We start from the raw sequence: 57671 nt of genomic DNA, 5'->3' as shown, positions 1-57671 counted from the left end.
AAGATCAATAACACCGCGCCTAAGGTACTGGCAGATGCATAGTCTAATTGCGCTCCCGCGATGTAAAAGTAAATCTGAGTTGCCAATACGTCAAAGTTACCGCCCAATACCAGCGGGTTACTAAAGTCTGCCAGTGACTGAACGAAGATGATCAGGAAGCTATTCGCTAGCGCGGGTTTGAGTAGCGGCATAACGATTTTAAAAAACGTCTGATAGCGGTTGGCGCGTAGAGTGTAAGACGCTTCTTCCAAAGACGGATGGAGTGACTTTAATGCGCCATCCAGAATCATGAAAGACATCGGAGCAAACGCCAGTACTTGTGCCATCCAAATTCCGGTAAAGCCGTATAGCCAGTTGGTTTGCGTGAGACCAAACCAATCGACCATCAACTCGGTGATGTAGCCCGAGCGACCAAGCATCAGTGTGACACCCAGACCGACGACAAATGGCGGGGTAACAATCGGAAGAATAGAGAAGATACGGGCGATAAAAGCGCTACGTTTGGCAATTCGTGTTGTGTAAATAGCAAACATTAAACCAAAGAAAGTGGCGCCGATACCCACCGAAGTACCGAGTAACACTGAGTTGGTGATGATCTGGATAATTTGCGCGCGGCCAAGGATTTCTAAAAATTGCCACGCGACGAAATTGCCCATTTCGTCTTTAAACATCGGGATAAAGATCGCGATGCTCGGATAAAGGATAAATGTGGTGATGAGTAAAACTATCGCGATGAGCGAGCCAACAACGAAGCTATCGCCACCTAAGTATTCGAGGCGTGAGAACGCCAATGTCATTACCGCACCTAAGACGATGAAAAGCGCGATGGTCGCGTAACCCATCCCTTGCTGTGTGTACCAAGAAGAGATAACGATAAACAGCATGCAGAAAGCCGAATAACCGATATCAAAGTAGTGGCGGTTTTTGGCGTACTTATCTAGTGCTTGGGTAGGGCGAATCAATAACGCGGCAGGTAAAGCAAACCACAGCCATGAGATGTTCATGCTGCTCCAACCCATCGCTTCGCGAAACTCTTCTGGGGTGGACTCAAACAAGCCCCAGTCAAGAGCAAAGGAAGGCAAAAGGACAAAGGCTGCGACCAAGCTTAGCACCCAGTAAAAAATTGGGTCGCGATGAGCAGTACTGGGAAGAGTATGTGCGGCAAGTTTGTTCATGTTAGACACCTAAATATTGCGCGGTGTTGGCAAGCCAACAGTGGACAAGATGGGGCTGACGAAGCAGCCCCAGTTGGACTATTGACCCATTTTGACGACGTTTACCCACTTGTTGATTAGGCGTTTACGCTCGTCTGATGAACCGTACTTGTCCATGTCGTAGTTGATCAGTGTGAGGTCTTCTGGATTCAGCGCGTTAGGCGATTGCTCTGCTTTGGTGTTGGTCAGGATCTGGAATGATTGACCTTCTTTCCATGCGGTCTCTTGACCTTCTTTTGACAGAACAAAGTCGACGAATTTCTTTGCGTTGTCGATGTTACGAGCGCCTTCGATCACGCTCACACCACCGATCTCGTAACCCGTCCCTTCACATGGCGAGATAAGCTCTAACGGCGCCCCTTTTGACTGCTCTAGCGAATAATCGTGTAAGAAACCGATACCGATCGCGATTTCGCCACGCGCCGAGTTGCGAGAAGGTGTCACACCAGATTTGGTGTACTGCGAAACGTTCTTGTCGAGCGCTTTAAAGTAATCAAATGCTTTGTCTTCATCCCATAGCTGGATAAAGGTCGCCAATGCGGTGTATGCCGTGCCTGAGCTTTGAGGGTCAGCGATCTGAATTTCGCCCGCGTATTCAGGTTTGGTTAGGTCACTCCAACAACGAGGAATGGCAACGCCTTTTTCAGCTAGGCGTTCTGTGTTCACGCCAAAACCTAAAATACCCATGTAAACGGCAGAAGAATAGTTGCCTTTGCGTTTCGCCGGATCGCGGAAGTCAGGCATGATGTTGTCGAGTTCAGGAGAGGTGTAGGCTTGCAATAAGTTCATTTCGCCAGCCTGAGATTGAGGGTCCAATGTGCCGCCATACCACACGTCAGCACGAGGGTTTTTCTTTTCCGCTTCGATTTTAGCCAGTGTACTGCCTGAGCCGTTACGCACAAAAGAAGTCTTAACGTCGTACTTCTCAGAGAACGCTTTGGTTGCCGCCTCACACATCGCGTTAGTCGCACTACAGTAGACAACTAGTCTGCCTTCTGCCATCGCCTGTGGAGCCGCAAGTGCTGAACCGAGAATGCATGCAGCAAGCAGCGAGCGTTTTGTTCTAACTTTCATTGTTGTTTCCTCTTGTTGTTTCCAACGTGTAGGGTTGGAGTAGTTACTCAACGAGAGGAGTCTTAATAATTAAGTGACAGCGATCCCTGCTCGTTGTTGTGCTTTGATGAAAGGTAGAATCAGTAAGCCAATCGACGCTGAGCACAGCGTAATTACTCCGAAAAAACCTTCCCAGCTAAACTGTTCAATCAATACTGCTAATGGGTAGCCCGCTAAGGCGGCGCCGAGGTAGGCAAACAAACCGACAAATCCCGTTGCGGTGCCTGCGGCATCTTTGTGTGAGCACTCCGCGGCTGCCATACCAATCATCATTTGTGGACCAAAAACAAAAAATCCGACCGCAAAGAAACACCCAGAAAGCACAACGACATTATCAAGTGGCGTCAGCCACAACGCGGCGACTGAAATAAAAATGCCCAGTGCAAAAATCAGGTTCATTGGGGCGCGGTTGCCTCGGAAAAACTTATCCGAACCCCACCCTCCAAACAGTGAGCCAAGAAACCCGCCCACTTCAAACATCGAGACCGCCGTATTTGCGGTGATAAGCTCATAACCGTGGCGTTCGATAAGGTACAGATTTCCCCAATCGTTAAGCGCGATTCGCACTACATAAACCAGCAAGTACGAGCTGCAAAGCAGCCAGATGTATTTATTTCCTAGCACGTATGTTCGCACTATGTGGCCAAACGGTAGCCCCTTACCTTCAGCCTCGTGTTGTTTCTCTAGCGGGTCATTGCGCCATTCGCCGACAGTAGGTAAACCAAGCGTTTGTGGCTTATCCTGCAAGCGGAAACACAGCACTGTTCCGACGACTATTGCCAGTACACCCGGCAGGATGAACCCATAACGCCAGCCCCATGACACCGCGATTAGTCCAATCGAGACTGGAATTAATGCGCCGCTTAAGTTGTGGCAAGTGTTCCAAACCGACCACCAAAACCCACGCTCTGAGCGCGAATACCAACTGGTCAATAACTTGGCACAGGGCGGCCATCCCCAACCCTGAAAAAACGCGTTCAAGGTCCATAAGACTGCAAATGCGGTTAACGATGAGCTCATGCCAAACAGAATGTTGACCACGCCAGTGGCGATGAGACCTAATCCCATAAAGTAACTGGGCTTAGCTTGGTCACTTACCATGCCTGAGAGAAACTTCGACGCGCCGTATGTGATGTAAAAAAGCGTTCCTAATACACCAAAATCCGCGGTACTCAATTCAAGGCTCGACAACATTTCTGGCATTGAAAAATTGAGACTTTTTCTGGTGAAGTAGAAAACACCGTAGCCGACGTACATGGCTGCCATCAGATGAAGACGCCAGTAGCGGTAGCTTTCGTCAACCTGACTGGAATCTGGTGCAGCTGCTAACCTCATCACTTCTCCTTAAGCTCTGAATTAAATGGTATTGGTTATGGGGTTGAAATGAATAAGACGGATTTATAAATGACTAGGAAAAATTCCTAGTTTTAATCAGATGTGTTGGGTTTTGTGGGCAAGTTAACAGTTGTGCGACAACCAAATTCGTCACTTTGGATGTGGAGTTGTCCGCCAAGCGCGCTAACCCGCTCTTCGATCCCTTTAATGCCTTGACCTTTATGACGCCAGTTTGTTGGCATGCCTACGCCATTGTCACGCAGCTCCAAACTGAACTGATTGCCGGGAATGAGAGTCAACTGAACTTCGGTTGCGTTGGCGTGTTTGCAAACGTTGTTGAGCAGCTCTTGTACGATTCGGTATAGGGTAACTGCGGTCACTTCATCAAGTTTCTCTGCCGAGATACCAAAGTTGAGTTGAAAATGTATGTGACGCTCGCTAAAACGCATTTCAGAAACCAGCTGTCTGATAGCGGCTTCTAAGCCCATTTCATCCAGAGCTTGCGGGCGCAGCTGTTTGAGCAGTTGGCGGGTTGAAGAGTGGATGCGCATCGCCAATTCGTTGGTGGTATCCGCGATCTTTTCAGCGTCGCTGGTGGTCGCCAATCTTTTTGCCAGCATGGATTGAATCTGGATGGCGGTAATGTTCTGGCCGATCTCATCGTGCAACTCGCGCGCGACGGACTTACGTATCTCTTCTTCAATATGCACCAACTGTCGAGCGAGCTTTTTCTTGAACGTCAGCTGTTTTTCTAGGTCTTGGTTTGCTTGCTGCAATTGCTGAGAAAGTAAGTATTGGCGGCTGATAGCGATACCCAGACCCAATCCGATGATCGCTTGAGTCGCTACAAAGCTCTGCAACTCTAGAGCAGTATCGAAGGAACCAGTCACTTGCCGCGCAGTCGCGAGCAGAATACTGTTCATCACACTTGCCATCACGCCACCTTGCCAGCCGTATCGATACGCCATAAAGACATTGGGAAGTAAGAACAGCAAAAGTGCTAACGGTTTGATTTCATCGAGTAAGGTGAGTTCAGCAATCAGGCCGATACTAAAAAATACTAAGCACCATATTAGTGCTGAGCTGCGCAGCGTGACTTCTTGGTGAATCAGTTCAGGACTCAGTGGCTGCCAAATCTGGCGATGAAGATAGTCATAAAGTAGATAAAAAAACGGAACGAGGAGGATGCCGCCGGTGAATACGGACACCGTGCCTTCTAGAACATAGTTAAACCCAAGTCCGAGTGGTTTTGCCAATAGCAGAAGCGCCAACCCACACGCAAGAGAATAGCAAAGTGCGAGCGCACACAAGCCCAACAGTCGCTTCCAATAGACGTTCAACTGACTCCAAATCGGTTGGAATACAATGGCTAAGCCGTGACCGAAAATGGAAAATAGCAACAACAAATAGGAGAGGTTTGACTCTCCGAGTAGTGGCGTCAGCAGAATGATCAGCCCCATTTCGCCAAGCGTAAACGTCAACCACAGCGGCCGTGAGCTCAGCGCATAAGCCGCCAGTTTTAATCCGGAAGGCAGAAACAGCGCCGCTAAGATTAAATCTGATGAGAAATAACGGCTTATGTTCCAAAGCGCGAACCAACTGATAACAAAAAGAACCAATGAAAATGCGTAAGTAAATCCTTGGGAAAGGATCTGACGTGGCATCGATTGTTCCGTTATTTCTCTCATACTGGTTCGTCGTTGAGTAGCTTATGGTGCAACGCGAAGCGAATCAGGTCGACGTTGTTCGCGACATTGAGTTTGCTGAGAATGTTCGATCGATGGACGTGAATCGTTTTGTGGCTGATACAAAGTTCAGCGCCGATTTCTTTGGCGTCTTTGCCTCGAATTAAGTAGTCGAAGACTTCACGCTCTCGCTTAGTGAGCTCTTGCAGCACGTGTGTTTCGACCGATGCGTTGCTCAAGTTCACTAAAGCGTCGGCACACAAGTAGCGGTTGCCTTCTGCGACAGTTCTAATCGCGGTGACCAACTCACCTGGTCCGCATCGTTTGGACAAATAACCGCATGCGCCCGCCTCAATGGCTTTACTGACAAATGAAGCCGAGTCATAAATGCTCAAGATGATCGCTTTGAAGTTAGGCTGGCACTGCCGCAGTTTTTCTAACAGCACTAAGCCGCTTTCGTCTGGCATCGAGATGTCGATCACGGCAACATCAATATTGGATACTGACAACACGCGGTAAGCCTCTTTGGCATTACTGAATTCGCTATGGATGTGAATATCAGGCTCAACAGAGAGCAGTTGAACAAAACCCGACCGCACGACGATGTGGTCGTCGACCAGCGCGACAGAAATCATATTGGCAACCTACAATTCATTCGAAGATATTTATAAAAATTATTAGTGTGATAAGCAGAATACATAAAATGGCCAAACAGATGTGATAGCCGTCGCTCAATTTACAGCAATCACTATCTGAAATGAGACAGTCTTAGTAGTGGGTTTGCGATGACTCATGCTTTCACCTTTACTGATTAGTAACCCTTTCAATATTAAAAGTAACAATAAAAAGGAAGCGTGGACTATGAGCAAACCTGTGATAGCAGCGAACAAACCGATTAAGGTGGAGCAAACACAAGGGCAGGAATACTATTTTTGTATGTGTGGACGCTCTGGGAACCAACCATACTGCGATGGTTCACATGCTGGGACTGATTTTAAACCGAAACGTTTTGTTGCCAATGAGAGTGGAGAGGCGTATCTGTGTCGCTGTAAACATACGAAAAATCCACCGTATTGTGACGGTACACACAAACAGTTCTCAGATGACCAAGTCGGCCAGGAAGGTCCCGGCGTACAAATTCAATCATCTGATAATTCACCGAAAGCCTCGGCGACGAAAGAAGAGCCGACCGTAGAGTTTATTCACCAACTCGCTCGAGAAGGGCTGTCAAAATTAGGCCATCACGGTCCGATGACTGCGATGGGCGTACCTAGGCATTTGCTACCACATTGGGATGATATCCAAATCATGGTGGCGCAGATGGCAACGCAGCCGTTACAAGAAGATGTCGTGGTCAATACAGAACTCATCATAGGTCCAAAAGCGAAAAGGCCGCTGAAACTCAGCATTCCATTGTTTGTTTCAGACATGAGTTTTGGCTCGTTGTCGGAAGAAGCAAAAGTGGCGTTAGCGAAAGGGGCAGAACTGGCGGGGACGGGAATATGTTCTGGTGAAGGCGGAATGTTACCGGAAGAGCAGGCAGCGAACTCTCGGTATTTTTATGAGCTGGCGAGCGCAAAATTTGGTTACGACGAAGCGAAGCTTAAGCAGGTTCAGGCATTCCATTTTAAAGGCGGTCAGGGGGCGAAAACGGGAACAGGCGGGCATCTACCGGGAGCCAAAAATATAGGTAAGATAGCCCAAGTTCGTGGGATTGAAGCTGGCACTCCGGCTATCTCGCCACCGACATTCAAAGACCTGCATACGGTGGAAGATTTCAAGCAGTTTGCCGATCGTGTGCGTGAAGTTACGGGCGGTATTCCCATCGGATTCAAATTAAGTGCTAATCATATCGAACAAGACATTCAGTTCGCGGTTGATGCCAGCGCCGATTACATCATTCTCGATGGTCGTGGTGGTGGCACGGGCGCGGCGCCTGAAATGTTCAGAGACCATATCAGTGTACCGACTATTCCAGCGCTTGCTAGAGCCAGAGCTTACTTAGATAAAATAGGCGCCAGCGGAAGAGTCACGTTAATCATCACAGGTGGACTACGCGTTCCTACAGACTTTATCAAAGCTATGGCGCTTGGTGCAGACGGGGTCGCGATTGCAAACAGCGCGATGCAGTCGATTGGTTGTGTGGCCGCGAGAATGTGTAACACCAATAATTGTCCGGCAGGTATCGCGACTCAGAAAGAAGACTTACGACAACGATTAAATGTGGAGAAATCCGCCAACCAGTTGAAGAACTTTTTTGAAGCGTCCACCGAGTTAATGCAAGTGATGGCGAGAGCCTGCGGTCACGATGCATTAAGTCAGTTTAATCATAATGATCTTGCGACGTGGAACAGAGAAATGGCGCACCTATCGGGAATTCGATATTCGGGATTGATAAACAAGGATTAACCATCACCCACTTTCGATCTATTAATCCAGCGGGCGCGATAAGTCCGCTGCCTTACTGATGCTTCCCCAGAAAAATGAGATCTTGCTTCGGGCGATTTCTTGCTCGCTCGGGCGGGTTCTTGCTCGTTTTGAGCAATTGGTTGCTCATGGTAAAAATGGAAAATATTTAATTAATTGATTTTTAAGATTATTTTTCCTGGCATGACTTTTGATTTAGCTAGTTCGCATTTACTGAACTTAATTCAAAAGGAATAGCTATGCCAACTCCATGTTATATCTCTATCAACGGTGAAACTCAGGGTCTTATCACGGCAGGTGCGTGTACTGCAGATTCAATCGGTGATTCATACGTTGAAGGTCACGAAGACGAAATGCTGGTTCAACAGTTTGACCACAGCGTAACCGTACCAACGGATCCACAATCTGGCCAACCTTCTGGCCAACGCGTCCACAAAGCGTTCAAGTTCACCGTGTGCCTAAATAAAGCTGTGCCACTGCTTTACAACGCATTGGCGTCAGGCGAGAAGATGAGCGAAGTAAAACTTAAATGGTACCGCACATCGATTGAAGGTAAACAAGAAAACTTCTTTACTACCACGCTAGAAAACGCATCGATCATCGACATTCAATGTGAAATGCCACACTGCCAAGACCCATCAAAGTCAGACTTCACGCAAAACCTAACGGTGGCGATGTCTTACCGTAAGATCACTTGGGATCACGTCAATGCTGGCACATCGGGTGCAGACGATTGGCGCAAGCCGATTGAAGCGTAAGCTCGTATCGTATATCAGCCACTTGAGCTTTGTTACAAAGTTCAAGTGGCTTTGCCTTAACCAAAGCAGAGTAACACTAGTCTGCTTTGGTTAAGGCGTTTGACGTTAGCCGTAAGGGAAATTAAATGACGACATTGCACTATACACTGAAAGTTGAAGGTTTAGACGACGATAGCTTAGTGGTGAGAAGCTTTGAAGGTCGGGAAACACTGTCCGATGACAACTTCCTGGCTCAGGCTATCGTTGGTTTTCGTTATGACATTAACCTAGCAAGTCGTCGTACGGATTTGTCGCCAGAGCAAATGGTTGATATGTCCGCCGAATTGAAGATCTACCGAAACGGTGAGCTATCGCAGCGCGTAAACGGAATAATCAGACAGTTCACTCAAGGCGATATTGGGCACAACCATACGTTTTACTCGTTAACATTAGTCCCGGCGTTAGAGCGCCTCTCTCTTCGTCACAACAGCCGTATTTTTCAGCGTCAAAGCGTCAGTGAGATCATTTCCATCCTGTTATTGGAAATGGGAGTGCAACACTATGCGTTTTCGCTTACTCGTGACTTACCTAGTCGCGAGTTTTGCGTTCAATATCGAGAAACCGATTTGGGATTTTTGCAGCGTTTGGCGGCAGAAGAAGGGTTAGTTTACAGTTTTGAACACCTTGAAGGTCAACATACTCTGATCTTCAGTGACAGTTCAGAAGTGTTACCCAAGTTAGAAGAACCAATCCTGTATAACGATACGTCTGGTGGGGCGATGGATACACCATTCATCGCTAACTTAGAGAGGCATACTCGCTCAGAAAACTCTGAAGTATCACTGAAAGACTACAGTTTTAAGAAACCCGACTACAGTTTTTCGCAAACCCAGCAGGGAGCCGATATGGCGTATCAGCGAGAAGGCTACCAGCATTTTGACGCGCCTGGGCGATACAAAGACGATGAGAGTGGTAAAGCGATAAGTCGAGTGCGACTAGGTTATTTACGTCGTAATGCCTGCACTGCAACCGGGCAGAGTAACCATACGTTGCTTCGTCCCGGTTACCGGTTTTCGTTGCAAGACCACCTTTTACCCGAGATGAACCGTGACTGGTTAGTCGTGACTGTCATCTGCCGAGGTGAACAACCACAGGCGCTGGAAGAGGATGGTGGTGAAGGGGAAACAACATACAGCAATCAATTTAAAGTGATTCCTGATACTCAGACTTGGCAAGCGACACCGCAACCCAAACCTTTAGTCGATGGACCTATGATCGCTATTGTTGTTGGGCCAGAAGGTGAAGGAATCTACTGTGATGAACATGGACGGGTAAAAGTTCATTTCTATTGGGATAGGTATTCTTCTGCAAATGAGTTGAGCTCTTGTTGGGTTCGTGTTTCTCAAGGTTGGGCGGGGAGTGAATATGGCATGCTCGCGATCCCTCGTATTGGCCATGAAGTGATTGTTGAGTTCCTCAACGGTGACCCAGACCAACCCATTATTACTGGTCGCACTTACCACGCCACCAATACATCTCCCTACCCATTGCCTGAGAGCAAAACGAAGACCGTATGGCGCAGTGAGACTCATCAGGGACAAGGGTTTAACGAACTGAGTTTTGAAGATCAGGCGGAAGCAGAAAAAATCTATCTACATGCACAGAAAGATTATGTCTCGGATGTGCTTAACGATCACACCACTCAGGTTAAACACGACAAACACTTGAGTGTAGATAACGACCGTTTCGAACACATTAAAAATGATCAGCACCTTACTGTTAGTGGCGAGAGTCGTAGCAAAGTTACGAAAGACCAGACGCTGATAGTCGATGGCAGTGTTCACACCAAAATGGGCAACACTTGGGTCAGTGAAGCTGGACGCGAAGTACACGTTAAAGCGGGCCAAAAAGTAGTGATAGAAGCCGGCTCTGAACTGACAGTTAAAGCGGGTGGAAGCTTTGTTAAAGTGGATGCATCGGGTGTCAGTATTGTCGGGGCCGCTGTCAACTTGAATTCAGGCGGTAGCCCAGGCAAGGGTAGTGGCTATGCAGGTCAAACCGCCTCGCTGCCAAATGGTGTTGAGGCAATTGCGCCGCCAGCCGAAGCGAAAACGATCAACTATCAAGCACTGTTGAAAGCTGAGAAAATGAATGTGCCAGCGGTCAAAACTTGTCCATTGCAGCAATGAGAGGCATGAGCATGAAAGCGTGGATCGCAGAGCAATCTGAACCAGTGTATTGGTTAGCGACGGCTAATTCGTACCAAGATGCAATTAATGGCATTCCCTCTCTAAACAACGCAACCCCTTTGTTTACAGGTGACATGTACGCGCAAGTGATGTCACTTTCTCCTTGGATTGTGGCTCCTGAGTCGCTGCTTGATATCGATGATTCGATTCTAACTTGCGGGATTTGTATTACTTCAAATTCAGGGCTAGAGGATGTTCTCGCCCACTTGCGTAGCCTGTTAACTGCCGGGCTATTTGGAGAAGAAGTATTGTTCCGCTTCTATGATCCCAAAGTTATCTTCCCAATGTTTGAGCGTATGGGCACTGCGGAGCGCAATACTTTTATGGGAAACACTTCTAGCTGGACGCACTTTAATAACGATAAGGCTTTGAGCTATTCGTCGCTTCCAAATCCCGATTTTAAAATCTCAACGTCGGCTTGGTGGGTGATCAAGGAATCGCATCTTACCGAGCCTGAAAACGTCGATGTATTGGCTAAGAACTTAGAGCGCAGATTTTGGGAAAAACTGCCAGATGTCATGAACGTTGTCGACTCTCCCTTAGACGCAATTACAGCGACTCTTATCGACAGCAAAGAGCAAGGATTTGGTGGCGATGAGGCTCAGTTTAGAGCCTTGGCTCTGATAGTTCATCAAGGACAAGGAATAACAGAAGATGCGGCACGGGCGTTGTTACTGTCTTCTGAAGAGGAACAGAGGCTTAAGAACTTTATGAAGGAGTATGTATGAGGGCGCTCGGTGTCGATTCGCATTGTATTGTCTGTGAAAAATATACCCATTGGATAGAGATTGTTGTTCGTGATGAGCATAATCAAGCGTTCCCAGACATCTCAGGTACTTTGATTGACGGAAGTGGAGCTGAATATCCAGTTACCGTTGGCGAAGCTCCAATCCTTCTGACCGATTTAGCGCCAGGAAGAGTTGAGTTGAAGCTGGAGGTGACATCTTGGCTTGAAGAAACAGAAAAGAGAACACCGTTTGAAGGCAGTGACTGTCCGGTGGATCTATGGCTAACAGATAACCCGCTGGGCCACGAATCCAAGGAAAGAACTCGCCATGATCTAACTCTAGGCGATTTCATTACTGCAGAAGAAGGGAAGGACTTACCTAAACGCCATCAAGCACAACAATTAGGTGCGGCCAAACTGGTTACAGATAACAGCCATCTTGTCACGATTCAAGGGTGTCGATATATAACGCTTCGTTTAGGGATGTTTTTTGATGGTACCGCCAATAACACCTACAGTGCCAAGTGGGGTAAACAACAACTTGAAGCACGATACAATTCTTGGAAAGCGTCGTACCAAGCATCGAAAAGCATTTTAGAATCTAGGGGTGAAGCGGTTAACGAAGTGCCTGCCACCGAACTCATCGACTCATGCTTTGATTTTGGCGATGTGACTGGAAGTGCTGCAAACGAACTGACCAATATTCAAAAACTCTATGATTTATACGCGACAAATACATTTGATGATTCAAAATCGGTGTTCCATCATGCTCAATATGTCACAGGCATAGGTACGGGTAATAGTACTGATATCGCACCTGCGGACGAAGATGAAATACCTGGCCAAGCTTTTGGGTTAGGCAAATATGGTGTGGTAGCGAAAGTTGAAACGGGTATAGCTCAGGTATGTAAAGAATTGGATGACATAATCCTCTCGATAGAAGAGCAGTTGCCTATTGATGGATTTAGTAAATTGGAGTTTGATGTTTTTGGCTTTAGCCGTGGTGCAGCCGCAGCTAGGCATTTTGTAAACGTTGTATTAGATGGGGAAAAGAGCCTATTTGCTGAACGGTTCATTGAGTCGAGCAATTACAGGAATATAGCTTTTACAAGAAATTTCGACTGGAGCGATAATAAGAATTGCGAAGTATCATTTGTTGGTGTGTTTGACACGGTCGCGGCAATAATGAATCCACTGGCATTCGATGTGTCATTACATAATGATGACAATGATCCAGTACGACTATGGTTGGATCCCAAAAGAGTACGAAAAGCAGTTCACTTGGTTGCGCATGAGAATACCGAGTATCGAGTTAATTTTACCTTAAATAAGCTTAATAGAGCGTCGCATTTTGATGAGTTAGTATTGCCTGGAGCACATTCAGATTTAGGCGGTGGGTATCATTCTAGAGTTGCATATCCACAAAATGACTATTGGTTACCACTATTGGAAAATCAGCGAATTAGGAAGGTGTGGGATAGAGACCTACCAACTTTTGGCAAGCAACGACGTATCGATGTATTGAAGCAAAAGTTGGACGTGGTGAAACAACAAGAATTGGCCCATGGCTGGAATGAAAACAACTATCTTGTAACCGAGCCAAAGATAACTCGATCAGGCAGAGACAAAGAGTCAGCGAGTATGGAGCTTATTTATCGGGCCTACACGGAAGGAGACTTATCGCGTCTCTATCTACGTGTGATGTATGGTTTGGCTGAGTTTTCTGGTGTTCCCTTAAGTGATATGGAAAGTGGTAGACTAGTGTGGGACTGTACGTCGAGTACATTTGATGCGCATCTTAACTATCCTGTACAAGATAAGCTTAAAGATCCTAAGTCAGGAAATGACTTTCTTTTTGGAAAGTTATGTAAGCAAGTACTGGAGCTTGCCAAAAATGGGGATAAGGAAAAGATAAAATTATTATTGGGGTCAGATGCTCAAAGGTATAACTTTATGAATTTGGGGCTAGTTCACCATTCATCGGATGAAGATCTTAACTATGGTCTTTTTAAAGGTAACGCATCTAACATAGTTGACGACCATTACAAACGTAAGGAGCACGAGTGTGAAAAGGAGTTATAGAGCTGTATTAATTCTATTGGCATTGGTCAGCACTATTTCATGCGCTCAGCAAATTAACCCAGAGGATGATAACTTTCGACCTTGGAGGATAGGGGTTGCTATACCTTGGACGTATGTATCAGGAGTATCGCAAGCCTACGGTATTAGTGAAGCTGAAAACTGGACTAGTATGATGTTGCCATACGGTCAGTTGGTTCTTAGTGAAAGTCGAAGAGATATAAATAAAATTAGACATAGCTTAAACGACAAGAGCTACGAAGGTTATGGAATACCTCTAGGGCCATCAAATTTCATCCCTAATCAAGTGGGTACTGGAAAAAAAACATTACCAGATGAGTTATATATATATTGGAACTCGGACTTTACACATACGAGTTATGCGACTGTGGTTAAAGTTACTCCTCAGATCAAGTCTGCAATGATAAAGGCGTACCCTCATCCAAGTTGGAGGTTTAAAGGACAGAACTGTTATCAGACTGATTTTGTCTTTGGTCTATTACCTAACGGTAAGACAAAGTTATGGTTAAAAGGGTGCCAGATTTACACGTATGTTGGGGAGTTTGAGCCTACTAAAGCCGTACCAAGTTCTGGAAGTTGGTCTAAAGATACTTCTTCTTCTTACTACTCAGCGAAAAAAGAAAGGCTAAAGATAGAACCTATCCCTTGGGATAAAGTCAATCAAGTTTGGTATGACAAAGAAAAGTACACAATGCAAAACATCGATGATGTTGTAAAACTCTAACTCGATAATTGTTATTAAGGAGCGAACTATGCCTAAAGGTGCGTTACTCGGAGATATTGGGTCGGATCACGATGGTTTTCCACCAACGCCGATCATTGCAGGTTCTCCAACCGTAAAAATTGACGGAAAACCTGTGGCAAGAAAAGGTGATCCACTTGCCCCACACGATAAGCCGAAAAATCCGATGCATCCACGTGCAATCAAAGAAGGATCGAGCTCAGTGAAAATTGATGGCCTACCTGCTGCTAGAGTGGGCGACGCAGTCTCTTGTGGCGGTATGATCATTGGTGGTTGTTCAGTGAATATTGGGTGAGTGTTTAAGTTCACCCAATCTCCAGCTTGTTCTAGTAGTAAACGCTAGAACATACATTACTTATTCAGATTTAGGCGCAAACACTCGAATTCGGTGCTCGTCTGGGTCTAGAGCTACAAATGTTTTACCGAAAACCAGCTCTGTTGGTTGCTGAGAAAAGCGTACTTCTTTGCTTTTCCACTCTTGATAGAGTTCATCCAGTTCGATTTCGTTTTCAACGATTAAAGATAGTTCAGTTCCGCCGCCACTCTTATTCGCTGGTGGTACTGCTTGGTCAAGCTGCTTTAAACCAAGGCTAAGATTGGAAAGTAATGGAATAAATATAAAAGTTGGCGACAGCACGTTACTTTTAGCATCGAAAACCTTGGCATAAAAGCTTTTGCTCGCCTCAATATCTTCAACGTAAAACACAACAGACTCAAACGCTAACATAGACACTCCTTAGTAATTGGTTATGGTTCATTGCCAATGTAACGGAGGGCACTGTCAGTTTTTGTCAGTAGCGTATGTCCTTATCACTAACGCCCTGTTCTTGCTGCCATTGTTTGATTAAGAACCTTCGGTTAACAGAGTAACTGTTTTCACAGCTATGCCATTGCTCTATTCGGTCAAGCCTGAAATGGCGGAACGCGTCTTTGTTTTCGCACCAAGCAACCAATACGCGATGTTGTTGAAACAAGCCGACTAAAAGTGGCCATATCACTCGCTCGCTGCGGTTATTTTTCAAATCTAGATATTGAATTTTAGCTCTTTTTTGTTGCTTGATAGCATGTCTGATTTCGGTGAGTCGTCCGTTTTTAACCACTTCTCCCTGAACTGAAGCCACTCTAATTACATCTTCGCTGAACTTTGCTTTGTGGTCAGTAGGTAACACCGCTGATATTTTCGCTATCGCATTCTTAGCCGCGTTTTCAAATTCGTTGTCACCTTGTTTGGCTATCCAACTCGCGCCTAACAATAACGCTTCTAACTCCGAGGTGGAAAACATCAGCGGAGGCAGAGTGAATGTTGGTTTTAATATATATCCGACTCCCGCCTCACCTTGAATATCTGCGCCTTGAGCCCGCAAGGTTGCGATATCTCGATAGATAGTACGAACGCTGACATTCAGTGTATCCGCCAAATGCTCTGCCGAAACAGGGTACTTATGGCATCGAAATAACTGAAGAAGATCAAAGAGTCGTTGGCTTCGAGACATAGTTGTGAGGTTCTAAAGTGAGAGTGGAGCAAGTATACCATTTTTGCTGAGATGAGATTTGCGCTATGGATGAAAGAAGGGCATCTGCTTGATGCCCTCGATAGTGTCTAAAATGGTTTAATGTTCTGATTCATTCGGAACAAGTTGGTTGGGTCATATTTGTTCTTCAGTTGCTGCAGGCGAGAATACGTTGGCCCGTAGGCTGATTCGGTACGATCCGCTTCATCTTCGGTCAAGAAGTTGATATAAGCACCGCCACTCGCAAACGGTTTGGTCTTTGCGAAGAACTCTCTTGCCCATTCAATGCAACATTCATCTTCTTCTTTGGTCTCCCAACGGCCGTGAACATTAAGTACATAGTTCGCGTCTCTGCTCGAGTATGCCATCGATTCTGGAGCGGGGCGACTAGTCGCACAACCCAGTGATGCGATAAATATTTCGCAGTGTGGGGAAGGGAGCTTTCCAGCGTATTCGATGGCAGCGTCGATCACCTCATCGCTTAAGTGATTAAAGTTGTGTGACTTCCAGTAGTTACGAGCGCCGGGGGTAAGAAGTGGATCAAAAGCTTGCTGCCACTCTACAAAAGGTTGAACTCCGATGTGCTCACCATACGCGGTGCCAAAGTTTCGCAATGGTGCGATTAGCTTTTCACCGTCTTCTGGATTACCGACATAGCAAATTGCAAACGCAACGATTTCTTTGCCATGGACTTCTTCCGCAAGGAATGGAAGAGGAGGCGCTTTACGCGACACCATCCAAACACTGAGCTCGTCAGGCGCATTTTGGGTAAACGTCGCAAATTGTTTGATGATTGATTTGGCTTGATCGTATGGGAATACCATTAGGCCACTTAGCACTTTTGGACCAACAGGATGAAGTTGAAACTCGAATTGCGTTACGATACCAAAGTTACCGCCGCCGCCACGTACTCCCCAAAACAAATCAGTGTTTTCTGATTCACTGGCGCGCAGTTGGCGGCCATCAGCCGTGACGATATTGACCGATAGAAGATTGTCGATAGTCATACCGTACTTTCTACTCAACCAGCCAAAACCGCCGCCAAGTGTTAAGCCAGCGATCCCCGTCGTGGAGTTGATACCGACGGGCGTCGCTAGGCCGAACTTTTGGGTAGCAGCGTCGACATCTCCTAATGTACAACCGGGGTCAACTAAAGCTATTTGTTTGTCGGCATCTACATGGACTTGGTTTAACAAGGATAGATCGATCATGATGCCCCCGTCACAGACGGCGTTCCCAGCGATATTGTGACCGCCTCCGCGTACAGAAACCAACAAGCTATTATCGCGTGCAAAGTTGACGGCGGTGACGACGTCGTCTGCTAACTTACAGCGAGCAATAAGGCCGGGCTTTCGGTCGATCATGGCGTTCCAGATTTGGCGAACATCGTCATAGGAAGGGTCATCAGGTGAAAGGACATCACCTTGGAATTGGTTTTTGAAGCTGTCTATTTTTGATTTATCTAAGCTATTCATTTGAATTGCCTCTCATGTTCCACATGAGGGTTCAGAACATTGAATAGAGCATGCCCAGAATACTCATGCTTAAACATCTACTTACTAAGTATTTAGTCTTACAAAAAACTGCTCCTACAGCTTATTAAGAACAGCGTAAGTTATAAGGTTAGTCGACGACTAGACTGTACGCCTAATGGAGAAAGGTTAATAACTACTAAGTGTTATTAGTCAAAAGTGATGAGATAAACGCTATGTGCTTGTTATTTTCGATTAGGTTATTGATAAGTGGGTATTTAGTTTTTCTTTGCCGATTCCCATTTTTACAGCATAGTTATTCCCCGATCAATCTTGATACAGGTCATAGGAACATCGCTGGTGTATATGTATTTGGCTTTCGAACATAACTAAGTACGTTGTGTCGATTCACGATATACTTTTGGCGTAACTCTTTTATATGCTTTAAATTGGCGGTTGAAATTTGCTTGGTTGTCAAAGCCTACTTTTTCAATTATTAAGCTTACTGGTAAATTTGTGGTCATCAAAAGGTCACAGGCCACATTCAACCTTATCTTCTTCAGATGCTGACTAAAGCTTTCGGTGTAATGCCTTTTAAACATTCTGCGAACACTACTCTCGCTCATATATAAGTGATCTGCTAGCTGCTTTAATGAAATATCTTTATCAAAGTTTTGGCTTAAATAAATGTCTGTTTTTATTATTTTTTCATTTATAGAACTAGGTGTAATCTCCGATGAAGGAGTCATTAGATTGGTTAATTTAGCTGAATCTTTATCTTCAATAAGAAGTGAAATTATTAAAAATAAAATAGCGATCTGCTTCGTGGGAGGAGCGTCTAGAACATCTGATAATAATTGTACGACTGACTCCGCTGTTTTGGGAGAGAACTGTATTCCTTGAGAAGCGTCAAATAACAGGTTTTTAAATGGAAATAGTTCATGGCAATTGTTTATTTGTGATTCTATCCACTCCTTTCGAAACCAAATTACGTGAGTTTCGCAGCAGTCAAAATCGTCCTCTTGGTTAGAATAAATGGCATGTGGTAGCCCAGGTCCAATCAGAACCATATGGTTATGTTTGATATCACTTTGATGGTGGCCGATAAAACAAGTGCCATTAAAGTGACGATGAATAGCGATCTCATACTCATCGTGTCTGTGCCAACCATAATTCTTTGTATCTTCAGTAATTTTTAGATAACGCCATGATGCTCCTATACGTTGAGGAACTCTTTCTAACGTACTTTTCATAAGCTGTCCCCCAAGTATTGGGAAAGTTCAATTAACAGTGACATTAACAGAATACGAACGAATAGTACTACTCTTTGGACGCGAAACATTAATGCGTCGCATACTGTAACCATATAATTTGCTCATGACGTTAAGGAGAGTGATATGAGTAAATTATTGAAGGTGTTAGCAGAACTTGTAATAGAGACTAGAAAGCAATGGATGAGGGAGTTAGTTAGTAACTTTAAACTGTCAGACTCGAATCTATGGAAGTATTATGGGTATAAGTCATTAGATTCTTATCAAGAAGATCTGATAGAAAAGTAAGGATATAAAACCGTATTTTATAGGCATTATACAAGGTATTTGGTTATACCCCCCCTCCCAAATAAAAAGCGAACCACTTGGTTCGCTTTTTTGTTATTTATATGCTCTGCGAAGATTAATCTTCGTAGTTTTCGATGCTTGGGCACGAGCAGATTAGGTTACGGTCGCCGTAAACGTTATCTACGCGGTTTACTGTTGGCCAGTATTTCCAAGACTTGGTTGCTTTCGATGGGAAACAACCTAATTCGCGTGAGTAAGGGCGATCCCACTCTGCTGCTGCAAGATCAACTTGAGTGTGTGGTGCGTTTACTAGAGGGTTGTTCTCTAGCGGCCATTCACCGTTCTTCACTTTCGCCATCTCTTCACGGATAGCGATCATCGCGTCACAGAAGCGATCTAGCTCATCCAAATCTTCTGATTCAGTTGGCTCAACCATTAGCGTGCCAGCAACTGGGAATGACATCGTTGGCGCATGGAAACCGTAGTCCATCAGACGTTTCGCGATGTCTTCTTCGCTGATGCCTGTTTCTTCTTTCAGCGGACGGATATCAACGATACATTCGTGCGCAACGCGGCCATTTTTACCACGGTAAAGAATTGGGTAGTGCGGACGTAGACGCTCCATCACGTAGTTGGCGTTAAGAATCGCTACTTTTGTCGCTTCTTGTAGACCAGTTTCACCCATCATTGCGATGTATGCCCAAGAGATAGGTAGGATTGACGCGCTACCCATATCCGCTGCAGAAACCGCGAAATCTTCGCCTTCTACACCATTTTCTATGTGACCCGGTAGGAAAGGCGCTAGGTGAGATTTAACACCGATAGGACCCATACCTGGACCGCCACCACCGTGTGGGATACAGAAAGTTTTGTGCAAGTTCAGGTGAGAAACGTCAGAACCAATGAAGCCAGGGGACGTTAGAGCTACCTGAGCGTTCATGTTCGCGCCGTCTAGGTAAACCTGACCGCCCGCAGCATGAACCATTTCGCACACTTCTTTCACTTGCTCTTCGTATACACCGTGCGTAGAAGGGTAAGTGATCATGATGCTTGATAGGTTGTCTTTGTGCTTCTCAATTTTCGCTGCTAGGTCAGTCATGTCGATGTTGCCATCTTCATCACATTTAACCACAACCACTTTCATTGACACCATTGATGCCGTTGCAGGGTTGGTGCCGTGCGCAGAGCTTGGAATCAAACATACGTTACGGTGACCTTCGCCACGGCTTTCGTGGTAGCGTTGAATCGCAATAAGACCTGCGTACTCGCCAGATGCGCCAGAGTTTGGCTGTAGAGAGAATTCGTCGTAGCCAGTGATTTCACATAGCTTCTCTTTTAGATCTTTTGCTAGCGCAGAGTAACCAGCCGCTTGCTCTAGAGGAGCGAATGGGTGGATAGAACCAAACTCAGGCCAAGTGATAGGAATCATCTCTGCCGCTGCGTTCAGTTTCATTGTACAACTGCCTAGCGGGATCATACCGTGAGTCAGTGAGAAGTCTTTGTTCTCAAGCTGTTTCAGGTAACGCATCATTTGCGTTTCGCTGTGGTGCGTATTGAATACTGGGTGAGTTAGGAACTCAGAAGTACGACGTAGCGCTTCAGGAATAGCAGCGAACTCGTTGCTTGCAATCTCTGAAGACAGCGCGTTCACGTCTTGCTGTACGCCGAACACAGTGAATAGCGCTTCGATATCACCCGTTGTGGTAGTTTCGTCGAAGCTGATACCTAGCTTGCCGTCTAGCTTACGTAGGTTGATGTCTGCAGCTTGTGCTTTCGCGTAAAGCTCTTCAGTTTTACCTTCTGTGTTGATAGTGATGGTATCGAAGAAGCTGTTGTGTGCTAGCTCGTAACCAGACTTAGTCAGGCCAGCCGCTAGAATCGCAGTCATGTGGTGAGTGCGACGAGCGATAGTGCGTAGACCTTCTGCGCCGTGGAATACCGCGTAGAAAGACGCCATGTTCGCCAGTAGTGCTTGCGCAGTACAGATGTTTGATGTCGCTTTCTCACGACGGATGTGCTGCTCACGTGTTTGCATTGCCATGCGAAGCGCTTGGTTGCCGTTTACATCGATAGACACACCGATTACACGACCTGGCATAGTACGCTTATGCTTATCACGCGTTGCCATGAATGCTGCGTGTGGACCGCCGTAACCCATTGGTACGCCGAAACGCTGAGCAGAACCGATAACCACATCTGCACCCATTTCACCTGCAGGTTTCAGCAGAGTAGAAGCAAGTAGGTCAGTCGCAACCGTCACTAGCGTTTTGTTTGCCTGTGCTTTAGCAATGATGTCGGTTAGATCGCGAACTTCGCCAGTGGTACCTGGGTATTGCACGAGGGCACCAAATACGTCTTGTTCTGGCAGTGATTCTAATGAGCCAACTTGTACGTCAAAGCCAATGAATTTTGCGCGCGTTTTCACGACTTCTAGTGTTTGTGGATGAACATCGTCAGCCACAAAGAATACGTTACTCTTGCTCTTACCAGCACGCTTACATAGTGTCATCGCTTCAGCGGCTGCTGTTGCTTCGTCTAGTAGAGAAGCGTTCGCGATTTCCATACCAGTTAGGTCCATGACCATTTGTTGGTAGTTAAGAAGTGCTTCCAGACGACCTTGAGAGATCTCTGGCTGGTAAGGGGTGTACGCTGTGTACCAACCTGGGTTTTCTAGCACGTTACGTAGAATCACGTTTGGTGTGAAGGTGTTGTAGTATCCCTGGCCGATGAATGTGCGTTTGATTTGGTTTTGGTCAGCGAACTGGCGCATTGCAACCAGCATGTCTGCTTCGCTTTTCGCTTCTGCAAGCGCTAGTGGTTTTTCTAGGCGAATTTGCGCTGGAACCGTTTCTTCGATAAGTGCGTCAAGGTTAGCAACATTGATCGCATCCAACATTTTTTGTTGGTCAGATTTGTTTGGGCCGTTGTGGCGAGCAACGAACTCATTTTGTGTGCTGAGGCTTTGAAGTAATTCAGTCATTGTCCTTTACCTACTCCATCGTTCGGGTAACGGAATCGAATCGTTACTGATAAGGTTAATTATACTTCCGAACATTGAAAAAAAGCTGCCTTCCGAAACGGGGGCAGCTTTCCTAATCTTCCTAATTACTCGTCTTCAATTGAGTTTAGGTATTCTTCTGCGTCTTTTAGGTTGTCTAGTTCAGATGGGTCAGACATCTTAACTTTAACAATCCAGCCGCCTTCGTATGGTTCTTCGTTGATTAGCTCTGGGCTATCTTCCAACTCTTCATTGATTTCTACGATTTCACCGCTGATCGGCGCGTAGATATCTGAAGCTGCTTTTACAGACTCAACAAGAGAGAAGCTATCGCCTGCTTCAATTTCGTCTTCCACTTCCGGTAGGTCAACGAATACTACGTCACCCAGCATTTCTTGCGCATGCTCAGAAATACCGATAGTTACTGTGCCATCACCATTGTCACGTACCCACTCGTGGCTATCTGCAAACTTCAGTGTGTTGTCCATTGCTTAATCTCCAAAAAATAACTTTGATTAAATTGTTTATTGGTAAAGAGGGAAGCGATTACACAGCGTTTTCACTTCTTTGCGAACACGTTGTTCTACTTCTGCGTTACCTTCAGGGTTTTCTACCAACCCATCCAGTACATCGCCAATCCAATTACCGATGAGCTTGAATTCTTCTGCGCCAAAGCCGCGGCTTGTGCCAGCCGGTGTACCCAAACGGATACCCGATGTAATCATAGGCTTCTCTGAATCGAACGGGATGCCATTTTTGTTACATGTGATCCCTGCACGCTCAAGCGCCTCTTCTGCTTTGTTACCTTTCAAACCTTTAGGACGAAGGTCAACCAGCATCAGGTGAGTATCAGTTCCGCCAGTCACAATGTCGCAACCGCGAGTTTGCAATACTTCGGCTAATACTTTTGCGTTATTGATCACCGAATCGATATAAGTTTTGAACTCAGGGCCAAGAGCCTCACCAAATGCAACGGCTTTTGCTGCAATTACATGCATTAGCGGGCCGCCTTGAAGGCCAGGGAATACCGCTGAGTTGATTTTCTTAATGATGTCTTCGTGGTTAGTCAGGATCATACCACCACGAGGACCGCGCAGTGTTTTGTGCGTTGTGGTGGTTACAACGTGTGCGTGTGGTAGCGGGCTAGGGTGAGCACCTGTCGCGATAAGACCTGCGATGTGCGCCATATCAACCATTAGGATTGCATCTACTTCATCTGCGATTTCGCGGAACTTAGCGAAGTCAATCGTGCGAGGAATCGCGCTACCACCTGCGATGATCATTTTTGGTTTGTGCTCTAGGGCAAGAGCGCGAACGTCTTCGTAGTTGATCTCTAGCGTTTCGCGATCAACGCCGTATTGAACCGCGTTAAACCATTTACCTGATAGAGCAGGGCGTGCGCCGTGTGTTAAGTGGCCGCCAGCGTCTAGAGACATACCTAAAATAGTGTCGCCTGGTTGAAGAAGTGCCAGTTTCACCGCGCCGTTTGCTTGAGCGCCAGAGTGAGGTTGAACGTTTGCGTATTCACATTGAAAAAGTTTCTTCGCACGTTCAATAGCAATTGCCTCTACTGTATCAACGTGTTCACAACCACCGTAGTAACGACGACCAGGGTAACCTTCTGCGTATTTATTAGTTAGGCATGTGCCTTGTGCTTGCATTACCGCTTTAGACACAATGTTCTCTGAAGCGATAAGCTCAATTTGTTCGTTTTGACGTGTGAACTCTGCCTGAATGCCGGCAAATACTGAGTCATCTGTCGCAGAAAGGTTAGTAGAGAAAAAATTCTCCAGGCTGTGATTCTGATAAGTGTTGTTCATGGTAGAAGACCTTCCTATCGTGCTAACAAGAGTGTTTTTTGTAGGGGTACAGCTCTTGTCAGTCCTTACTTGTAATTGTTTTCTTTAAGGAGAAAACAACGTGAATTCCATGCCCCAAAACGACGGGGTAAAGCCGAATTTAATTGTTAAAAGCATCAACTCAAAAATTCGGAAACAGCATCTCTTCAACTAACAAGTTGGTAACATAGCCGTTGTTACAACAACAATCAACCAAAAATTTCCTATTGGAAACATGGTTTCTAATTTTGTTACCGAGAGCACGGTTTATTTATTGTTCGATACTTTTTTCTATGATCCGCTTCGTGCACAATGAAAATGGAACAGGAAGTAGCAGTATTATAAGAGGGAAGCATGTCTGAAGACATCTATGACGAGTACCCGTCACTGACTCTAGCGAAAGAGTCGACAGAGCAAAATATAGAGCCTTTGAAACTAGGCCAACGCATCAAGGATATTCGTAGCAAGTTAGGCATTACTCTGGAAGAAGCCAGCCAGCGCACTGGGCTTGCGCGCTCCACACTGAGTAAGATAGAAAACGAGCAGATTTCGCCAACCTTTCAAGCGATGCAAAAATTGGCCGTTGGCTTGCAAATCGATATGCCGCAACTATTTGAACCACCAAGGAAAAAAGCGGCAACAGGTCGTCGAGATATCACCTTGTCAGGACAAGGAAAACCACACCCAACACCCACTTACGAACATGAGCTACTGGCCACTCAACTGTCGAACAAAAAGATGATGCCATTTAAGAGCCGAATCCATGCGCGTGAGTTTGAAGCGTATAGCGATTGGGTACGCCATGATGGCGAAGAGTTTCTGTTGATTTTGTCCGGCTCTGTCCGCTTCTTTTCAGAGTTCTATGAACCGGTAGAACTGCATGAAGGTGACAGTGTTTATTACGATGCCAATATGGGGCATATGTTGGTGTCGACCAGCGAAGAAGATGCGCTCATTTTGTGGGTTACCGCGAAATAATCAGACTTAAATAGAAATTTCCTATAGTGAAAGCAAACGTTTGCTTTTGTGTTTTAGATGAGTACAATAGCGCCACCTTGAGCAATTAATGCCTAAGGTGGCGCTTTCTCTTCTGCACTTTCGATGTGAATTTAATGTTAAATGTCACATTTTGAACTGTTCCCAACTTGTTAATGGTGCAAAACTTCTCCACTCGTGTTTATTATTGGAAACAAGGTTTCCTCGAATGGAAAACGAACCTGATTAAATGGAGACAACAATGACTCAAGATCTACTAAAAACGCCACTTCATGCTTTGCACATTGAAGCGGGTGCGAAAATGGTTCCTTTCGCAGGCTACGATATGCCAGTGCAATACAAGCTTGGCGTAAAGAAAGAGCACTTACACACGCGCGATGCGGCGGGTTTGTTTGATGTATCTCATATGGGGCAGCTACGTCTTCACGGCGCAGATGCAGCCGCATTCCTTGAGTCATTGGTTCCTGTAGACATCATCGATTTGCCGCAAGGCAACCAACGCTATGCTTTCTTTACTAACGAGCAAGGCGGCATCATGGATGACCTAATGGTCGCAAATCTGGGTGAACATCTGTTTGTAGTGGTGAATGCGGCGTGTAAAGAACAAGATATCAACCATCTTAAAACGCACCTACCTGAAGGCGTTGAGCTAGAAGTGATTGAAGATCGCGCACTGCTTGCACTGCAAGGTCCTAAAGCGGTTGAGGTATTGAAGCGCTTTAATGCTGAAGTTGCTGATATGGTGTTTATGGATGTGAAAACGTTAGACATCCTTGGCGTGGAATGCATCGTAAGCCGTAGTGGCTATACTGGCGAAGATGGTTATGAAATTTCAGTACCAAGCTCTCATGCTGAAGAACTAGCACGTAAACTCACTGACGAAGTGGAAGTAGAGTGGATCGGTCTTGGTGCGCGTGACTCACTACGTTTGGAGTGTGGTTTATGTCTGTATGGCCACGATTTAGATACGACCACGACACCTGTTGAGGCAAGCCTACTTTGGGGTATTCAAAAAGTTCGTCGTATTGGTGGCGAGCGCGAAGGTGGTTTCCCAGGTGCAGATATCATCCTTAACCAGATCGAATCTAAAGACGTAACGCGCAAGCGCGTGGGTTTGGTTGGTCAAACTAAAGCTCCAGTTCGTGAAGGCACTGAACTGTTTGACGCAGAAGACAATAAAGTTGGCGTAGTAACCAGTGGTACAGCGGGTCCTAACGCGGGCAAACCAGTATCAATGGCTTATGTACGAGCTGACCTAGCGGCTATCGGTACAGAGTTGTTTGCCGATGTACGTGGTAAGAAGCTTCCAATGACCGTTGAGAAAATGCCTTTCGTACCTCAGCGTTATTACCGCGGTTAATGTAATTCACAATTTTATCATTAATATTTATAAAACCTCTCGACTGAGAGGTTTTTTTGTAGTTATAGTCAGAACTAGTATTAAAGTAGTAGCTAAGAGGCTATAAAATGAGACAGTTCGTACTAGCCTTGGGTTTAGTCACCACCTCCGGTGTAAATGCAGCGGTAGAGGTAACACCTTATATTGTCAATGGAACAGATATTACGGTTGCAACGGAATATCCTTCATTTGCTAGCCTGTTTTATGACAGTATCGACTATAGTGGCTATTACGGCATTGGCCCTTTCTGTGGTGCCACACTCCTTTCGAACCAATACGTCTTGACCGCTGCGCACTGTGTTTACGGTGACAGAGAGCTTCAGTTATTTATGTCCGTGGTGCCTCAACTGCAAAATGAGACAGACTTTCCTCGCTCGATTACTGAGCGTGTGATGGTGAATGAGTATTACTATCCAGATGACTACAACAATACGACGCTTTTTCATGATATTGCCATTTTGAAACTCGCTTCTCCGCTGACTGGAACATATGGTTTTGCGGATCTAGCGGTTAACACTGATGAGTCAAGTTATCGTGTCACGCCCTCGGAGGTTTTCTATGCGGTGGGGCACGGCAATACGCAAACAAATCAAGACGATAGTAATGTGATTCAAAAAACTGAACTCAGCTATGTGTCGAATGCGGATTGCGCGATTTATACCACTGATACATCTGAAAACTTATGTATGACAGGTGCAGACACTAGCGTTTACGACAACGCCGCTTGTCAGGGGGATTCTGGTGGGCCTCTATATTGGCAGGGTAAGCAGGTTGGCATCACCAGTTTTGGGCCCTTAACCTGTGGGGACCCAGATATCACACCAAACTCGATATTTACGGAAGTATCGAGACATGAAAACTGGATTCAATCTGTACTAGCGGGTACCGAGTTACCTAAAGTCGTGGTCAACGATCAGCAACGCGCGGAGTTTTTAGCCAGTGGTGGCGCTGCTACTCTCTCAATCACGAGTACAGAAGATGATAGCTCTAGCCAAAGCAGTTCCGGTGGCGGCGGTGGCTCTTTGGGTGCGCTATCGATGTTGGTATTGGCTCTTCTTGGCTTCAGGCGTAAGCTTCACAGTTAACAAACCGCACAATAACTTCTCTCTTCTTTAAGGACTCGACTATATTTTAAGTCATACAAAAGAGGGAGAAGATCTATGCTTTGGCGGTTGAGCTTCTTTTTGGCACTGCTCTCTTGCGCTTCGGTCAGCGCAGTGGAAGTGAAGCCTTATATTGTAAACGGTAATACAGCGACGGTTAGTGATTATCCATCGTTTGCCAGCTTGTTTTACCGCAACAATAAAGTCTACAGCACGCGCAGTTTCTGTGGCGCTACGATGATTAACAGTCAATATGTGTTGACCGCAGCCCACTGTGTCTATGGTGACGATGATATGATGTTGTACACCGTGGTTGCACCGCAGTTGCAAGACGAAAGCCAATTCCTCTCAAATGAACAGGCTCGCGCAGCCGAATTCTACTACCCAGATACGTTCATCAATTCTTCCGTTGAGTTATGGCCAGACGATATTGCTATCATCAAGCTGGAAAGTGCGCTCTCTACTGGTAACTTAAGGTCTCTTCTCAATAGCTCGCTCAACAACAGTTATCCGCCCAACTCCGAATTTCGAGCCGTAGGTCATGGTTACATAGAAGATGATGTTCGAGGAGGCACTGAGCTACTGGAAACGGAGATGGATTACGTGCCGATCGCACAATGTCGGTTTGAAATCGGCACTAAAATTACCAGTAAACAGCTTTGCTTTGGTGGCGAGACCATCAATGGTTTACAGAACTCAACCTGTACCGGTGATTCAGGGGGGCCAATCTATTATTTTGATGGTATGCAATATGTGCAGGTCGGCATTACCAGTTTCGGTCCGGCGTCGTGTGGTGACCCAAATTACAGTGTGAGCTCGATCTACACCGATGTGTACGACTATCAGGCATGGATAACCAAAGTACTGAATGGGGAGGTCGAACCTAAAGCATACGTTGAAGTACGCAATGGTGTACGTGTACTGATTAACAACGACCCTGGAGGCGCCGATCCAGATACCGTAAGCACTATCTTTAGCCGCAGCGGTGGCGGAGCGTTATCTTTCATCAGCGCCATTAGTTTATTTGTGATATTGATGCTTCGGAACGCGCTATTGATAGTTATATATAGGACTAAACTTTAATATTACCTTTTCTCAAACTTAAGAACTATTTAATAATCATTTGAATAATAAGTGTTTTTCGCTGATTTTTCACCAGTTTGAGTACGAGTGATATTGACTAGATAATAATAAAAGTTAGATAGTCTAGGGAGACCGAGTAACCGAGCTGGAGATTGACGATTATGGAAAATACCTATCGAATCACCCTTTTATCGGATGTGAATATGCAGTCGAACCTATTTAAGGATTCACTGGAAAGGGGGCTACAGCTCAAAGTTGATCTTTTAACTCTAGAGCAGCTCAGTGAATCTAATAATGAACATAGTCTCGGCGACGTTGTACTATTCGACTTTCAATATCTTGATGATGAAAAACTAAGCCAATATAGCCAAGCGCGCGCGAATTACGAGCAACCGGCAAAGGAGATCGTAATTAACTGCCCAAAGGATGTCGCTTCAAATCGACTATTCCGATGGCATAACTTAGCGGGCGTTTTCTATGTCGATGATGATATCGACCTTCTGTTGAGAGGAATGGCAAAAATTATGGATGGTGAGATGTGGTTGTCACGTAAAGTGGCGCAGGACTACATCGAGTACTTCCGCTGTGCAAATACGGTGACGACTTCTCAAGCGTACGCCAATCTGACTAAACGAGAGAAAGAGATCATGCGTCTGCTTGGCCATGGTGCTTCAAACTTGCAGATCGCTGATAAGCTATACGTAAGTGAAAACACGGTAAAAACACACTTGCACAATATCTTTAAAAAGATTAACGCCAAGAACCGTTTGCAAGCGCTACTGTGGGCAAACAACAATATTTCACTTGAAGAAAGAGCTTAACTGCTTAGCTAAGGTAATAAAAAAGCTGCCAATTGGCAGCTTTTTCTAGTTTATAAGCATTGGTTTACGACTAAAGAATGCAGTATTTAGCGTAGCTGGTCGCGTCATTAGTTGACCAATCTGCTTTCGGTTTGTTCTCTAACTGTTCACACCAAGCTTGGCTGCCAACGGCATCAAGCAAAACACAATGTTTGGCGTAATCCACCGCACCTTGTGCATTCCATTCTGTCTTTGGCGTACTGTCCATTTCATCACACCAAGATTGAGTGCCAACTTCTTCTTCACACGCGCTTAAAGTCACTAGCGCAAACAACATAAATGCAATTTTTTTCATGCTTTGTTCCTGAACCTAATTGGCGACACTATACCTAAATTTTATCAATTGGTGTGTTTGCTGCAGGTAAAATTGACAATTTCTCGCGATCTTTAAACATCAAATTAGTGAATAAAATCACTTTTTGAAGCGGTTTTTGGTTACTTAAAAGATCCATTTCACACAATTACTCGTCCCTTCTCGCAAAATTACAGATAGCTATTAAGATTTCATCGAAACGTTTCGATGGGTTTTCTGTCAATACGAAAATGGCAGATATTGAAAGCTCTTGTTTGTCTAAACGTGAATGACATAGGTCGATGAGATGAAAAAAAGTACCCTGATTAACTCTGAACTTTCTTACTTAGTTGCCACGCTAGGACACACCGATGAAGTCACTATTTGTGACGCAGGATTACCCATCCCTCCATCGGTGCAGCGCATAGATCTTGCACTGACTCATGGAGTGCCAAGCTTTTTGCAAACCGTGCGTGTTTGGCTGAGTGAATCTCAAGTTGAAGGCGTGATCATGGCTGAAGAGTTTGCTTCCGTCAGTCCACAGCTGCATGAGGCACTGTTGGCAGAACTTGCTAGTGAGCAAGAGAAAACAGGCAAAACCATCGCCATTTCTTATCTCTCTCATGAAGAATTCAAATCTCGCTCTCAGCAGAGCCGAGCCGTCGTTCGTACTGGTGAATGCACCCCATACGCGAATGTGATTTTTCAAGCTGGTGTGGTGTTTTAAACCATACAAATTAAGGATTGAATATGACTCAAGCCATCTTACAACTAAGCGAGATTGAGAAAGCATTCCCAGGTGTGAAGGCGTTGGACAAAGCCAGCCTTAACGTGTACCCAGGTCGAGTGATGGCGCTTATGGGTGAGAATGGCGCTGGTAAATCTACCTTGATGAAAGTGCTGACTGGCATCTACAGCAAAGATGCGGGTTCGATTCACTACCAAGGCAGCCCAGCGGCATTTAAAGGCCCGCGAGATTCTCAGCAAGCGGGTATCAGCATCATCCACCAAGAGCTTAACCTGATCCCAGAGCTAACCATTGCGGAAAACATTTTCCTCGGCCGAGAGTTTACCGGCGCGATGGGACGTATTCAGTGGGACAAAATGTACGTTGAAGCCGACAAACTGCTGGCGCGCTTGAACGTCAAGCATAGCTCGAAGACGTTATTGGGCGACTTGAGTTTAGGCGAGCAGCAAATGGTGGAAATCGCCAAAGCACTATCGTTTGAATCGAAAGTCATCATTATGGATGAGCCGACCGATGCGTTGACCGATACCGAAACTGAATCGCTGTTTAGCGTGATCAACGAATTGCGCGACCAAGGCTGCGGCATTGTGTACATCTCGCACCGCCTGAAAGAAATCTTCCAGATTTGTGATGACATTACCGTGTTGCGTGATGGCAAATTTATCGGTGAATGCAAAGTTTCTGATACCGATGAAGACGGCCTGATTGAAATGATGGTCGGCCGTAAACTCGACGAACAATACCCACGTATCGACGTGCGTCACGGCGAAACTTGTCTTGAGGTGATTGGCCTGACAGGGTCGGGTGTGAAAGACGTCAGCTTTACCCTCAAACGCGGTGAGATTCTGGGTATTTCAGGCTTGATGGGCGCGGGGCGAACCGAGTTGATGAAAGTGATTTATGGCGCGTTACCAAGTGAGCGCGGCGTGATCAACCTAGACCACAAAACCATTAATCCTGTTAGTCCGCAAGACGGCTTGGCCAATGGTATTGCTTACATCTCAGAAGACCGTAAAGGTGACGGTTTAGTGTTGGGTCTGTCGGTAAAAGAAAACATGTCGCTGTGTGCGCTGGATAAGCTAACCAAAGGTGGTCGTATCCAACACAACGAAGAAGTGATTGCCGTTGAAGACTTTATCAAACTCTTCAACATCAAGACGCCAACCCGCGATCAAATTATTGGCAACTTGTCTGGTGGTAACCAGCAGAAGGTTGCGATCGCTAAAGGGTTAATGACCAAACCTAAAGTTCTCATTCTGGACGAGCCAACACGTGGTGTTGACGTTGGCGCCAAGAAAGAGATCTACCAACTAATTAATAAATTCAAAGCTGATGGGATGAGCATCATCCTCGTCTCTTCCGAAATGCCTGAAGTATTAGGCATGAGCGACCGCATTCTGGTGATGCACGAAGGTCGTATCAGCGGTGAATTTGATGCAAAAGATGCCGATCAGGAAAAACTACTGGCCTGTGCCGTTGGCAAAAATATTAACGAGGAAGCAGCATGAGTACTAACACGATGAGCAAACCAAATGAAACTGGCAGCAAGAAGCTGTTCAGCAAAGAATGGCTGATTGAACAAAAATCGCTGATTGCATTACTGTTCTTGATTGTTGTGGTCTCTTTCCTCAATCCGAACTTCTTTACCGTCGACAACATTCTCAACATTCTGCGTCAAACCTCTGTGAATGCGATTATTGCGGTAGGTATGACGTTGGTTATCTTAACTGCTGGGATTGATTTGAGTGTCGGCTCCGTACTCGCGCTGTGTGGTGCTTTTGCCGCGAGCTTGATTGCGATGGAAGTTCCGGTACTGATTGCTGTACCGACCGCTTTGCTAGCTGGTGCAGCGCTAGGTGCGATAAGTGGCATTATTATCGCCAAAGGTAAAGTTCAGGCGTTCATTGCAACGCTAGTCACGATGACGCTTCTACGTGGTGTGACTATGGTGTACACCGAAGGTCGTCCAATCTCGACAGGCTTTACCGATACTGCTGACGCTTTTGCGTGGTTCGGCACTGGCTACGCGCTGGGTATCCCTGTTCCAGTTTGGATCATGGTGGTGGTGTTTGCTGCTGCTTGGTATCTGCTTAACCACACGCGTTTTGGCCGCTACGTTTACGCGCTAGGTGGTAACGAATCAGCGACTCGCCTATCGGGTATCAATGTTGACCGTGTGAAGATTGGTGTGTACGCCATCTGTGGTCTGCTTGCAGCTCTAGCAGGCATCATTATTACCTCACGTCTTTCATCTGCGCAGCCAACCGCAGGTATGGGTTACGAGCTGGATGCGATTGCCGCAGTGGTACTCGGTGGTACCAGCTTAATGGGTGGTAAAGGGCGCATCATGGGCACGCTGATTGGTGCGCTGATCATTGGCTTCCTCAACAACGCTCTAAACCTACTCGACGTATCTTCTTACTACCAAATGATTGCGAAAGCGGTCGTTATCCTACTGGCAGTATTGGTAGACAACAAAAACAAGTGATTCATAACAGGCTCGGAGGAAAGGACTTCGAGCCACCCTACACAAGGACTAACACAATGAAAAAACTCGCAACTCTTATCTCTGCTGCACTTCTTTCGTCAACTGTTTCCGTTTCAGCACAGGCGCAAGACACGATGGCTATCGTACTGTCTACGCTGAACAACCCGTTCTTCGTTACAATGAAAGACGGTGCGGAAGCGAAAGCGAAAGAACTGGGTTACGACCTAATCGTTCTGGATTCGCAAAACGACCCAAGCAAAGAGCTTTCTAACGTAGAAGACTTAACCGTTCGTGGTGTAAAAGCCATTCTGATCAACCCAACGGATTCCGATGCAGTATCGAACGCGATTCGCATGGCAAACCGTTCAAACATCCCTGTACTTACGCTGGACCGTGGCGCAAGCCGTGGTGACGTTGTTAGTCACATCGCGTCAGACAACGTAGCTGGTGGTGAAATGGCGGGTCGTTTCATCATGGAAAAAGTGGGTGAGAAAGCGAAAGTTATCCAGCTAGAAGGCATTGCGGGTACTTCTGCAGCGCGTGAACGTGGTGAAGGCTTTATGAACTCAGTAAAAGGTAGCGAGATGGAACTGCTTGCGAGCCAACCTGCTGACTTCGACCGTACTAAAGGTCTGAACGTAATGGAGAACCTGCTCGCGGCAAACCCAGATGTTCAAGCGGTATTCGCACAGAACGATGAAATGGCATTGGGTGCTCTACGTGCGGTACAAGCGTCAGGTAAAGATGTGATGATCGTTGGTTTCGACGGCACTGACGACGGTATTGCAGCGGTAAATCGTGGCAAACTAGCGGCGACAGTAGCGCAACAACCAGACCTAATCGGTGCACTAGGCGTTGAAACCGCAGCCAAAGTACTAAAAGGCGAGTCGGTTGAGCAATACATTCCAGTACCATTAAAAGTGGTGACTAAATAACTGACACCTGTTAGGGCGCTAAGCCGTCCTTAACATCGGTGTGAGCTAAATTGTGTCCTCTCCCTCGTTGTTATCTGTCGTTTAGAGGGGGAGGGCCAATAAGCTTGTGCTTTTACGAGAGCACAAACTTATTAACTGTTGAAATTGTATAAAGGTTCTAGAGAACCGAGGATAACCGTATGAATAAGTTAGTGGTTTTAGGTAGTGTTAACGCTGACCATGTTCTTCAAGTGCCTTCTTTCCCTCGCCCTGGCGAGACGCTTCATGGTCGTAATTACCAAGTTATCCCAGGTGGCAAAGGGGCGAACCAAGCGGTTGCAGCCGCGCGCCTAAAAGCAGATACCGGCTTTATCGCTTGTGTTGGTGATGATGCATTTGGCATCAATATTCGCGAAAACTTCAAAATGGATAACATCGATATCGGTGCGGTCAAAATGCAGCCCAACTGCCCAACAGGTATCGCGATGATTCAAGTTTCTGACAGTGGTGAGAACAGTATCTGCATTTCAGCAGAAGCAAACGCTAAGTTGACCGCAGAGGCGATTGAGCCGGACCTTGAGCGCATTCGTCAGGCTGACTATCTGTTGATGCAACTTGAAACACCACTTTGCGGCATCGAAAAGGCGGCGCAAGTGGCGAAGCATGCGCAAACCACGGTGATCCTCAACCCTGCGCCAGCGAAAACGTTGTCTGATGAACTCCTATCTTGTATCGACATCATCACTCCGAATGAAACCGAAGCAGAAGTGTTAACCGGAATCGAAGTTACGGATGATGTGACTGCACAAAAAGCCGCGAATGCTTTACATAGTAAAGGCATCGATACGGTATTGATCACTTTAGGCGCAAAAGGTGTTTGGTTAAGTATGGGTGGTCAAGGTGAGTTGATTGCTGGTTTCAGAGTTAAGGCGACCGATACTACTGCGGCGGGCGATACCTTTAATGGGGCATTGGTCACTGGTTTATTGGAACAATTGCCTCTAAAATCAGCCATTAAGTTTGCTCATGCGGCGGCAGCAATCTCGGTCACGCGTTTTGGTGCGCAAACCTCTATCCCTAGCCGGGAAGAAGTCGACGCCTTTCTTGCTGAGCAGGTATAGTTAGTATTTCCGCCAGTTTGAAAGAGGATATTGCATGGCAACAATGAAAGACATTGCGAGACTGGCGGGGGTATCGACCTCGACCGTTAGCCATGTAATCAACAAGTCGCGATTTGTTAGTGAAGAGATTTCTGAGCGAGTCAACAAGGCGGCTCAGGATCTTAATTATGCACCTTCCGCGTTAGCTCGCAGCCTTAAAATCAATCGCACCAAAACCATCGGTATGCTGGTCACGACCTCAACCAACCCGTTTTTTGGCGAAGTGGTGAAAGGGGTAGAGCGCAGCTGTTATCACAAAGGTTACAACCTAATTTTGTGTAACACAGAAGGCGACAATGAGCGCATGCGTGAATCGATTAATACCTTACTGCAAAAGCGCGTCGATGGTTTGATTCTGATGTGTTCTTCGTTGGAAGGTGAACGTATCGATGTGTTTGAAAAGTACCCTGATATTCCCGTTGTGGTGATGGACTGGGGACCGATGCTGTTTACCAGTGACAAGATTCAAGATAACTCACTGCGCGGTGGTTATATGGCAGCGAAGCACTTGGTGGATGCGGGACATAAACACATTGGCTGTATTACCGGACCGCTGGTTAAGCATCAGGCGCAAATGCGTTACGAAGGTTATAAACGCGCATTGAATGAAGCAGGACTTGAGTTCAATCCTAACTGGATCATCGAGTCAGATTTTGAGTGCGAAGGTGGCTATGAGTCGTTTAATAAAATGTGCGACAAAGGAACATTACCCGAAGCGATTTTTGTCTGTAACGACATGATGGCGATGGGCGTGATTCACGCGGCGAACGAGCGAGGTATTCGTATTCCGGACGACCTTTCGATTATCGGCTACGATGATATCCATATCGCGAAGTTTATGACTCCGGCACTGACTACGGTGCACCAGCCAAAATACCGTTTGGGTAAAGCGGCAGTTGAAGCCTTGTTGAATAAGTTAGATGGCGGAGAAACCGAACCGCAGGTAGTGCAGCTTGAGCCTACGCTGGTGGAACGAAAAACCGTGAAACGTATGTAACTCATTTTAAGATAACAAAAAAAGCCAGTAGCATTGCTACTGGCTTTTTTGTATTCATGTGCGCATCAGCAGGGATTAACCTTCGCTGCGACGAGTACGTCCATGACCACGTTCGCCACGGTAGTTACCACGGTGGTCACCACCACGGTTACGGTCGAAGCGACGCTCGCCATCACGGCCGCCTTCACGATTACCACGACCACCTTCACGGTTGCCACGGTAGCCGCCGCCTTCGCGGTTGCCTTCACGGTTTCCATCACGATTACGGAAACCACCTTCACGACGACCGCCATCGCGACCACGACCGCCATCACGGCGACCACGAGGCTCACGGAAATCGTTGAAGTCACAAACAACAGCATCAACTTGCTTCTGACGAATACGTAGCTTGCTTAGCTTAGTTGCTGCGTCTGAAGACATTGCTTTTGGTAGCTGAACGTAAGTTTCGCCTTGATCCAGTTTGATCGCGCCGATAGAACCTTTAGTTAGGCCTAGCTCGTTTGCTAGTGCACCAACGATGTCTTTCACTTGAACGCCTTGCTCGCGACCAACTTGGAATTGGTAAGTATCCCAATCTTGGTTGCTGTTGAAGCCACGACCGCCTTCACGACGACCGTCACGGCCACCTTCGCGACGCTCTTGACGACGTTTCTTATCACGCTCAATTGCTTCAACCATTGGGTCTTCGCCAATGTAGAATAGTGGGCGTTTGCCTTGCTGGCGCTTAAGAAGGATAGCAGCCAGTGTGGTTGCATCGATGTCTAGCGTTTCTTGCAGTTTTTCTACAAGCTCAGAGAATTTCTCTAGCGCTTTGTGTTCTTTGTCTGCTTCTAGCTCTGCACCTAGTTTAACTAGACGAGCTTCTGCAACTTTGTCACGCAGTGGAAGTTGGATTTCTTCCATTGAAGACTTAGTTACGCGCTCGATAGTGCGAAGCATACGCATTTGGTTAGTGCGAACTAGAAGGATCGCTTTACCTTTACGTCCAGCACGACCAGTACGGCCGATACGGTGGATGTAAGACTCAACATCGAATGGGATGTCGTAGTTAAATACGTGTGTAATACGAGGAACGTCAAGACCACGAGCAACAACGTCAGTTGCAACTAGAATGTCGATAACACCTTGTTTGATGTGGTCAACAGTACGCTCACGTAGAGACTGAGGGATGTCGCCGTGTAGTGCAGATGCTTTAAAGCCACGTGCACATAGCCAATCTGCTAGACGCTCAGTGTCCTGACGAGTACGTACGAATACGATAGATGCATCAGTCTCTTCAGTTTCTAGTAGACGAGACATTGCTTCGTCTTTTTCTACGCCTTTAACAACCCAGAATTGTTGCTCTACTTTATCTACAGTGTGGTTTTTACCTGCAACGTCAATGGTTACTGGTTCACGTAGGAAGCGTTCAACAATGTTTTTCAGCATTGGAGGCATAGTTGCAGAGAACAATACGCGCTGTGCAGAAGATGGAGCGTGTTCCATGATCGCTGTTACGTCGTCAACGAAACCCATGTTTAGCATTTCGTCTGCTTCATCAAGAACGAAAGTATGTACTTCGTCTAGGTGAAGGCGATCGCGGTTGATAAGGTCTTGAACACGACCAGGAGTACCAACGATGATTTGTGCGCCATTTTTAAGAGCACGCATCTGATCAACGATAGATGCACCACCGTAGATTTCTAGTACTTTAAGGCCAGAGATGTTTTTACCTAGGTTCTTCATCTCAGCTGCAACCTGAATCGCTAGCTCGCGAGTTGGAGCAAGCACGATCGCTTGTGGCTTACGTTGAGAGAAATCAACCTTGTTTAGAAGTGGCAGAGAGAAAGCTGCTGTTTTACCAGTACCAGTCTGAGCTTTACCTAGTGCGTCTGAACCAGCCATCAGGTGAGGAATAGCCGCCGCCTGAATTGGAGTTGGTGAAACGAAACCCATTCCGTCAAGAGCCGAAAGGATAGAGTCGTTAAGCGCTAGATCGCTAAACTGAATTACAGAATCTGTCATTGGGATCCTACTAATTAATGTCAACAAAAGGTCCCACGAGCTCTACCAATTCCAATACCAATCCAGTTAAATTGCTGATTCCGTTCAGATGCGGATAAGTCGTAAATCGCATCAAGCCGCTAGGGACATATATAAGGGGGCGAATTATTCCCTAAAAGCATAAGAAAAGCCAGAAAAAATTGAAATACATCACATATTTTTCTCGATAGCGGAGAATCTGTTCATATTTACGTCACATTTGAGTTACGCCAAGTGATTGATAGTTCGTTCGTGGCGATAATTCTGTCGATAGACATGGCCTCAAGCTAGCTTGGCTATAGCGGCAATGTTATAGTGTCGGCAATTTTTCCAGTAAGAAATGTAGAGATGTTCCAAGATAACCCGCTACTGGCTCAACTTAAGCAGCAAATCCAAGAGAACCTACCTAAAAAGGAAGGCACAATCAAAGCAACTGACAAAGGCTTTGGTTTCCTTGAAGTCGACAGTAAAACCAGCTTCTTTATTCCGCCACCGTACATGAAAAAGTGCTTACATGGTGACAAAGTAAAGGCGATCATCCGTACTGAAAAAGAGCGTGAAGTCGCTGAACCAGAAGAGTTATTGGAACAATCTCTGACCCGCTTTATCGGCCGAGTGAAGCTGTTCAAAGGTAAACTGAACGTAGCACCGGATCACCCTCAATTGAAAAAGTTGTCACTTAAAGCGAAAACTCGTAAGGGCATTAAGAGCGACGATTTGAAAGAAGGTGATTGGGTAGTTGCTCATCTGATTCGTCACCCATTAAAAGGTGACAACGGCTTCTTCGTTGAGATTTCAGAAAAGATCACCGACGCCGACGACAAGATTGCACCTTGGTGGGTAACGTTGGCGGAAAATGATCTGCCGAATAGCGAACCTGCGGGCATCGATAACTGGGAAATCAAAGACGACGCGGATCTTGAGCGCGTAGATATGACGCACGTTCCTTTTGTGACGATCGATGGTGAGTCAACAAAAGACATGGATGATGCGCTGTATGCGAAGAAAACTGAATCTGGCGACTTTGAGCTGACGATTGCGATTGCTGATCCAACTGCTTACATCACACCAGATAGCGACATGGATAAGGTGGCGCGCGAGCGTGGTTTCACTATTTATCTTCCTGGTCGCAATATTCCAATGCTTCCACGTGATTTAGCGGATGAACTGTGTTCGCTGATCGAGAACGAAGTGCGCCCGGCACTATGTTGTAGTGTAACAGTCAGTAAAGACGGTGTGATCGGCGATGACATCAAGTTCTTTGCTGCGAACATTAAGTCACACGCTCGTTTGGTTTACGACAACGTTTCTGACTGGATCGAAAACGGCAGCTCTGATGCTTGGCAACCAAGCAAAGACATCGCAGAAATCGTGCGTGATTTGTACGAGTTCTCTAAAGCGCGCGCTGAGTGGCGTGAGAAGAACGCAGTTGTATTCCCAGACCGCCCAGACTACCGATTTGAATTAAGCGAAGACAACGACGTCGTGGCTATCCACGCTGACATGCGTCGTAGCGCAAACCGTTTGGTTGAAGAAGCGATGATCACCGCGAACATCTGTGCAGGTCGTACGCTAAAAGCGAACTTTGATTCAGGTGTGTTTAACACTCACGCAGGTTTCAAACCAGAAAAAATCGAAGAAGTGGTGGCGCTGATCAACCCGAATGGTGAACTTCCATTTACGGCAGAATCTATCGCGACCCTAGAAGGCTTTGCTGAGCTTCGTCGCTGGCTAGCGACACAAGAAACGTCATATCTAGATAACCGTATTCGCAAGTACCAAACTTACAGCGAAATTGGTAATCAACCATTGCCGCATTACGCGATGGGTCTAGACCTGTACGCAACGTGGACGTCGCCAATCCGTAAGTACGGTGACATGATTAACCACCGTATGCTAAAAGCACATGTATTAGGTAAAGAGCCAGTACAAACTGCAGATGAAACCGTGGGCGAAGAGTTGGCTCTGCACCGCAAGCACCACAAGATTGCAGAACGTAACGTAGGCGATTGGCTGTACGCGCGTACTTTGGCGGGCGAAGTTGAAAAAGGCACTGTGTTTAACGGTGAGATCTTTGATATCTCTCGCGCTGGCGCTCGAGTCCGCCTATTAGAAAACGGTGCTGCAGCGTTTATCCCTGGCTCTTTGATCCTTGCGAACAAAGAGCGTTTGGCGTGCGATGGTGAAGCGGGCATGATCTCTATCGACAAAGAAGTAGTTTACCGTTTGGGTGATGTGCTTGAGGTTGTACTGAACGACGTAAACCAAGAGAACCGCAGCATTGTCGCTAAGCCTGTTCAAGTGTTTGAAGACGTCAAAAAGCCCGATCAAGCAGAAGCTACGGCGGAATAGTACCAAGCCAAGTAATGCTAAGGCCGCTAGAGATAGCGGCCTTTTTGTCATAAACATCTGACATAAAACGCCAGACAACAAGAATCGGACTACATACATTCGCTTTGAGGTCGTTTACTCTAATCTTGCTTCATAAATAGCAATAGAAGTTTATTTTCGACAATGTATTGTTGGTGTTAGGCTCGTCGTAATCTTAGGTATGGCGAGCATTTTTTTGTCTGCCGATCAGCATCTCGCATTTGTATTCCTACATTTTCCCGTCATTTTAATTTCTGTTTGTCATGATAATCTGACAAAAAAGATCTTAGACCAAGAATCCGACTACATACTTTGGTTTACGCACTGTTTTATTATTGCTCCGACACTAAGTCATAGATAACTGATTATTAAATAGCACATTTTTAGCGATTGCTCGTTATATCCTCAATATAGCGAGCGTTTTTTTGTCCGTAATTTTGTGTCTTGAAGAGTTCGGGGAGTCGGTGAGTAATCAGCGGTGAGAGGTTATAGGCTAAATAAAAAGGCCGCATTACGCGACCCTAGCAAACTGAAATTATTTGACGTTAGTAAATATGATTTAGGTATAGCATTTCATGTAATACGCTAGCGATCTCTTCGACTCCTATTTGGTTCCCGTACATACTCGCTTGTTTTATTTTCTCGTAGACAACCAGCATCCGCTTGTAGCCGTCTATTGATGGAGCATACGAGTTAAAGCTTCTACCTTTAAATTCTTGAAAAAGTTCGAGTTCCTCCACGATACACTGCGTGATCTCCATATATTCGGTTTCGTTGTTGCCATCAAAACCCTCAAATTTGGGGTTGCTCCGCAGTGGCTTAATCGCCCGTGTGAGTTTTGTTTTGTCCTCTTCACTGAGCAACGAACAGTGATGTTCTATGAATCTCCACATTTCTAAGATTTCAAATACATCGTTTACTTTCTCAGGCAATTCACGGCTTTTTGAAAAAATACTGGGATACCTAAAAGAAATGCTCCAACAGTGATTGTTATAAATAGCGGTCTTGATAAAACTAGGGTCGATATCGCCTTTTACCTCCAAATGCTCATATAAGTCAGCCAACATTAACGCATTCAATTTTTCACCTTCCGTTAGTACCATGCCTTCCTCCTACTCAAGTGATTTGGCATTCTTGCACATAGTAAAATGATGTGATTGAAGTGGTATCACTAATTTGAAAACTAAGGATTACTTAATTTGCTTTCTGTGTAATAGATAAAAAATCTCGAAAAACAAAAATTAAAGTAGGAACTTTGGAAATATGACAAAGTTGTCATGTTTAATGTTTTTATTGATTTAAGGAAGTGTGGAAATATCAACGCGGTGGTTAATCTTCCCAGAATATCGCTTTAGGATCTTTATCGACTTCACGCATGATGGCGGTCAAATCGTTACTGCTGGCTAAAAACGGGTAGGGCAGCCAATCACCGCTGTTGTCGGCGTCAGCCATAAAGAGATCCCAGCGGCTCTTGTTGGCATTCCATTCCACTTTCGCGACCCGGTTTAGAAATTCTCGATGAGTGGAGTCGAGTAGGAAGTGTTCTTTAATAAACACCACGCCGTGGGGCGTCACTTCATAGCTCGCTTTACCGAGTTCGGCAGGCACGCTTTGGTTACGCTGCTGACAAATGAGTTGAGCACGGCTTTCGACTTGTCTTTGTAGCAAACTCACAACACTCATATTGGCTCCCAGTAAATATACTCTAAGCATAGTATTTAATGGATATTTCGCTGTCTGTATAGCCTTTCACAAAATTGTAATCTAACCGCAATATGATTAGCCAAGTCTTAGGGTCCGTCGCCCCTAGTGTTATACCCAAATAAATATGGAGAAAATTATGGTCCGTGTTGCGGTAGCTGCGCTGCTCTCTTGGTCATTTGTGGCTCAACCTGCGCTTGCTGCAGAAGTGAATGTTTCCGGCTCTACCTCAGTAGCACGAGTCATGGATGTTTTGGCCGAAACTTATAATGCTACTCATCCAGACAGCTACGTCGCCGTTCAGGGTGTGGGTTCTACCGCCGGCATTACGCTGGTGAAGAAAGGCGTTGCTGATATCGGCATGAGTTCTCGCTACCTAACGGAAAGCGAAAAGGATGAAAGTTTAGATACCACTCTTATCGCGTACGATGGTCTTGCGGTGGTGGTGAACAAGTCTAACCCGGTTGAAAACATCAGCCGCGAGCAATTATTTGATATCTACAAAGGTAAAATCACCAACTGGAAACAGGTCGGTGGTAATGATCAATCTATTGCGGTTGTTACCCGTGAAGCGTCGTCAGGTTCTCGCTACAGTTTTGAAAGCTTAATGGGATTAACGAAAGTCATTAATGATCGTTTGGTATCAGATATTAGCCAAGACAACCTTGTGGTGAACAGTAACAGCATGGTGAAAACCATTGTGAACCACAATAAACAAGCGATCGGCTTTATCTCAATGGGTTCGATTGACCAGTCGGTTAAACCTATCTTGTTTGAAGGTATTGAGCCAACGAGCAAAACCATCTCAAGTGGCAAATATCAGCTAGCGCGTCCTTTCCTTGTGGTTTACCTGCCTGAACGCGCTGATGATGACACTAAATCTTTTATTCAGTATTTGAGCAGTAAAGACGCGGAAAAGCTGATTGAAGAATACGGCTACACGCCAGTGAAAAAATAAAACCATTCACAAAAAAAAGCCCAGCATCTTGCTGGGCTTTATCGATCTTAGTAGCGGATTATTCGTTATCGAATTCAACGCCTTCTTCTTTGAATAGTCGTTGACACGCTTTGCCATCGCTGTGGAACAAGTGGCAGCGGTACGCCGGGATACCAACGGCAAGCTTGTCACCTGTTTCTACCGCTAGCGTATCTGGTTGGCGGTAAATCATGTCAGCGTCTGCCGCATCAATGTGCATGTAAACTTGTGTTTCGTTACCCAGTTTTTCAACGATGTTGATTTCACCTTCGATGGTTGCATCACCGTCGTTTGCTGGAACTAAGTGTTCAGGGCGGATACCTAAAGACATACGTTCACCTTTAGTGACCGTAGTGCCATCAACTGGAATCCAGAATGTGGTGCCGTTCGCCAGTTGTACCATCACGCGCTCTTTCTCAACCGCTTCAATGAACACACTCATAAAGTTCATTTTTGGTGAGCCGATAAAGCCTGCCACAAAACGGTTTTGAGGGTAGTGGTAAAGCTCAAGCGGTTTACCCACCTGAGAGACGAAGCCTGCATCCAATACAACGATCTTGTCCGCCATTGTCATTGCTTCGACCTGATCGTGGGTTACGTAAATCATGGTACAACCCAGTTTGCGCTGCAGTTTGGTGATTTCTGAGCGCATTTGTACACGAAGTGCGGCATCTAGGTTAGACAACGGTTCATCGAGCAAGAAAACCTGTGGTTGAGAGACTAAAGTACGGCCGATCGCCACACGTTGACGCTGACCACCCGAGAGAGCCTTAGGTTGGCGTTCGAGTAAGTGGCTCAGTTGCAGAATTTCTGCAGCGTGTTCAACACGTTTGTTGATTTCCGCTTTGTCTGCTTTGGCCAGTTTCAATCCAAATGACATGTTGTCGTGTAGGTTTAAGTGAGGATAGAGCGCGTAAGACTGGAACACCATGCCCACGCCGCGTTTAGACGGTTCTACGTCATTCATGCGTTGTTCACCGATGTAAAGGTCACCAGAGGTGATGTCTTCCAAACCTGCAATACAACGTAGTAGGGTGGATTTACCACAGCCTGACGGACCAACGAAGACCACAAATTCGCCTTCTTGGATGTCTAAATCAACGTTCTTTGAAATTAGAACATCGCCGTAAGCTTTACATACATTTTTTAACGTGACACTCGCCATCTAGCTCGCCCTCGATTCAATAATTTTTATATTTTTACTGCCTTTCATTATATGAATTATTGCTCGGACAGTAACAGTAGGAATTTGGTAAGGAATGGATTGTTTATAGTGGTAAGAAAATTTGGGTGACGGATTACTCACATCACCCATCAAAGCCAATCAAGAGTTTGCCTCCCCCATATTCAATAAGCACCTCCCCCGTTAAATGTCCGGTCCAAAGACCCAATCAATACGAATGCTTATTTCATAACGGCAAACCCTGCGGCATTGCAAACCAGTATTGCGTTTGGCAGTAGACCAACGTGACCACTGGAAAGGGTTCTTACCATCCACTCTTGGATGGCTGTAGTTTCTCCTTATTGACAGTCTTGTACATCCTCCTGCTTAGGTTTTTTGTAGGGGTAGTCGAGGAGGAGGAGGCAAAGGAGGGGGTAAAAGGCGTAGTTAGATCGAGTTCAAATTAATTTCACGCTCAACGTTGAATTTGATCACATAAAGGGTCGGTTTTGTGATTTCGCTCCGCAAGCTAAAACGATGGTGATCACGAAAATAAGCCATAATACCTAGGGCGTAGGGAGTAGGAGGATGAGCCACCGCTCAGTTTGGCTGAAAATATATGGCGAAATACGGTGAAGCCTCTTGGTTGAGCTCTACAACACAAATATAAAAAGGATATGAACATGAAAAATGCCCTAACTACCGTAGCACTGGGTACTCTGGTTGCTCTTGGTTCATTTGGTGCTAATGCTGCTATTGAAGAAGGTCAACTAACGATCTGGATTAACGGCGATAAAGGCTACAACGGACTTGCTGAAGTAGGTAAACAGTTTGAAGAAGATACTGGTATCAAAGTCACTGTTGCTCACCCAGATGCGCTTCAAGATAAATTCCCTCAAACTGCGGCAACAGGCGATGGTCCTGATATCGTATTTTGGGCACACGACCGTTTCGGTGGTTACGCTGAAGCTGGTCTTCTCGCTGAAATCACGCCATCAAAAGAAGTCAAAGAAGGTATCGTAGACTTCGCGTGGGATGCGGTGAAATACAACGGCAAAATCATTGGTTACCCAGTGGCTGTTGAGTCTCTATCTCTTATCTACAACAAAGACCTAGTGCCAAACCCACCTAAAGATTGGGAAGAGGTAGCAAAACTGGATGCAGAGCTTAAGAAAAACGGCAAATCTGCAATCATGTGGAACCTAAAAGAACCGTACTTCACTTGGCCACTAATGGCTGCTGATGGCGGTTACGCATTCAAATTTGGCACTGAAGGCTACGACATCAAAGACGCAGGTATCGCCAAAGATGGCGTGAAAGATGCGATGACGTTTGTGAAAGGCTTAGTGGATAAAGGCGTCATTTCAGCGGATATGGATTACTCAGTGTCTGAATCTGCGTTTAACCAAGGTGAAGTCGCGATGACCATCAACGGTCCTTGGTCTTGGGGCAACATCGAGAAGTCTGGTATCAACTACGGTGTAACTACGCTGCCTAAGTTTAACGGCCAATCATCGAAACCATTCGTTGGCGTACTGACAGCTGGTATCAGCACGGCTTCTCCAAACAAAGATCTGGCGGTGGAATTCCTAGAGAACTACCTACTGACTAACGAAGGTCTGGCAAAAGTGAACGCAGATAAGCCACTGGGCGCTGTAGCACTAAATTCTTTCCAACGTGAGCTAGATTCAGATCAACGTATCGCGGCGACGATGGACAACGCGATGAATGGTGAGGTCATGCCAAACATCCCACAGATGAATGCATTCTGGGGCAGTGCGAAAAACGCGATCATTAACATCGTAGATGGTCGTCAAACTGTTGATGCAGCGCTTGCTGACGCAGAAAAACAAATGACTAAATAGCCAATATCTACCTTTTGCGGAGGGGGCAACCCCTCCTGCTTTTCTAAGTTTTATTATCGCTAGCAGGTTCTATTATGCAGTCAGTTCAAGGTACAGATGCAATGGCATCTCCAAAAGCGAGCTTGCCATCAAGTAAAAATGTACTCATTAAGTGGGCATTGCTCGGCAGTATCGGCATCCTCAATGGCTACGCTACTATTCTTATGTATTCACGCGGTGAGATGGCGTTTGCCCTCCTGACCGTCATTCTTACTGCTTTGGCACTTTTTGTCTTCGGTAGTAAAAAGACCTACGCACATCGCTATATTTATCCAGGTATCGCGGGGATGATTCTCTTCATCCTATTCCCGTTGGCGTACACTATTGGTCTTGCATTCACAAACTACAGTGCTAAAAACCAGCTTTCCTTCGACCGTGCTCAAAGTGTTCTGCTTGACCGTACTTTCCAAAGTGGTCAAAGCTACCCATTTTCTCTTTACAGCACCGAACAAGGTCATCGCATTGCAATCACCAATGGTGACCAGCTGTTGGCCACAGAGTCTTTTGACCTCGCGGCGTTAACGCCATCAGATATGGACTTGACGCCAGTTGACGCGATTGATGGTCAAAAAGAGAAGATTAAGACTATTATCCAAAACCGTCCGGTATTGTCTGAACTGGACCTCCACCTGCCAAACGGTGAAGACATTCGTATGAGTGGTCTGCGCAAGTTTGCCGCTGTGGTTGCTTTATATACGCTGCAAGATGATGGCGAATCCCTTTATAACAATCGTACCCAAGAGCTGCTGCGTCCAAATATGGAAGTCGGTTTCTATCAACCCGTGGATGAAAGCGGTAAATTCGTTGGTAATACTGTCTCTCCGGGTTTTATCGTTAACATTGGTAGCGACAACTTTGAGCGTGTCTGGCAAGACGACGGAATCAAAGAGCCGTTTATTAGCATCTTTATCTGGACCGTTGTCTTCTCTGCCGTGAGTGTTGCGCTGACGGTGTTTATCGGACTCATTCTCGCGAGTGTAGTGCAGTGGGAAGCGCTGAAAGGTCGCGCTATCTATCGCGTGCTGCTGATTCTGCCTTACGCTGTACCCGCATTTATCTCGATTTTGATTTTCAAAGGTTTATTCAACCAAAGCTTTGGTGAAGTAAACATGGTGTTGCAAGGTTTGTTTGGTATCAGCCCGTCTTGGTTTTCCGATCCAATTTTGGCTAAGACCATGATCCTTATCGTCAACACTTGGCTTGGTTTCCCTTACATGATGATTCTGTGTATGGGGCTACTGAAAGCAATTCCAGAGGATCTTTACGAGGCCTCGGCGATTGATGGTTCTAACTTCGTATCGAACTTTACCAAGATCACACTACCGTTGATGATCAAACCACTGACACCACTTTTGATTGCGGCGTTCGCGTTCAACTTCAATAACTTTGTTCTTATCCAGCTATTGACGCAAGGTGGTCCAAATATGATTGGTACTTCGGAACCTGCTGGTTACACGGACTTGCTGGTTAACTACACATACCGTATTGCCTTTGAAGGGGCTGGTGGTCAGGACTTTGGTCTGGCTAGTGCAATCGCAACACTAATCTTCTTACTTGTAGGGGCACTCGCACTGCTTAACCTACGAGTAACGAAAGTCGCTCAGGATTAAGGAGACGCATAATGGCAATGGTACAAGGTAAGTCTTTAAAATACCGAGTGTGGGCAACGCACATCGCATTGTGGGCATTTCTTTCTCTGATTATTTTCCCACTGTTGATGATTGTCGCTATTTCGTTCCGTGAGGGTAACTTTGCGACCGGTAGCATCATTCCAAATAACCCGTCACTAGAGCACTGGAAGTTGGCGCTTGGTTTCTCAGTCACCAATGCCGATGGTACGGTGACACCACCACCGTTCCCTGTTTTGACATGGTTGTGGAACTCGGTGAAAGTTGCTGGTATCTCATCTATCTTGATTGTGTGTCTGTCAACAACTTCGGCGTATGCGTTTGCCCGCATGAAGTTCAAAGGCAAGAACACCATTTTGAAAGCGATGATGATTTTCCAAATGTTCCCAGCAGTACTGGCGTTGGTAGCACTTTACGCTTTGTTTGATAAGTTAGGTCAGTACATTCCTTTCTTGGGCTTGAACACTCATGGCGGTTTGATCTTTTCTTATCTCGGCGGTATTGCACTGCACGTGTGGACGATTAAAGGGTACTTCGAAACCATCGATGGATCGCTTGAAGAAGCGGCAGCGCTGGATGGTGCAACGCCATGGCAAGCTTTTAGATTGGTACTATTGCCATTATCAGTGCCTATCTTAGCTGTGGTATTTATCCTGTCGTTTATCATGGTGGTGGGTGAAGTTCCAGTAGCATCATTACTGCTTTCTGATGTAAACTCTTACACACTAGCAGTTGGTATGCAGCAGTATCTATACCCACAAAATTATCTGTGGGGTGATTTTGCCGCAGCAGCAGTATTGTCTGCACTACCAATTACCATCGTATTCTTACTTGCACAGCGTTGGTTGGTCGGAGGATTGACCGCCGGCGGGGTGAAAGGCTAATAAGAACGATAAGGGCGACCGCTAGGGTCGCCCATTTTGTATCTCCGCTTAACAATTTTGGTTTGGCCGCCGATCAGTTAAGAAGAGTGCATAACTGGCGTTACGCATAGCTGGCTGTTAGCTAGATTCCTTACTAAATTACTACTAACAGTTTTTGTAACCAAAACCCGAGCATTGCTCGGGTTTTTTGTTTTCTGCTGCAGGGGATTATATCGGTGTTTTACATCCGAATGATTTCAACAAGTAGGGCATGCGATCGACAACGCATAGGAAAATGTAATAACAGTATTGCATTCAGCAATTTGTTGACTGAATTATGATTATTTTCTGATAGGCGAGAGAGTGGCGATATAACTGTAATTAAATCGATAACTTACAGTTAAGTTTTCAGTGCATAAAATAGATTGGGTGAATCAAAATTCGCGATTAGAAGGAGCACAACCTGCGTATTGGAGTAGTACAAAAATACTCTCTTGTGATAATGCGACTTTACGGAATAGATTGGCAAAGATGTCATCACCACCAAAGCACTTTCTTATATATTGGTTAATGTCGTCGTCGCAATAACCTTCTACATACATCGTTCTGACCCATTGATATTCGACCGCTTTCGGGTTCGACAATGTTTCTTCACTCAATGTAATGCCTGTTACGTTCACTGATATTCCTTCATACAATTCTGGATGCTTGCGGATTAAAGCAAATCAAGATGAAGGAATGATGACAATACAGAGATGAAAAAAGAGACTTGGCGTCTCTTTTTTCGGCTAGGAGGCTATTTTAGGTATTTGACGTGCGCTTCCATTTCGTCACCGATCTGTTTACGCATGTTCATTAAGCGTACCGCGGAGTCACGCAGCTCGATATCTTCTGGTGTCTGTGGGACCCACTCTGGCACTGACGTTGGCTTACCATTTTCATCAACGGCAACCATGATGACGATACAATGGGTGGTAAGTCGGTTCTTGAGTTCTTTTGGATCGCTGGCTTGTACATCGATAGCGATGTGCATGGACGTTTTACCCGTGTAAATCACTTTAGCGCTGACTTCAACGAGGTTACCGACGTGAATCGGTTGAACGAATCGGATACCGCCCGCGTAAGCGGTAATGCAATATTTTCCGCTCCATCCTGCCGCGTTAGCGTAGGCGGCTAAGTCGATCCATTTCATTACGGCGCCACCGTGGACTTTACCGCCGAAATTTACATCTCCGGGTTCAGCTAGAAACCGTAGTGTTGTGCTGCGTTGACCAGTGCTCATCTGTCAATCCTGTATTGTTATAGGTTTATTTGTTAATAACAAACCCGTTATCATTCTGCAACATCTATTAGACTTTAGGCTTAGATTTCGCTTGGTAATATCTGATGGTGAGGCTTTCCACGTTCGACAAAGCGTAAATAAAAAGCCTGCATTAACGCAGGCTATTAGAATAAGAGACAAGCTCTATAGAGATGAGGACATGACTTTGTCCATTATCGCCATACTTTGCTTAAAGTAAGGATTGTAGGTTAAGCGAGCGTGCAGTTTGCCTTCTTCACGGTACCCCCACGCGGAATACCACAGTGGTGAGGAGCCCTGTAGGCATAACGGCTCCGCTTGCTCGCCTTGACCATTGCTACAAATGACGTTGCTCCCGTTCACTCCGTAATAAGAATTGTTGGGAGAAAAGAGTAGTCCCATGTGCGAGCCATTGGAGATGCGGAGATCGTCGCGCTTCATCGAGAATCGACTGGAACGCGGTTCGAGCAAATCAACTTCGCCCTGCCAGACAATATGATTGTTTGGGTTTGGCATTTGCTTGCTGAACACATCAATTGCGTACTGAGTGCTGATGACTTTATCTCCTTCACTCATCAGCATAAATACGGGCTTATTGTAGCTAACGCCATCAAGTTGGTCCCGGACAATGGCTGAGGTTTCGTAATAAACCGCTGCCGCGCTCATTGGTAAGGAGTTGTAGCGTAGTGGATTATTTTCTGGGTCTTGGTCAGCCCAGGTAAAGAAGTAACTGGCAATACCCGCAAATTTTACCGCCCCTGAGTTTGGTAATAGGGCTGGTGAGAACAGCAGTAACCCGTTAATCGAATCATCGTTAAGTGCTTCTGAAGTGACGAGGTTTGCGCCGGTCGAATAGCCGCCAACCCAAATTGAATCAGTGTCTTGCTGGAGCAGTTTAATGTGGTGTTTGACCACGCCCTGCCAATCTTCAAGTGTCGGAAGTTGTAAATCTCCTACCTTGCTCGCATGGCCGGGAAGAAGAATCGTGCGTACCAAATAGCCTTGATCAGCAAGGTGAGTAGCAATGTCGACAAAGGAATAAGGAGAGTCCCCTAAACCATGGACGAGCAACACACCTTGACCGTTAGGTTTAGTAGGGACGTATTCTCTTGGTAGCACCAACGACAGCTCTGATTGCTGGTCATCGGTAATAAACAGGCGATTTTGCTCAAGCCACTCTCGCGTGTCTTCGATGTATTGAGCAAAACTGGTTTGCGTGTAACTGGGTAGTGTTTCTGCTTTGTTATATTCAGGGGCTTCGATATCTGCCGAGCAGCCGCTAAATAATAGCAAACTGGCCGTGACGGCCAGTAGAGACGATATTGTTTTCACGATGAGCTAAGCGAATCCTTTACTTTGACACTTCTTCGTATTCTCCTTCAAAAACATTACTTTGAGAACGTTGTTTGAAAGCTGAGCTGTTCACTTTAATCGCATTCTGTATTCGTTTACCAGTGACAAGTGCAAGGATCGTCAACGGGATCGCTAAAACGAGACTGAATAGTAGTGTGAAGAAGCCAATAAATAGTAGCGCGATGCTGGATAGGATTCTGTTCATATTCGTTACCTCTTAATCGTGCTTTCAGCTTAACGATGGGTAAATGAACAAAAGATGAATGGAATAAAAAAAGCCACTTTCAGCCAGTAAAAGCGGCAAATAATTGGGGGATTATTATAGGTGTTGTGGAGGTTTGCTCCCAGCGCAAACTGGGAGCTTTATTCGGTTGGTTACTTAGTTGGGTAAGTTTTGTAACGTACGCCCATCATTTGTTCCATACAGTGAACAACTTGACAGCTGTAACCAAACTCGTTGTCGTACCAGATGTACAGCACGCAACGGTTGTCTTGTGCGATAGTTGCCGCGCCATCAACAACACCAGCGAAACGAGAACCAACTAGGTCAGTCGATACAATTTCAGTTGATTCAGTGTAGTCGATTTGTGCAGAAAGCTCTGAAGCAATCGCCATTTCACGTAGGTATGCGTTCAGCTCGTCTTTGTTTGTGCCTTTCTCAAGGTTCAAGTTAGCGATCGCCATTGAGACGTTTGGCGTTGGTACGCGAATTGCGTTGCCCGTTAGTTTGCCCGCTAGCTCAGGTAGTGCTTTCGCGACGGCTTTCGCTGCGCCAGTTTCTGTCAATACCATGTTCAGTGAAGCACTGCGTCCGCGGCGTTCACCAGAGTGGAAGTTATCGATCAGGTTTTGGTCGTTGGTGAACGAGTGAACTGTTTCGATATGACCAGAGATAACACCAAACTTGTCGTTCATTGCTTTCAGAATTGGTGTGATAGCGTTCGTCGTGCAGCTTGCCGCGGAGATAATAGTATCTTCAGGCTTGATGACGCTTTCGTTAACGCCGAATACGACGTTTTTGATGTCGCCTTTACCAGGAGCTGTCAGTAGTACTTTCTCAGCACCTTTACACGCTAGGTGTTGGCTTAGGCCATCTGCATCACGCCATACGCCAGTGTTATCAACGATCAGTGCGTTGTTGATACCGAAGCTAGTGTAATCCACTTCTTCTGGTTTGTTCGCGTAGATGAACTGGATGTAGTTACCGTTAGCGATGATTGCTTTACGCTCTTCGTCTACGATGATGCTGCCGTTGAACTGACCGTGAACAGAGTCACGACGTAGTAGGCTTGCGCGTTTTTCTAGGTCACCCTTTTTGCCGCCGCGTACAACAACAGCACGAAGACGTAGTGGGTAGCCTGGGCCGTTTTTCTCAACAAGAAGACGAGTCAACAAACGACCGATACGACCGAAACCGTACAGAACAACATCACGTGGTTCAGAAACCGTTTGACCGTTCATTGCACCTAGTAAAGAAGTGTGCAAGAAGTCTTTAACGCCGTGCTCGTCGTCGCGACCTTGCCAAAACTCGTGTGCAAGTTGACCAACGTCGATACGACATGGTGAAAGTTCCATTTCAGACAGGGCTTTAATCAGAGGTAAAGTTTGCTCTGGAGAGAGAGGAGTGCCTGTGTAGCGACGCGCTAGACGATGAGTTTTGATGATGTCGATCGTTGCCGCGTTCACTAGTGTTTTACCGAAAAGTAAAACTTCTACGCCTTTTTGACGGTAAAGTTGACCAAGTAGAGGGGAGATAGTTTCCGCAATCGTTTGGCTCTTTTGCCAGTCTAGAAGATGTTTCTCTGGACTCATTTTCGTTTGGACCTTTCGCTATGGGGGACAGACTCTAAATCGCTTTGTAGGGGAAGCCAGATAGAGATTAAAACTGTGTATTATTTTTGTAATTTTTATGCGGCAGGATTGTAAGGCCTAACACCTTATTCTGCTAGTAAAAATAATATCAGGGTAATTTACTGTAATAACCCAATTAAACAGCAAATTTGGCCATATCTTCTTAGGTGTTTATCCTATTGACTTTACAAATCTACGCTGGTTATTTCGCGAGAAAAAATACTCAGACATCATGAGTTAATGAAACATATGATCTATACGCTAATTAAATTGTGATCTAAGTTCTCTTATACACTTAAAGCGTAAACAAGAAGTGGTGTTATCCTGCCTAGAATCAATGAAACTTAAGTTTATGTAATTTTAGTTTGCATATGTGACAGTCTCTTTCTTAATTTTTGGCGCACTTGAACGATTTTTGACACGAGTTATCGATTATTAACAATCAAAGTGCGACAAAAATCCGCATTTTAAACATCCCGAGTATTGAGTTTCTTCTTATTAACCACACTAAAGTTAATGTTAATTTGCTGTTATTGAACCTAAGTTTCAAACCCTAGGGTAATTGATCGTCACATATTTTATGTTTTTGCTGGTGCAAATATTGTCAATAGTTGTAAAGGGCGACTAATGTCTATGTATGAGTAAACGTGCCATTAATACTGTGTCCCGAAAGTTCATCTAGACTTAGCGGCTGGTAACAAATTTGATTCAAAGGAATGAACTCAAATGCTTTTGACGAGAATGTCTATAAAAAGTCGACTACTAATACTGTGTTTGCTGCCAACTATAGTCATTGTCTTGTTGAGTACAAATCTCGTGAAGCAAACCCAAACTCGTCTTGATAACTACCAGTTAGTCAGTGAGAAAAATCACTCGATCCGATTATTAACTCAGTTTTCTCAGCATCTTTATACCGCGTTGGGTGAACGCTTGCTGGGTGAGCCATCTAGTCCATCATTGCAGATTGCGCAGTCGAAGCTTGATGAGTTGAGCCAAATTCCTTTTAGTAGCGTTGATAAAGCTCATCAGTTCTCACCAACGATTACTGGTTATATTTACGATCTCAAGCAAATGCTCGTGAAACTAGAAGGCAGCTCGCAAGAGGAAAGTATCGCGATGGGACGACCGCTTTATCGCTTGTTGTATGATTTGTATGCCAGCATCTTGTCGACCGAAAGCCATGATTCCAGCGTTCGAGTTCACCGACTGGACATCATTATCAGTGATCTCAGTTGGCTCTATTTCTGGATGGAAAAAGAAGCATGGATCGCCAAGGAGATCCATACCACTGATTGGGCTTATCAAGGTTACGCGCCTGCTTATTTTCGCGTCAGTGAACGGCAACAGTTTTTCATCGACAAGTTTCTGAACAATGTCGGTTTGCACGAACAGAGCGCTGCGTTGCTTAAGATTTTTACGAGCAGTGATTTCAGGCAAGGTGTTGCGGTGAAAGAGCAGATTCTTCACAACTTGCCGACCGCGGAAGAGATCCAAGAATCAGTAGGCATTATTGAGAGCCGCAACTTATTAGTAGAGAAACAACTGCTGTCGCTTTCTAATCAGCTCCAAAACGAATTGGACATTGCGATCAAACAAGATCAGCAGCAGTTATGGTTGGTTGTTGGCGCGGCCATCGCTTTGCTAGTGCTTATGTTTGCTTGGGGAGCAAGCACGCTCTACAGAATCAACTCAAAACTCTCAAAGATTCTTTCGGTTATGGGGAACATGCGCGATCAAGGTTCGGCTGAATTGATCCCTATCGATGGCCGAGATGAGTTTGCGAAGTTTGCCAATGAGCTTAACTACACCATTGCCAAGCAAAGGGCATATGAGCACGAGTTGGTCGAGGCGAAAGAAAATGCGGAAGCCGCTAACCAAGCAAAAAGCGTGTTTCTTGCCAATATGTCTCATGAGATTCGAACGCCACTCAACGGAATCATCGGCATGAGTGAGATCTTGTCAGACAGTCGACTCAACACCAGCCAGAAAGAAATCTTAAAAGATATTGATGCTTCGTCTCAGGCGCTCTTAGTGCTGATTAATGACATTCTAGACCTATCTAAAATTGAGTCGGGTAACTTGGCGTTATCTCCCCACACTTCTAACTTGCGCGAACTGATTTACGATGCGCTAAATATGGTTAATGGCCACGCTTTGAAGTTAGAAGTTGAATTGAATGTCGAGTTTTCGCCACACTTACCTGATTGTGTTGAGATTGATGAGTTTCGCTTCAAACAGATTTTAATGAACTTGCTCAGTAATGCGATTAAGTTCAGTCCGAATGGTCAAGTACGTGTTGTATTGAGAAACGAGCCAAGTGACATGTTGTCTGTTGAGGTACACGACAACGGTGTTGGTATCGCCAATGAAAAGCTCAAAGAAATCTTTGCTCCATTTACTCAAGAAGATGGCACCATTACGCGTCGCTTTGGTGGTACAGGCTTAGGTTTAACAATTTGTAGCCAATTACTGGAGTTGATGAAAGGGCGCATATCGGTGGAATCAACCGTAGGCGAAGGAAGCCGTTTTACCGTGACCATCCCAATCACGTTACCAGAAGTTATGCCACAGCCACGTAAGTACCCACTTAAGGCGTTACTCGTGACGAATTCTGCGCCACACGCTCCATTAGTATTGCAGGAAAGCCAGCGCTTGGGCTTGGACGTCATCGCGAGTGAAGATAGCGATGGAATTTTGAGCTTGCAAGATGACGTCGATTTGGTGATGTACTGTCTATATAAAGAGAAACAGTCACGGCGCAACCTAGCCAATATTAGAGCGCACTTCCCAACCGCGGATATCGTTGGTATGCAACATCACCTTTATATGGAAGGCGATCTGGATGCTTTGCTTACTTCTCAGGTTACTTTGCCACTACTGGGTAAAAGGTTTGAGTTTGTCTTACGCAACGCCCAACAGGGAGCCACCATCCGTCATACAAAGGAAGGTGGGGCAACTGCGAGCTCACCTGCACATAGCTCAAAAACAGTGCTGATCGTGGAAGATAACTTAATGAATCAGAAGATTGCGAGTTTCTTTCTGAGTAAAGTCGGGATTGAATTTAGCATCGCAAGTAACGGACTAGAGGCGGTCGAACTGATTAAGTCTGGTGAGAAATACAGCGCAATTCTGATGGACTGTATGATGCCGATCATGGATGGTTTGACGGCAGCCAAAGAGATCAGAGCGTGGGAAAAAGAAAATAATCTTCCGGGAGTCCCTATCATTGCTTTAACTGCAAGTGTGCTACCGGAAGAAATTCAAAGCTGCTTTGACGTTGGTATGGACGCTTACCTGCCTAAACCATATAAGTCGCAGCAGCTTTTTGACACCTTTGAAAGGTTACAGGTCGCTTTCTAGCTCTTCGAGAGGCAACCAGTTCACTTTGACGCCAGCTTGCAGGAACATTTCCTGGCTGACTTTGATCTTATCTTCCCAGCGTGAAAGGAAGTCATCGGTTTGCTCAGGGCAATGTACAGCAGCAATACCTGTTTGAATGATTTTTGCCGCGCAGTTTGGGCAAGGGAAATGAGTTACCCAAATTTCACATCCGTCTAAATCACGCTTAGCAAATAGAATCGCGTTCTCTTCTGCGTGTAGGGTTTTTAGGTACTTCATCTCTCTATCGTCAGTCATCGCACTATCGGAAATGCCGTGTGGATAGCCATTAAAACCAACCGATACAATACGGTTTTGTTTGGTGATAACTGCGCCGACTTGTGTTGATGGATCTTTACTCCAAGAGCCAACAAGTTCAGCCATTTGGTAAAAGCGTTGTGCCCACTTAGAAATCATTCAGTCTTTCCTCTAGGAAATTGGTTTCGTGCCTCTCGCTATGTCAGGCAGGAATACGGGTTAAGTGTGATAGAGATCGTGTAATAATATCCTAACTTAACCCCTGTTCGTCTAGTAAAAACCAATCTATCTCGAATGAATACAGTGTGATTCATAGTTGTCGCGTGATTGATGTCACATAAAGTCACAAGTGGTCATTTGAAGATTTAGGCATATTTGCTCGCTCTCTTGTGCGAGATCTCTCACAAACGCGTAAGCATAGGTAGAATTAAAGCCTGCGACAATAGGCAGTGATTGAGTTTAACTTATTGAAAATAATTAATTTGTATCGTTTCTGTACAGTGATAGGTAGGGTGATTAGCCAAAAGTCTCGTTGTGAAAAATCGTCAATATCCTATTCTGGATTTGTCAGCAGGAAGCAGACACGGAACAGGAAAGACCCAAGGATTGGTCATCTTCAGGACGAAGATTCGATTATTCAGGATGAATAATTGGCATGGAAAGCAAAGGACATTGGCTGGACGCTAGTAACTAGGATGGTTACACAGGGAAAATCAATGGACGCTTAACGGACTAAGGCAATATCCGTCAGGATGATGGAAGCAAGGACACCGCTTAAGGATAAAGCGATGAGAGTTAGCGAGGATAGCTAACGGGCTGGATTGCCAAGGACACCGCTAGGAAGGCGATGATAAGGAAAGAGCTGAAGGATTCAGCGTACTATCAAGGAATAGATGCAGGGAGCACCTATTAGTAGCCGGATTGCTGCGAGTAAAGATTAAACCCCACTAGGCGAAAGCTTAGTGGGGTTTTCTTTTGTCGGTAGGTTAGCGCCATAATGACGTTTTTTCATTTGCTCTTAAAGCAAATGCGCACACGGTACTCTTCAACTTACCCATTGCTTCCAACTACTTAAGTCAAGCGTAAGCAAAAATGAGATCTTGCTTCGGGCGGATTCTTGCTCATGCGGGCAACTTCTTGCTCGATTTAAGCAACTTA

General features: G+C 45.7%; 47 protein-coding genes (1 of these 47 running past the window's edge). 24 read left to right on the top strand and 23 right to left on the bottom strand.

Annotation, left to right across the window (positions count from 1 at the left end; genetic code table 11):
- From AKJ31_RS10995 to AKJ31_RS10975, 5 genes are all read right to left on the bottom strand, one after another.
- On the bottom strand, window positions 1-1175 hold the 5' portion of the coding sequence (locus AKJ31_RS10995) for an ABC transporter permease (RefSeq protein WP_053409147.1). It extends 910 nt beyond the left edge of the window; the window shows 1175 of its 2085 coding nt (coding positions 1-1175); the start codon lies at window positions 1173-1175; its stop codon lies off the left edge, out of view.
- Between the two features lie 78 nt (window positions 1176-1253).
- Window positions 1254-2288: an ABC transporter substrate-binding protein gene (locus tag AKJ31_RS10990; protein ID WP_053409146.1), complete on the bottom strand. Its 1035-nt coding sequence runs from the start codon at window positions 2286-2288 to the stop codon at window positions 1254-1256.
- Window positions 2289-2357: 69 nt separating this feature from the next.
- Window positions 2358-3662 (bottom strand): MFS transporter family glucose-6-phosphate receptor UhpC, encoded by a 1305-nt coding sequence (gene uhpC, locus AKJ31_RS10985; RefSeq protein ID WP_053409145.1) that lies wholly within the window; start codon window positions 3660-3662, stop codon window positions 2358-2360.
- A 92-nt stretch (window positions 3663-3754) separates the two neighbouring features.
- Window positions 3755-5326, bottom strand: a complete 1572-nt coding sequence (locus tag AKJ31_RS10980; RefSeq protein ID WP_083439974.1) for an MASE1 domain-containing sensor histidine kinase — start codon at window positions 5324-5326, stop codon at window positions 3755-3757.
- 20 nt (window positions 5327-5346) lie between these two features.
- Window positions 5347-5982: a response regulator gene (locus AKJ31_RS10975; RefSeq protein WP_053409143.1), complete on the bottom strand. Its 636-nt coding sequence runs from the start codon at window positions 5980-5982 to the stop codon at window positions 5347-5349.
- Between the two features lie 157 nt (window positions 5983-6139).
- Between AKJ31_RS10975 and AKJ31_RS10970 the strand changes: the two genes are divergently transcribed.
- From AKJ31_RS10970 to AKJ31_RS10940, 7 genes are all read left to right on the top strand, one after another.
- Window positions 6140-7756 carry a glutamate synthase-related protein gene (locus AKJ31_RS10970; RefSeq protein ID WP_083439973.1) on the top strand — a complete coding sequence of 539 codons (1617 nt, stop codon included), beginning with the start codon at window positions 6140-6142 and terminating at the stop codon, window positions 7754-7756.
- A gap of 257 nt (window positions 7757-8013) precedes the next feature.
- Complete coding sequence (locus AKJ31_RS10965; RefSeq protein ID WP_053409141.1) at window positions 8014-8532, top strand: Hcp family type VI secretion system effector; 519 nt, start codon at window positions 8014-8016, stop codon at window positions 8530-8532.
- Between the two features lie 125 nt (window positions 8533-8657).
- Window positions 8658-10700, top strand: a complete 2043-nt coding sequence (locus AKJ31_RS10960) for a type VI secretion system Vgr family protein (protein WP_053409140.1) — start codon at window positions 8658-8660, stop codon at window positions 10698-10700.
- Between the two features lie 11 nt (window positions 10701-10711).
- Complete coding sequence (locus AKJ31_RS10955) at window positions 10712-11488, top strand: DUF4123 domain-containing protein (RefSeq protein ID WP_169780629.1); 777 nt, start codon at window positions 10712-10714, stop codon at window positions 11486-11488.
- Entirely contained in the window at window positions 11485-13569 is a 2085-nt protein-coding gene (locus tag AKJ31_RS10950) for a T6SS phospholipase effector Tle1-like catalytic domain-containing protein (protein ID WP_053409138.1), read from the top strand. The genes AKJ31_RS10955 and AKJ31_RS10950 overlap by 4 nt, the downstream gene beginning before the upstream one ends.
- Window positions 13553-14311: a DUF2931 family protein gene (locus AKJ31_RS10945; protein WP_053409137.1), complete on the top strand. Its 759-nt coding sequence runs from the start codon at window positions 13553-13555 to the stop codon at window positions 14309-14311. The genes AKJ31_RS10950 and AKJ31_RS10945 overlap by 17 nt, the downstream gene beginning before the upstream one ends.
- A 28-nt stretch (window positions 14312-14339) precedes the next feature.
- Window positions 14340-14624 carry a type VI secretion system PAAR protein gene (locus tag AKJ31_RS10940; RefSeq protein WP_053409136.1) on the top strand — a complete coding sequence of 95 codons (285 nt, stop codon included), beginning with the start codon at window positions 14340-14342 and terminating at the stop codon, window positions 14622-14624.
- Window positions 14625-14684: 60 nt separating this feature from the next.
- On the opposite strand, the gene AKJ31_RS10935 is transcribed toward AKJ31_RS10940, so the two are convergent.
- The 7 genes from AKJ31_RS10935 to AKJ31_RS10905 all read right to left on the bottom strand — a co-directional run bounded on the left by AKJ31_RS10935 (window position 14685) and on the right by AKJ31_RS10905 (window position 23689).
- Window positions 14685-15056, bottom strand: coding sequence for a VOC family protein (locus tag AKJ31_RS10935; protein ID WP_053409135.1), 372 nt, complete (start codon window positions 15054-15056; stop codon window positions 14685-14687).
- A 64-nt stretch (window positions 15057-15120) separates the two neighbouring features.
- Window positions 15121-15822, bottom strand: coding sequence for a helix-turn-helix transcriptional regulator (locus AKJ31_RS10930; RefSeq protein WP_053409134.1), 702 nt, complete (start codon window positions 15820-15822; stop codon window positions 15121-15123).
- Window positions 15823-15929: 107 nt separating this feature from the next.
- Window positions 15930-17315, bottom strand: coding sequence for an FAD-binding oxidoreductase (locus AKJ31_RS10925; RefSeq protein WP_053409133.1), 1386 nt, complete (start codon window positions 17313-17315; stop codon window positions 15930-15932).
- Window positions 17316-17701: 386 nt separating this feature from the next.
- Window positions 17702-18565 carry an AraC family transcriptional regulator gene (locus tag AKJ31_RS10920; RefSeq protein WP_053409132.1) on the bottom strand — a complete coding sequence of 288 codons (864 nt, stop codon included), beginning with the start codon at window positions 18563-18565 and terminating at the stop codon, window positions 17702-17704.
- Window positions 18566-18986: 421 nt separating this feature from the next.
- Window positions 18987-21851 carry an aminomethyl-transferring glycine dehydrogenase gene (gene gcvP / locus AKJ31_RS10915; protein WP_053409131.1) on the bottom strand — a complete coding sequence of 955 codons (2865 nt, stop codon included), beginning with the start codon at window positions 21849-21851 and terminating at the stop codon, window positions 18987-18989.
- A gap of 125 nt (window positions 21852-21976) precedes the next feature.
- Window positions 21977-22357 (bottom strand): glycine cleavage system protein GcvH, encoded by a 381-nt coding sequence (gcvH, locus tag AKJ31_RS10910; protein ID WP_053409130.1) that lies wholly within the window; start codon window positions 22355-22357, stop codon window positions 21977-21979.
- A 36-nt stretch (window positions 22358-22393) separates the two neighbouring features.
- Window positions 22394-23689 carry a serine hydroxymethyltransferase gene (locus AKJ31_RS10905; protein ID WP_053409129.1) on the bottom strand — a complete coding sequence of 432 codons (1296 nt, stop codon included), beginning with the start codon at window positions 23687-23689 and terminating at the stop codon, window positions 22394-22396.
- Between the two features lie 372 nt (window positions 23690-24061).
- Between AKJ31_RS10905 and AKJ31_RS10900 the strand changes: the two genes are divergently transcribed.
- The 5 genes from AKJ31_RS10900 (at window position 24062) to AKJ31_RS10880 (ending at window position 29109) form a co-directional block, all read left to right on the top strand.
- Complete coding sequence (locus AKJ31_RS10900; protein WP_053409128.1) at window positions 24062-24685, top strand: helix-turn-helix domain-containing protein; 624 nt, start codon at window positions 24062-24064, stop codon at window positions 24683-24685.
- Between the two features lie 259 nt (window positions 24686-24944).
- Window positions 24945-26063: a glycine cleavage system aminomethyltransferase GcvT gene (gene gcvT, locus AKJ31_RS10895; RefSeq protein ID WP_053409127.1), complete on the top strand. Its 1119-nt coding sequence runs from the start codon at window positions 24945-24947 to the stop codon at window positions 26061-26063.
- A 107-nt stretch (window positions 26064-26170) separates the two neighbouring features.
- On the top strand, window positions 26171-27187 hold the full coding sequence (locus AKJ31_RS10890; protein ID WP_053409126.1) for a S1 family peptidase: 1017 nt from the start codon (window positions 26171-26173) through the stop codon (window positions 27185-27187).
- A 75-nt stretch (window positions 27188-27262) separates the two neighbouring features.
- Window positions 27263-28288 (top strand): S1 family peptidase, encoded by a 1026-nt coding sequence (locus AKJ31_RS10885; RefSeq protein ID WP_053409125.1) that lies wholly within the window; start codon window positions 27263-27265, stop codon window positions 28286-28288.
- 161 nt (window positions 28289-28449) lie between these two features.
- On the top strand, window positions 28450-29109 hold the full coding sequence (locus AKJ31_RS10880) for a LuxR C-terminal-related transcriptional regulator (protein ID WP_053409124.1): 660 nt from the start codon (window positions 28450-28452) through the stop codon (window positions 29107-29109).
- Window positions 29110-29179: 70 nt separating this feature from the next.
- Here AKJ31_RS10880 and AKJ31_RS10875 read toward each other — a convergent pair whose 3' ends face one another.
- A complete protein-coding gene (locus AKJ31_RS10875) occupies window positions 29180-29443 on the bottom strand; it encodes a DUF3012 domain-containing protein (protein ID WP_053409123.1) in 264 nt (87 codons plus the stop codon).
- A gap of 304 nt (window positions 29444-29747) precedes the next feature.
- Here AKJ31_RS10875 and rbsD point away from each other — a divergent pair, with 304 nt between their 5' ends.
- The 6 genes from rbsD to AKJ31_RS10845 all read left to right on the top strand — a co-directional run bounded on the left by rbsD (window position 29748) and on the right by AKJ31_RS10845 (window position 35747).
- The gene (gene rbsD / locus AKJ31_RS10870) at window positions 29748-30167 is read left to right on the top strand and encodes a D-ribose pyranase (RefSeq protein WP_053409122.1); all 420 of its coding nucleotides are present in this window, start codon (window positions 29748-29750) and stop codon (window positions 30165-30167) included.
- A 23-nt stretch (window positions 30168-30190) separates the two neighbouring features.
- Window positions 30191-31696 carry a ribose ABC transporter ATP-binding protein RbsA gene (gene rbsA / locus AKJ31_RS10865; protein ID WP_053409121.1) on the top strand — a complete coding sequence of 502 codons (1506 nt, stop codon included), beginning with the start codon at window positions 30191-30193 and terminating at the stop codon, window positions 31694-31696.
- Window positions 31693-32676, top strand: a complete 984-nt coding sequence (gene rbsC / locus AKJ31_RS10860) for a ribose ABC transporter permease (RefSeq protein ID WP_053409120.1) — start codon at window positions 31693-31695, stop codon at window positions 32674-32676. Before rbsA ends, rbsC begins: the two co-directional genes overlap by 4 nt.
- A gap of 56 nt (window positions 32677-32732) precedes the next feature.
- Window positions 32733-33611, top strand: a complete 879-nt coding sequence (gene rbsB / locus AKJ31_RS10855) for a ribose ABC transporter substrate-binding protein RbsB (RefSeq protein ID WP_053409119.1) — start codon at window positions 32733-32735, stop codon at window positions 33609-33611.
- Between the two features lie 179 nt (window positions 33612-33790).
- Window positions 33791-34711 carry a ribokinase gene (gene rbsK, locus AKJ31_RS10850; protein ID WP_053409118.1) on the top strand — a complete coding sequence of 307 codons (921 nt, stop codon included), beginning with the start codon at window positions 33791-33793 and terminating at the stop codon, window positions 34709-34711.
- Between the two features lie 34 nt (window positions 34712-34745).
- A complete protein-coding gene (locus AKJ31_RS10845; RefSeq protein ID WP_053409117.1) occupies window positions 34746-35747 on the top strand; it encodes a substrate-binding domain-containing protein in 1002 nt (333 codons plus the stop codon).
- A gap of 75 nt (window positions 35748-35822) precedes the next feature.
- Here the strand turns inward: AKJ31_RS10845 and AKJ31_RS10840 are convergent, their stop codons facing one another.
- The gene (locus tag AKJ31_RS10840; protein ID WP_053409116.1) at window positions 35823-37751 is read right to left on the bottom strand and encodes a DEAD/DEAH box helicase; all 1929 of its coding nucleotides are present in this window, start codon (window positions 37749-37751) and stop codon (window positions 35823-35825) included.
- Window positions 37752-38117: 366 nt separating this feature from the next.
- Here AKJ31_RS10840 and rnb point away from each other — a divergent pair, with 366 nt between their 5' ends.
- Window positions 38118-40121, top strand: a complete 2004-nt coding sequence (rnb, locus tag AKJ31_RS10835; RefSeq protein ID WP_053409115.1) for an exoribonuclease II — start codon at window positions 38118-38120, stop codon at window positions 40119-40121.
- Between the two features lie 563 nt (window positions 40122-40684).
- Here the strand turns inward: rnb and AKJ31_RS10830 are convergent.
- Both AKJ31_RS10830 and AKJ31_RS10825 read right to left on the bottom strand, forming a co-directional pair.
- Entirely contained in the window at window positions 40685-41242 is a 558-nt protein-coding gene (locus tag AKJ31_RS10830) for a YfbU family protein (protein ID WP_053409114.1), read from the bottom strand.
- A gap of 226 nt (window positions 41243-41468) precedes the next feature.
- Window positions 41469-41822: a DUF3024 domain-containing protein gene (locus AKJ31_RS10825; protein ID WP_053409113.1), complete on the bottom strand. Its 354-nt coding sequence runs from the start codon at window positions 41820-41822 to the stop codon at window positions 41469-41471.
- Window positions 41823-41979: 157 nt separating this feature from the next.
- Here AKJ31_RS10825 and AKJ31_RS10820 point away from each other — a divergent pair, with 157 nt between their 5' ends.
- Window positions 41980-42798 (top strand): phosphate ABC transporter substrate-binding protein, encoded by an 819-nt coding sequence (locus AKJ31_RS10820; protein ID WP_053409112.1) that lies wholly within the window; start codon window positions 41980-41982, stop codon window positions 42796-42798.
- 58 nt (window positions 42799-42856) lie between these two features.
- Here AKJ31_RS10820 and malK read toward each other — a convergent pair whose 3' ends face one another.
- A complete protein-coding gene (gene malK, locus AKJ31_RS10815; protein WP_053409111.1) occupies window positions 42857-43981 on the bottom strand; it encodes a maltose/maltodextrin ABC transporter ATP-binding protein MalK in 1125 nt (374 codons plus the stop codon).
- A 680-nt stretch (window positions 43982-44661) separates the two neighbouring features.
- Between malK and malE the strand changes: the two genes are divergently transcribed.
- From malE to malG, 3 genes are all read left to right on the top strand, one after another.
- On the top strand, window positions 44662-45843 hold the full coding sequence (malE, locus tag AKJ31_RS10810; protein WP_053409110.1) for a maltose/maltodextrin ABC transporter substrate-binding protein MalE: 1182 nt from the start codon (window positions 44662-44664) through the stop codon (window positions 45841-45843).
- Between the two features lie 74 nt (window positions 45844-45917).
- Window positions 45918-47492, top strand: a complete 1575-nt coding sequence (malF, locus tag AKJ31_RS10805) for a maltose ABC transporter permease MalF (protein ID WP_053409109.1) — start codon at window positions 45918-45920, stop codon at window positions 47490-47492.
- An 11-nt stretch (window positions 47493-47503) separates the two neighbouring features.
- Window positions 47504-48394 (top strand): maltose ABC transporter permease MalG, encoded by an 891-nt coding sequence (malG, locus tag AKJ31_RS10800; protein ID WP_053409108.1) that lies wholly within the window; start codon window positions 47504-47506, stop codon window positions 48392-48394.
- Between the two features lie 413 nt (window positions 48395-48807).
- Here malG and AKJ31_RS10795 read toward each other — a convergent pair whose 3' ends face one another.
- The 5 genes from AKJ31_RS10795 to AKJ31_RS10775 all read right to left on the bottom strand — a co-directional run bounded on the left by AKJ31_RS10795 (window position 48808) and on the right by AKJ31_RS10775 (window position 52838).
- Window positions 48808-49053, bottom strand: a complete 246-nt coding sequence (locus tag AKJ31_RS10795) for a hypothetical protein (RefSeq protein ID WP_053409107.1) — start codon at window positions 49051-49053, stop codon at window positions 48808-48810.
- 116 nt (window positions 49054-49169) lie between these two features.
- Window positions 49170-49655: an acyl-CoA thioesterase gene (locus tag AKJ31_RS10790; RefSeq protein WP_053409106.1), complete on the bottom strand. Its 486-nt coding sequence runs from the start codon at window positions 49653-49655 to the stop codon at window positions 49170-49172.
- 183 nt (window positions 49656-49838) lie between these two features.
- On the bottom strand, window positions 49839-51005 hold the full coding sequence (locus tag AKJ31_RS10785) for an alpha/beta hydrolase (protein WP_245639047.1): 1167 nt from the start codon (window positions 51003-51005) through the stop codon (window positions 49839-49841).
- 19 nt (window positions 51006-51024) lie between these two features.
- The gene (locus tag AKJ31_RS10780; RefSeq protein WP_053409104.1) at window positions 51025-51231 is read right to left on the bottom strand and encodes a hypothetical protein; all 207 of its coding nucleotides are present in this window, start codon (window positions 51229-51231) and stop codon (window positions 51025-51027) included.
- A gap of 170 nt (window positions 51232-51401) precedes the next feature.
- Window positions 51402-52838 (bottom strand): glyceraldehyde-3-phosphate dehydrogenase, encoded by a 1437-nt coding sequence (locus tag AKJ31_RS10775; protein WP_053409103.1) that lies wholly within the window; start codon window positions 52836-52838, stop codon window positions 51402-51404.
- 855 nt (window positions 52839-53693) lie between these two features.
- Here AKJ31_RS10775 and AKJ31_RS10770 point away from each other — a divergent pair.
- Window positions 53694-56237: a hybrid sensor histidine kinase/response regulator gene (locus AKJ31_RS10770; RefSeq protein WP_245639046.1), complete on the top strand. Its 2544-nt coding sequence runs from the start codon at window positions 53694-53696 to the stop codon at window positions 56235-56237.
- On the opposite strand, the gene AKJ31_RS10765 is transcribed toward AKJ31_RS10770, so the two are convergent.
- Window positions 56220-56672, bottom strand: a complete 453-nt coding sequence (locus AKJ31_RS10765; protein ID WP_053409101.1) for a dCMP deaminase family protein — start codon at window positions 56670-56672, stop codon at window positions 56220-56222. The genes AKJ31_RS10770 and AKJ31_RS10765 overlap by 18 nt on opposite strands.
- Window positions 56673-57671: the final 999 nt, after the last annotated feature.

It is taken from the genome of Vibrio hepatarius (genome assembly GCF_001274785.1).
GTDB lineage: Bacteria > Pseudomonadota > Gammaproteobacteria > Enterobacterales > Vibrionaceae > Vibrio > Vibrio hepatarius.
This window is presented reverse-complemented; position numbering and strand designations above follow the sequence as displayed.

Bases quoted from the DNA above. Each gene is read 5' to 3' on its own strand.
- AKJ31_RS10950 (WP_053409138.1), top strand. From the start codon at position 11,485: ATGAGGGCGCTCGGTGTCGATTCGCATTGTATTGTCTGTGAAAAATAT.
- malK (WP_053409111.1), bottom strand. From the start codon at position 43,981: ATGGCGAGTGTCACGTTAAAAAATGTATGTAAAGCTTACGGCGATGTT.
- rbsB (WP_053409119.1), top strand. From the start codon at position 32,733: ATGAAAAAACTCGCAACTCTTATCTCTGCTGCACTTCTTTCGTCAACT.
- gcvT (WP_053409127.1), top strand. From the start codon at position 24,945: ATGACTCAAGATCTACTAAAAACGCCACTTCATGCTTTGCACATTGAA.
- AKJ31_RS10935 (WP_053409135.1), bottom strand. From the start codon at position 15,056: ATGTTAGCGTTTGAGTCTGTTGTGTTTTACGTTGAAGATATTGAGGCG.
- AKJ31_RS10780 (WP_053409104.1), bottom strand. From the start codon at position 51,231: ATGAACAGAATCCTATCCAGCATCGCGCTACTATTTATTGGCTTCTTC.
- AKJ31_RS10960 (WP_053409140.1), top strand. From the start codon at position 8,658: ATGACGACATTGCACTATACACTGAAAGTTGAAGGTTTAGACGACGAT.
- gcvP (WP_053409131.1), bottom strand. From the start codon at position 21,851: ATGACTGAATTACTTCAAAGCCTCAGCACACAAAATGAGTTCGTTGCT.
- rnb (WP_053409115.1), top strand. From the start codon at position 38,118: ATGTTCCAAGATAACCCGCTACTGGCTCAACTTAAGCAGCAAATCCAA.
- AKJ31_RS10840 (WP_053409116.1), bottom strand. From the start codon at position 37,751: ATGACAGATTCTGTAATTCAGTTTAGCGATCTAGCGCTTAACGACTCT.
- malG (WP_053409108.1), top strand. From the start codon at position 47,504: ATGGCAATGGTACAAGGTAAGTCTTTAAAATACCGAGTGTGGGCAACG.
- AKJ31_RS10790 (WP_053409106.1), bottom strand. From the start codon at position 49,655: ATGAGCACTGGTCAACGCAGCACAACACTACGGTTTCTAGCTGAACCC.
- AKJ31_RS10825 (WP_053409113.1), bottom strand. From the start codon at position 41,822: ATGAGTGTTGTGAGTTTGCTACAAAGACAAGTCGAAAGCCGTGCTCAA.
- rbsA (WP_053409121.1), top strand. From the start codon at position 30,191: ATGACTCAAGCCATCTTACAACTAAGCGAGATTGAGAAAGCATTCCCA.
- AKJ31_RS10890 (WP_053409126.1), top strand. From the start codon at position 26,171: ATGAGACAGTTCGTACTAGCCTTGGGTTTAGTCACCACCTCCGGTGTA.
- AKJ31_RS10845 (WP_053409117.1), top strand. From the start codon at position 34,746: ATGGCAACAATGAAAGACATTGCGAGACTGGCGGGGGTATCGACCTCG.
- AKJ31_RS10885 (WP_053409125.1), top strand. From the start codon at position 27,263: ATGCTTTGGCGGTTGAGCTTCTTTTTGGCACTGCTCTCTTGCGCTTCG.
- AKJ31_RS10875 (WP_053409123.1), bottom strand. From the start codon at position 29,443: ATGAAAAAAATTGCATTTATGTTGTTTGCGCTAGTGACTTTAAGCGCG.
- rbsD (WP_053409122.1), top strand. From the start codon at position 29,748: ATGAAAAAAAGTACCCTGATTAACTCTGAACTTTCTTACTTAGTTGCC.
- AKJ31_RS10820 (WP_053409112.1), top strand. From the start codon at position 41,980: ATGGTCCGTGTTGCGGTAGCTGCGCTGCTCTCTTGGTCATTTGTGGCT.
- AKJ31_RS10930 (WP_053409134.1), bottom strand. From the start codon at position 15,822: ATGTCTCGAAGCCAACGACTCTTTGATCTTCTTCAGTTATTTCGATGC.
- uhpC (WP_053409145.1), bottom strand. From the start codon at position 3,662: ATGAGGTTAGCAGCTGCACCAGATTCCAGTCAGGTTGACGAAAGCTAC.
- AKJ31_RS10765 (WP_053409101.1), bottom strand. From the start codon at position 56,672: ATGATTTCTAAGTGGGCACAACGCTTTTACCAAATGGCTGAACTTGTT.
- AKJ31_RS10965 (WP_053409141.1), top strand. From the start codon at position 8,014: ATGCCAACTCCATGTTATATCTCTATCAACGGTGAAACTCAGGGTCTT.
- AKJ31_RS10990 (WP_053409146.1), bottom strand. From the start codon at position 2,288: ATGAAAGTTAGAACAAAACGCTCGCTGCTTGCTGCATGCATTCTCGGT.
- AKJ31_RS10880 (WP_053409124.1), top strand. From the start codon at position 28,450: ATGGAAAATACCTATCGAATCACCCTTTTATCGGATGTGAATATGCAG.
- AKJ31_RS10920 (WP_053409132.1), bottom strand. From the start codon at position 18,565: ATGAAAAGTACGTTAGAAAGAGTTCCTCAACGTATAGGAGCATCATGG.
- AKJ31_RS10975 (WP_053409143.1), bottom strand. From the start codon at position 5,982: ATGATTTCTGTCGCGCTGGTCGACGACCACATCGTCGTGCGGTCGGGT.
- AKJ31_RS10970 (WP_083439973.1), top strand. From the start codon at position 6,140: ATGCTTTCACCTTTACTGATTAGTAACCCTTTCAATATTAAAAGTAAC.
- AKJ31_RS10900 (WP_053409128.1), top strand. From the start codon at position 24,062: ATGTCTGAAGACATCTATGACGAGTACCCGTCACTGACTCTAGCGAAA.
- malF (WP_053409109.1), top strand. From the start codon at position 45,918: ATGCAGTCAGTTCAAGGTACAGATGCAATGGCATCTCCAAAAGCGAGC.
- gcvH (WP_053409130.1), bottom strand. From the start codon at position 22,357: ATGGACAACACACTGAAGTTTGCAGATAGCCACGAGTGGGTACGTGAC.
- AKJ31_RS10905 (WP_053409129.1), bottom strand. From the start codon at position 23,689: ATGAACAACACTTATCAGAATCACAGCCTGGAGAATTTTTTCTCTACT.
- malE (WP_053409110.1), top strand. From the start codon at position 44,662: ATGAAAAATGCCCTAACTACCGTAGCACTGGGTACTCTGGTTGCTCTT.
- rbsK (WP_053409118.1), top strand. From the start codon at position 33,791: ATGAATAAGTTAGTGGTTTTAGGTAGTGTTAACGCTGACCATGTTCTT.
- rbsC (WP_053409120.1), top strand. From the start codon at position 31,693: ATGAGTACTAACACGATGAGCAAACCAAATGAAACTGGCAGCAAGAAG.
- AKJ31_RS10775 (WP_053409103.1), bottom strand. From the start codon at position 52,838: ATGAGTCCAGAGAAACATCTTCTAGACTGGCAAAAGAGCCAAACGATT.
- AKJ31_RS10925 (WP_053409133.1), bottom strand. From the start codon at position 17,315: ATGAATAGCTTAGATAAATCAAAAATAGACAGCTTCAAAAACCAATTC.
- AKJ31_RS10830 (WP_053409114.1), bottom strand. From the start codon at position 41,242: ATGGTACTAACGGAAGGTGAAAAATTGAATGCGTTAATGTTGGCTGAC.
- AKJ31_RS10955 (WP_169780629.1), top strand. From the start codon at position 10,712: ATGAAAGCGTGGATCGCAGAGCAATCTGAACCAGTGTATTGGTTAGCG.
- AKJ31_RS10980 (WP_083439974.1), bottom strand. From the start codon at position 5,326: ATGCCACGTCAGATCCTTTCCCAAGGATTTACTTACGCATTTTCATTG.
- AKJ31_RS10940 (WP_053409136.1), top strand. From the start codon at position 14,340: ATGCCTAAAGGTGCGTTACTCGGAGATATTGGGTCGGATCACGATGGT.